Here is a 49,143-nt window from a genome sequence, read left to right as displayed (position 1 = left end):
GCATTCGAAGGATCACGCGATGGCCGTCCTCATTTCACGACGCCACGCCTGTCACCAGGCCAAACTCATACACCACTTCCGTGGACGCAGCCCGCGGGACTTCATCGCTGCGACCATCCGGAGAACCGCAACGGTCAACCGCGCGACCACGTTCGCCCCCGTGGGCGCGTGTCGCGAGACCCCTTTCCCCTGCGCTAGGAGAGGATGTGTCGCCATGCGCCCAGCTTGGAGGGTCGATCTTTCAGCGCACCTGCCCCGTCAACAGCGCCGACCACATCGCTTGTGCTTCATGCCATAGCGGCCACTGGCGGCTTTCCTTGACGACACTTGCTGTCCGTCTGATGAACCACTGGCCACCTGCGCTGCACAGTTCGTAGACCGGTGATGTGCAGTCGCAGGTCCACGCGACGACGCGAGTGCGTTCCCGCGCGCGGGATGCTTCCCATTCCAGTCGCTCGCATTGATCCACTGGCCTGGGGACGTGCGGGCTGAGACACCGTGGGATGTTGTCAAGACTCATGCGTGTCTCTCGCTTTGGTGCCAGTTCTCCACCATGATCGACTGCATTTCGCGGATCAGCTCCTCGGCATCGACCGCATCGATGATCACGCTCTGCGCGGAGGTCCAACAGCCGAAGGCAGAGAACCTCCGCCGCCACACAGACCACAGCACCACCCATCCAGGACTGCGCGCCTGAATGGTGTGAGCGATCTCCCGGTTGGCCTGGTCGACCTGCGCAATCGTCTCCTCAGGGGCAAAACTCTTGAAGTCGAGCATGCCGCTCGCCCGCCCCGTTCGCCGTCCGCGCGCACGGCCAGCAACTCCAGAGCTTGGGCGATCCGCGCGGCCGTCTCCGGCTACACGCGGCCCAGGTCGACGAACCCCCACCCCGAACTCACTCACATCAGCGCGCAGGCTCGGCATGGCGTCGGCGCGGCCGACATTGGCCAAGCCGTCCTTGAGGCTGGTGGCCGCGTGTTGCGCGCGTGCCCACGCACGTACATAACTCTGCTCCCAGCGCCTGCTCCGCTCCCTGCGGGACATCGCCAATGTCCTGTCGGTCCACCGCAAGGTGCCGTGCGTCGCCGACTGCCTGGATGCTTACCGCACCGCTGTCCCCACCACCGCCTGAAGGGAACCATGAGCAGTCCCTCTTCCCCCCTCCCCTTCCGCCGCTACGGTGCCGCCGACGCCACCCCGCTTATCGACACGCTCACCGATGTCTGGGCCGATGCCCACGCCACCCACCAAGACGTCGCCCAAGCCGGCTTCACCCCCGAGATGCTGCGCCCTCAGATCACCGGCCACACCCGGCACGACCAGTTCACCCTCATCGCGACCTACGCCGACGGCCACCTCATCGGCTTCGGCTACGGTTTCCGCTGCACCCCCGCCTACTGGTACGGCGAGGACCTGCTTCCCTCGATCACCCCCGAGGCGCGCACCACCAACGCCCTGGCCGGGATCTGCGAACTCGCCGTCCGCCGCGCCTGGCAAGGCCATGGAGTCGGCACCCGCATCCACGCAGAGCTCCTGGATGCCCTAAAACCTGAGTGGGTCTCTCTCCTGGCCATGCCCGGCGACCAACCAGCCCAGCGCCTCTACCGACGCCTCGGATACCACTACGCCGGCCCGTACCAAGCGGGTGCCAACGGGCCCATCCTCGACCTGCTCCTGCTCCGCAATGCAGCCTGACATAAGCCCGAACAGCACCCACGAGCTCCAGCCCATAGCGGTGGGTCACAGGGGGAGACCGCCGGTGGCTGCGGCGGTGGAGCCTGAGTCGCGGTAGGCGGCGATGGTCCGTTCGGCGATGCGCATCTGGTGGATCTCGTCGGCCCCGTCGGCGAACCTGGCCCAGCGGGCGTGCTGAAACATACTGGCCAGCGGGGTGTCGGTGGAGTAGCCGAGTGCGCCGTGCACCTGGATCGCCCGGTCGATGATGCGGTTGAGGCTGTTGGCCACGAAGTGCTTGGCCATCGACACCTCCGTACGGAAGTCCTCGCCTTTGTCGATCTTGTACGCGGCGTGCAGCACCATCAGCTTGCACTGATAAAGCTCCATGGCCGAGTCGGCGATGAGCCACTGCACCCCCTGCTTGTCGGCGAGCACGGAGCCGTGGCTGTATCTGCTGAGCGCGCGGTCGACCATCATGTCGAGCGCCGTCTCCGCCTGCGAGATCCAGCGCATGCAGTGGGCCAGCCGCGCCGGGCCCAGGCGGTATTGGCCGAGCCGGTGGCCGTTGCCCCGCCCGCCGAGCACCTGGTCGTCGGGCACCCGCAGGTCGGTGATGACGATCTCGCTGTGGCCCGTCGAGCCGTGCATGGTCTCGACCTCGCGGATGTCGTTCCAGCCCGGCGAGGGCAGGTCGACGAGGAAGGCCGTGTTGGCGCCCCGCGCCCCTTCGGGCAGGTCGAGCTCGGTCCGGGCGATGAGGATGGCGAAGCCGGCCCGGCGGGCGTTGGAGATGAACCACTTGTGACCGTTGATCACCCACTCGTCGCCGTCCTTGACCGCGCTCGTGCGGATGAGCGTGGGGTCGGAGCCGGCGACCTCCGGCTCGGTCATCGCGAAGCACGACATCTTGCTCCCCTCAAGCAGGGGGCGCAGGTATTTCTCCTTCTGCGCGTCGCTCGCCCAGTGCAGCAGCGTGTGCATGTTGCCCTCGTCGGGCGCCATGCAGTTGAGCACCCACGGCCCGAGCCGGGTCTTGGCGGCCTCCGACTGCACCATGGCCAGCTCGACGTGGCCGAGCCCCATGCCGCCCCACTCCTTCGGCATGTGCGGCAGCCACAGCCCTTCGGCCTTGGCCTTCTCGCGGAGCCGGAAGATCGTCCGGAGATAGGCGTCGCGGTCGCTCTCCGGCACCTCGTCGACGGCCGGGATGACCGTGCCCTGGATGAAGGCCCGGACCCGGTCGCGGATCTTCTCGTGCTCGGGGGCGAGAGTGAAGTCGATGGCCATGGTGCTCCTTCGGGGGATGCCCGGCCAGTAGATGGGCCGGACGCCGGGTGGTGTCAGGCCAGTAGATGGGCCGGACGCCGGGTGGTGTCAGGCCAGCAGGTGGGCCAGACGCCGGGTGAGGCCGGTGTTGCGGCGGTCGCCGAGCCGGGCGACCGCCAGCTCCAGGGCTTTGCGTTCGCCGACCAGCACCACCCACGACCGGGCCCGCGTGACCAGGGTGTAGAGGAGCCGGCGGCGCAGCATGATGCCGCCGGACTCGGCGACGAGGGGCGCGACCACGAACGGGTATTCGCTGCCCTGCGAGCGGTGCACGCTGATCGCGTAGGCGTGGGTCAGGTCGTCGAGCTCGTCGAAGCCGTAGGTCACCGTGTCGCCGTCGTCGATGGAGATCTCCACGAGCCGCTGCTCCTGGACGATGCCGGTGATCGTGCCCGTCTCGCCGTTGAAGACGCCCTTGTCGTAGTTGTTGCGGATCGGCATGACCCGGTCGCCGACCCGGAAGGCCGAGGCGCCCGACCAGTGCTCGGCCCGTCCTTCCTGGGCGGGGTTGAGTCGCTCCTGGATCCGGCGGCCGAGCTCGGCGGTGCCCGCCGCGCCCTTGCGCATCGGGCACAGCACCTGCACCTGGCCCGGCTCGACGCCCTGCTTGCGGGGGATCGCCACCGTCGCCAGGTGGACGACCCGCTCGGCGACGGCCTCGGGATCGTCGAGCTCCTCGAACCAGAAGCCGCCGCCACCGGGGATCCCGGGCAGCTGCCCGGCTCGGATGCGGTGGGCGTTGTGGATGATGCCGCTGCCGTCGGCCTGGCGGAAGACGTGGGTGAGCCGCACGCGCGGGATCTCCTCGACCCGCAGCAGGTCGGCCAGCACGCTGCCGGGCCCGATGCTGGGCAGCTGGTCGCTGTCGCCGACGAGCAGCAGGTGGCTGCCCGACGGGATGGCCGAGGTGAGCCGGGTGGCCAGGTGCAGGTCCAGCATCGACGCCTCGTCGACCACGATCAGGTCGGCCTGCGCGGGCGTCTGGTCGAACAGCGCGTCGGGGTCGGGCTCGTGGGCCAGCATCCGGTGGACGGTCATGGCCGGCAGCCCGGTCAGCTCCGACAGGCGCTTGGCCGCCTTCCCGGTGGGCGCGGCGAGCGTCACCCGGCCGCCCATCGCCCGCGCGGTGGCCGCGATGACCCGCACCGTGTGGCTCTTGCCGCAGCCCGGACCGCCGGTGAGGACCGAGACGGTGCTGGTCAGCGCCATGGTCACGGCTGCCCGCTGGTCGTCGTGCAGCTCCGGGTCCTCGCGGAAGTCGCGCATGGGCAGCGTCGAGCGGGCCTGCCAGAGCCTGTCCAGGTGCTCGGCCAGCTTGAGCTCCCGGCTGTGCAACTCCTTGCCGTAGACCACGATCTGGTCGGGCGCCGCCTCGACGACCACCCGCCGCTCGGCGGTGAGGGCGTCGATCATCGGCCGAACCACGTCCTGATCCTGCTCGACGAGCTCGGCGGTCTGCGTGAGCAGGGCGGTGAGCGACAGGTAGCAGTGGCCGCCCCTGGCGGCGGCCGTCTCCAGTCGGTCGAGCAGCGCCGCCTTGATCCGCTGGGGGCTGTGCTCGGGCACCCCCGACTGGAGGGCGATCTTGTCGGCCGTGCCGAACGCGATGCCCCGCACCCGGCCGATGAGCTGGTAGGGGTCGGAGGTGACGATCTCGGCCGAATCGCGGCCGAAGACCTGGAAGATCTTGGCCGCGAGCAGCGGGCTGACCCCGAAGCCCTGCAGGACCACCATCAGCGCGGCGATCTCCTTCTGCTCCCGCCACGCCTCCAGGATCTGGCCCTGCCGCGCCGGGCCGATGTTGACGACCTCCCTGAGCCGCTCGGGCTCGGTGTCGATGACGGTCAGCGTCGCCTCGCCGAAGTGGCCGACGATGGCCTGGGCGAGCCGCGGGCCGATGCCGCGGATCAGGCCGGAGCCCAGGTAGAGCTGGATGGCCCGGGTGGTGGACGGCACGATCCGCTCGCACGCCGTGACCGTGAAGCGCCTGCCGTGACGGGGGTGCTCGCCCCACTCGCCGGTGAGCTCGAGCGTCTCGCCCGGCTGTACGCCGGCCAGCGCGCGTCCGGCCGCGACGAAGCTGAACCCGCCGTCGGAGCTCGTCCGGGCATCGGCCGGTCGGACGTCGGTCATTCGGGCATCGGTCATTCGGGCAACGGTGTATTCGTCCTCGCGGACGTATACGAGCTGCTCGACAGACGCCTCCACGGCACTGATCCAATCATTCGCGCTTACTGGCCGCGTAGGCACACTAAGAGAGGGGACCGACAGATTACCCGCCGGTCCCACCGCGACTGATCAGCCTCCGGTCTTCCACTGGGCGATGAGCTTGTCGTAGTCGAGCGTCGCCGGCTTGCCGCGCTCGTCGGCCAGCTTCGGCACCGGAGCGCCGGGCTGGTCCAGCCAGTACTGGGCGGGCTGCTCCGGGTTGAGCTTGGGCGCGCAGTTGCCGCCGCGGCGCTCCAGCCGCGACAGGATGTCGTCCTGCTGCTTGGCCAGGTTGTCCATCGACTGCTGGGCGGTGGTCTCACCGGTGACCGCGGTGGCGACGTTCTGCCACCAGAGCTGGGCGAGCTTCGGGTAGTCGGGCACGTTGGTCCCGGTCGGCGTCCACTGCTTGCGGGCGGGGGAGTCGTAGAACTCGATCAGGCCGCCGTACTTCGCGGAGTTGTCCTTGAAGTAGTCGCTCTTGATGTCGGAGTCGCGGATGAAGGTCAGGCCGGTGATCGACTTCTTCAGCGAGACCGTCTTCGACGTGACGAACTGGGCGTACAGCCAGGCCGCCGCCCTGCGCTCCTTGGGCGTGTTCTTGAGCAGGGTCCAGGAGCCGGCGTCCTGGTAGCCCAGCTTGTTGCCGTCCTTCCAGTAGGCGCCGTGCGGGCTGGGCGCGACGCGCCACTTCGGCGTCCCGTCGGCGTTGACCACCGGGAGACCCGGCTTGGTCATGTCGGCGGTGAACGTGGTGTACCAGAAGACCTGCTGGGCGATGTTGCCCTGCGCCGGCACCGGGCCGGCCTCGCTGAAGTTCATGCCGGCCGCCTCCTTCGGCGCGTACTTCTTCAGCCAGTCGACGTACTTGGTCAGCGCGTACACCGACGCGGGCCCGTTGGTGTCGCCGCCGCGGGTCATCGAGGAGCCGACCGGGCGGCAGTTCTCCACCCTGATGCCCCACTCGTCCACCGGCAGGCCGTTCGGGATGCCCGGGTCGCCGTTGCCGGCCATGGACAGCCACGCGTCGGTGAAGCGCCAGCCGAGCGAGGGGTCCTTGCGGCCGTAGTCCATGTGGCCGTAGACCTTCTTGCCGTCGATGGTCCCGTTGCCGTTGACCTTGTTGGTGAAGAAGTCGGCGATGTCCTCGTAGGCCGCCCAGTTGACGGGCACGCCCAGGTCGTAGCCGTAGGCGTCCTTGAACTGCTTCTTGTACGTGGGATTGGTGAACCAGTCGTAGCGGAACCAGTAGAGGTTGGCGAACTGCTGGTCGGGGAGCTGGTACAGCTTCTTGTCCGGCCCGGTGGTGAAGCTGGTGCCGATGAAGTCGTTCAGGTCGAGGGTGGGCGAGGTGACCGCCTTGCCCTCGCCCGCCATGTAGTCGGACAGCGGGAAGACGTAGTTGCCGCGGAAGTGGGTGCCGATGAGGTCGGAGTCGTTGACGTAGGCGTCGTAGATGTTCTGGTTGCCCTGGATCTGTGTCTGCAGCTTCTCGATCACGTCACCTTCCTGGATCAGGTCGTGCTTGACCTTGATCCCGGTGATGTCGGTGAACGCCTTGGCGAGTTTCTGCGACTCGTATTCGTGGGTGGTGATCGTCTCGGAGACGACGTTGATCTCCATGCCGCGGTACGGCGCGGCGGCCTTGGTGAACCAGTCCATCTCCGCGAGCTGCTGATCCTTGGACAGGGTGCTCGGCGTGAACTCGCTTGACACCCACTTCTGCGCCGCCGCCTTCCCCTGGGCCTCGGTGAAGTCGCTCTTGGGCTGCTGCTCGCCCGCTGAGCACCCCGCCCCCAGTAGGACGAGCACGGCCAGGCCAACGGCCGTGGTCCTGCCTCTAGGACGTCTCATCGCCTCATGCCTCCTTCGGTCAGCCCCAAATCCCGATCACGATCGTCACCAGGAGCGCGCACGCCAGAGCCAGCCACATGGACAGGTCGGTGACGGCGATCCAGCCGGCGAGTACGACGGCCGCGCTGATCAGGCCGATGTACAAGCGGTCGCCACGGTCGGTCTCGATGCGCAGGAAGCCGCGCCGGGCCACCGGAGGCGAGAAGTGGCCCCAGATCGCCATGCCGCACAGCAGCAGCGCCAGGCCGACGAAGACCAGGGCCGTGGGGAGGGTCCACACCATCCACTGCATCGTCAGACCCTTCCAAGAGCGAAGCCCTTAGCCACGTAGTTGCGTACGAACCAGATGACGATGGCGCCGGGGATGATGGTCAGCACGCCTGCCGTGGCCAGGAGACCCCAGTCCACGCCGGCCGCGCTCACCGTCCGCGTCATCGTGGCGGCGATCGGCTTGGCGTTGACCGAGGTGATGGTCCTGGCGATGAGCAGTTCGACCCAGCTGAACATGAAGCAGAAGAAGGCGGTGACGCCGACCGCGGAGCGGATCATCGGCAGGAAGATGCGCAGGAAGAACCGCGGCAGGGAATAGCCGTCGATCGCCGCCGTCTCGTCTATCTCGCGCGGTATCCCGGACATGAATCCTTCGAGGATCCAGACGGCGAGCGGGACGTTGAACAGCATGTGCGCGATGGCCACGCCCAGGTGAGTATCGAACAATCCCACGCTCTGATAAATCTGGAAAAAGGGCAGCAGGAACACGGCCGGCGGCGCCATGCGATTCGTCAGCAACCAGAAGAACAGGTGCTTGTCCCCGGCGAACCTGAACCGGGAGAAGGCATAGGCGGCCGGCAGCGCCACGATGAGCGACATCACCGCGTTCAGAGACGTGTAGATGATGGAGTTCAGATAACTCGAATACCAGACCGGGTCGGTGAAGAAGGTCCGGTAATTGTCGAGCGTGGTCCGCTGCGGAATGAGCGAGAAACTGCCGAGGATGTCCTCGTTCGGGCGGATGGACATGCCGAACATCCACAGCAGCGGCAGCATCAGGGTGGCGGCGTACAGCCAGAACACCGCCCGCGCCCAGGGCAGCTGCCGCCCGGCCCGCCGCGCCACGGCGACCTGCTCCTCTGCCATCGCGGTCACCTCCCTGACCTGGTCAGCACGGTGAAGAAGACGTACGAGACGATCTGCACGACGAGGAAGTACAGCAGCGAGAAGGCGCCCGCCGGCCCGAGGTCGAACTGCCCGACGGCGACCTTCGACAGCAGGATGCTCAGGAACGAGGTGGCGTTGCCCGGCCCGCCGCCCGTCACCACGAACGGTTCGGTGTAGATCATGAAGCTGTCCATGAACCGGAGCAGGATCGCGATCGTCAGCACCCCGCGCAGGCGCGGCAGCTGGATGTGGCGGAAGGTCGCCCAGGCCGAGGCGCCGTCGATCTGCGCGGCCTGGAAGTAGGGGTCGGGGATCGACCGCAGCCCGGCGTAGGCCAGCAGCGCCACCAGCGGGGTCCAGTGCCAGACGTCCATGATCAGGACCGTGATCCAGGCGTCGGTGGAGTCCAGCGTGTAGTTGAAGTCGATGCCCAGGACGTTGTTGATCGTCCAGCCGCCCAGCCCGATGTCGGCGCGGGCGAAGATCTGCCAGATGGTGCCCACCACGTTCCACGGGATGAGCAGCGGCAGCGCGACGATGACCAGGGCCACCGACACCCAGACCCCGCGGCGTGGCATCGCCACCGCGAGCGCCACCCCGAGCGGGATCTCCAGCAGCAGCACCTGGGCCGAGAACAGCAGGGTCCGGACGAACGCGGCGCGGATCTCGGGGTCGCGGGCGACGGATCTGAACCACTCCAGCCCGACGAAGATTCGGTCGTCGGGGCTGAAGATGTCCTGGACGGAGAAGTTGACGACCGTCATCAGCGGGATCACGGCGGTGAAGGCCACCGACACGACGACCGGCAGCACGAGGAACCAGGCGCGGTTGTTCTTCGGCTTGACGCTCACCCGGGTGTCGGGCGTGCCGTCCTGCGGGGCGGCGCCGGTGACGATCTCGCCGCCGACCTGGCCGCCCGCGACGGTGACGCTCTGCTCGGTCACGTTGCGCCCTCTCCGTCGAGCCCGTCGAGCCCGTCGAGCCCGTCGAGCCGGTCGAGCCGGTCGAGCCGGTCGGGCCGGTCGGGCCGGTCGGGCCGGTCGAGCCGGTCGAGCCGGTCGAGTCCGTTGAGTCCGTTGAGTGGTGCGATGGACCCGCATCTGACCGCGTCCCTGAACAGGAACGCCCGGTCCGGTGCGAAGTGCAGGAACTCCTCGGTGTCCGGAGCGAACCGGGCGTCCGCCTCCGTCTTGGCGATCACCGGGTGCCCGCCGGCCTGGACGTGCACGAGGTTGTAGGCGCCCATCCGGTCCACCCCCGTCACCCGTACGGGCAGACCGGGCGAGGCTCCCTCACCGCCGAGCCGGGCGAACTCCGGCCGCACCCCGATGCGCACCGGCCCCGGCGCCAGCTCGCCCTCCTGGTCGCTGACCGCCTGCCCGACGTCCGTCTCCGCCACCCTGACCACCCCGCCGGCGATGTCGGCGGGCACGACGTTCATGCCGGGCGAGCCGATGAAGTGGCCGACGAACTCGTGCGCGGGCGACAGGAACAGCTCCGTCGGCTCGCCCGCCTGCACGATCGCGCCCTCGTTGAGCACCACCACCTCGTCGGCGAAGGTCAGCGCCTCGGTCTGGTCGTGGGTGACGTAGATGAGCGTGTGGCCGGTGTCGCGGTGGATCTCCTTGAGCTTGCTGCGCAGCGTCCACTTGAGCGCGGGGTCCACGACGGTGAGCGGCTCGTCGAGGAGCACGGCGGCCACCTCGGAGCGGACCAGCCCGCGGCCCAGGCTGACGATCTGCTGCCGGCCCGGGTCCAGCCGCCGTGACCTGCGCTTGAGGTGGTCGTCCAGGCCGAGGAGCTGCGAGACGCGGCGTACCCGCTGGTCGATCTCCGCCTTGGGATACTTCCGGTTGCGCAGCGGGAAGGCCAGGTTGTCGTAGACCGACATCTCCTCGTACAGCACCGGGAACTGGAAGACCTGCGCGATGTTGCGGCCCGCCGTCGGCACGGCGGTCACCTCGCGGTCGTCGAAGAAGATCCGTCCCACGGTCGGGGAGAGCAGCCCCGAGATGATGTTCAGCAGCGTCGTCTTGCCGCACCCGCTCGGGCCGAGCAGCGCGTACGCCCGTGAGCTGCGCCAGGTCCACGTCATCGGCCGCAGCGCCCAGGTCCGGCCGCCGTCGTAGCTGTGTCCCACGCCTTCGAGCCGGATGTCAGCCATGCAGGTCGACCTCCGCGGCGGAGGCGGCGAGCAGGCGCCCGCCGGCCTCGTCGAAGACGAAGATGTGCGCCGGGTCCACGTAGGCCGTGGCCCGCTCGCCGGGGGTGAAGAGCTGGGGGCCCGGCAGCTGGGCGACCAGGTGCCGCCCGTCGGCCAGCCGCAGGTGCAGGAAGGTCGAGCTGCCCGTCACCTCCGCGAGCCTGATCTCCGCCGGGAACTCCAGCACGCCGGCTCCGCTCCGTTCGATCGTCACCTGGTGGGGGCGCACCGCGAGCACCACGTTCCGTCCCGAAGCGTGCGCGCCGGGGGAGGGGAACGAGCTGCCCAGGCACTCGATCCGGCCCTCGCGCACGACGCCGGGCAGCAGGTTGAGCGGCGGATCGCTGAGCGTCGCGGCGACGGCCAGCGTCGGCGGCTGGGCGTACATGTCCGCCACGTCGCCCACGTCCAGCACCCGGCCCTCGCCCAGGACCACGGTCGGCGAGGCGAAGGTCAGGGCCTCGGCCGGGTCGGCCGTCGAATAGAGGACCACGCCCGGCGAGTCGAGGAACATGGTCTTCAGGTCGCTCCGCAACTGCTCGCGGAGCTTGAAGTCGAGGTTGGCCAGCGGCTCGTCGAGCAGCAGCACGTCGACCGGCCGGGCCAGCGCGCGGGCGATCGCGGTGCGCTGCTGCTGGCCCCCCGACAGCTCGGCGGGCCTGCGGTCGAGCAGGTCGCCGATGCCCATGATCTCGGCGACCTCGCGCACTCGCCGATCGATGTCTTTCTTGGGAAAGGAGCGCGCCATGCGCAGCGGTGAGGCGATGTTCTCGTGGACCGAGAGCGAGGGATAATTGATGAATTGCTGATAGACGAAGGCGACCGAGCGTTTCCGTACGGAAATAGCCGTTACGTCTTTTCCGTTCACCACGACCCGCCCCGCGTCGGGTGGCAGCAGCCCCCCGACGACCCGCATCAGCGTCGTCTTCCCCGCCGCCATCGGCCCGACGAGCGTGGTCATTCCGCTGGATAATTCGAGGTGAATGTCGTGCAGCCAGGTTTCCCCGCGCTGCCGTACGCGGACGCCGTCAAGAACCAGCGCCATGTGCACGAGCCTCCTTGCCGGAGTGCGATCGACGGCCGCGCCGCCCCGAAGCGTGGTCGGTCAAGACCCCTCCATCTAACATCCTTTGCCAGGACGTGCAAAGAGGGAAGTTTCCATCGGTCCACTTATTAGCGAATGGGCATATATTTATCGACGTTTATTTGGCCGCGGCGAACAAGTACGGCCCGCGCGACCGGGCACGGGCCGTACCAGATCTCAGACCTTGCTGATGCGGACGGCGTCCGCGATGACGAGGCCGGTGCCGGAGGTCCACCGGCTGACTCCCACGACGTTGGCGGTGCCTGCCGCGAGGGAGAAGGTGCCCAGGCTCTTCCAGCTGCCGCCGCCGGAGCGTTGGTCCACGTACACCGTCTGGTTGCCGCCGGAGGCGGCCACGATGTACGGCGCGGAGCTGCTGTAGCCGGGGTCGTCCGGATACCAGACCTCCACGCGGTAGGTGCCCGCGCTGGGGATGGTCGCCTGATACCAGGCCGGGTCGCTGGCGGCCACGGGGTCGGCGAACCGGTAGTCCGCGCCGTAGCGCTGGGTGGAGTAGGTGGAGGTGCCCCAGTTCGCGCTGGCGGTGAACTGGCCGGAGGTGGTGTTGTCGACCGTGGTGGTCCACGTCGGGGTGCCGCCGCCACCGGTCACGTAGTTCATGTACGTGGTCCAGTTCCAGTACGGTCCCGGGTCGGTGTGGTCGGCGCCGGGCACCTCGGCGTGGCCGATGATGTGGCTGCGGTCCTTCGGGATGCCGTACTTGTCGCAGATGTACTTGGTCAGCGCGGCCGAGGACCGGTACATCGCGTCGGTGAACCACGAGGACTCACTGACATAGCCCTCGTGCTCGATGCCGATGGACCTGGTGTTGTAGGTCCAGTTGCCGGCGTGCCAGGCGATGTCCTTGTCCCGGACCATCTGGGTGATCGCGCCGTTGGACGACTTGACCACGTAGTGGGCCGAGACCTGGGCGCTGGGGTTCTGGAACCAGGAGATGGTCCCGGCGTAGGAGCCCTGCGTCACATGGATGATCACCCGGTCGATGGCGTAGCTCGACTCGCGGCTGGAGGAGGTGTAGTTGCTGGAGCTGGCGGCCGCCCAGGTGGCGTCCGGGTAGTCGGCGCTGGCCGCCTCGGCGGCGCCGAAGGCGCGCGTCTCGGCGTACTGGCCGCGGTCGGCCGTCACCTCCTGCGGCGCCACGCGGACGTCCTTGGCCTGGAAGCCGAGGCCGAGCAGCTCGTAGACGGCGTCGGCGTAGAGGCGGGCGAGCTGGGGCGAGGCGGTGTTGCCGTACTTGGCCACGGCCTCGTACCAGCGGCCGGGGTCCTTCCTGGCGGCCTCGTCGAGGCCGAGCTCGTCGGCGTTGGCGCGCAGCAGCGCGGCGCCGCCGAGGATGTTGGCCGCGGTGTCGGCGCGCAGCTTCTTGACCGGCAGCCCGGTGAGCCCGGACGCCTTCTCCAGCGCCTTCGTGGTGGGGTTGCTGACCAGATGCATCACGCCGTATCCGCCGCTGGCGCTGGGCTCGCCGTTGTGGCCGTCGAGGTGGGTCTCGGCGTAGGCGAGCGCCACGAGCAGGTCGCGCGGGACGTCCTGGGCCGCGGCGGCGCGGGCGAAGGCGTCGGCGAGCGGTGTGTCCTTGGCCGCGACGGCGGGCTGGCCGGCGAAGACCAGGAGAGCGGCGAGGACCGAGGAGACGAGAGCCGTTAATCGCTTGGGGGAGAGTGACATGGGAGCTCCCTCGTTATGGGTCGACGGCTGCACAGTAAGCCGGTTCCTGACAGATGTCGATAATTGACATTACTGACGAGTTAGAAGAAACTTTCCGCCCGCACTCGGACATCTAGGCGGAAAGTTGGGCCCCCCTATTGGCTGAAGACTATTGCGCTCGGTTCGGTAGGAGCTGAAACTTCTTTTCGTGACCACGCACCCCCTGCGCACCATCCTGGCCACGATCACCCTCATGCTCACCGCCCTCGTGGTGCCCGCCACCGCTCCCGCAGTCTCGGCGGCGGCGTGCGTGACCGATCCCGCGACGCCCAAGCGGCAGTTACGGGGCATGTGGGTCTCCTCGGTCGCCAACATCGACTGGCCGAGCAGCGCGGGGCTGAGCGTGGCGGCCCAGCAGGCGGAGTTCAGGGCGTGGCTGGACCTGGCCGTGTCCAAGCGCATGAACGCCGTGTTCGTGCAGGTCAGGCCGACGGCGGACGCGTTCTGGCCCTCGTCGTACGAGCCGTGGTCACAGTGGCTCACCGGCACCCAGGGCAAGGATCCCGGCTACGACCCGATGGCCTTCATGGTCGCCGAGGCCCACGCCCGCAACCTGGAGTTCCACGCCTGGTTCAACCCGTACCGGATCGCCAACAACGCCGACCCGAACAAGCTGGTGGCGACCCACCCGGCCCGGACGCACCCGTCCTGGCGGTTCGCCTACGGCGGCAAGCTCTACTACAACCCCGGCATCCCGGAGGTCCGCGACTTCATCGAGGACGCCATCATGGACGCCGTCACCCGTTACGACCTCGACGGCGTGCACCTCGACGACTACTTCTACCCCTATCCGGTCAGCGGCGAGACCATCCCGGACGCCGCGACGTACGCCCAGTACGGCGGCGGGTTCGGCAACATCGCCGACTGGCGGCGCGACAACGTCAACCAGCTGATGCGCGAGATGGACCAGCGCATCCACGCCGCCAAGTCCTGGGTCTCCTTCGGCGTCAGCCCGTTCGGCATCTGGCGCAACGCCGCCACCGACCCGCTCGGGTCGGGCACCTCGGGCCTGCAGTCCTACGACGCGATCTACGCCGACAGCAGGCTCTGGGTCAAGCAGGGCTGGGTCGACTACCTCGCGCCGCAGATCTACTGGAACATCGGGTACGCCCCGGCGGACTACGCGGTGCTGACCGCCTGGTGGTCGAGCGTGGTGCGGGGCACCGGGGTCCAGTTGGTCGTCGGCCAGGCCGCCTACCGCGCGGGCGCCAGTGGCCAGGACGCGGCCTGGCAGGATCCCGCCGAGCTCAGCGACCACCTCTACGACAACAGGAAGCACCCCGAGGTGGCCGGCGACATCTACTTCAGCGCCAAGGACGTCAAGGCGAACCGGATCGGCGCCATCGCCGCGCTGGTCAACGCCCACTACGCCAAGCCCGCCCTGGCGCCCGCCCGCGGCACCGCCGCCGCACCGGCCGCGCCCACGAGCGCGGCGGCGACCAGGGGCTCGGGCGGCGTGGCGCTCTCGTGGCAGGGTGGCGGCGCCACGGCCTACGCGATCTACCGGGTCGATGGCGCCCAACCGGCGGCCGATCCGTGCGCGTACGCCGACGCCCGCAACCTGCTCGGCACGACCAGGAAGACCACCTTCACCGACGCCACGGCGACGGCCACCGGCGGCTACACCTACTACGTGACCGCGCTGAACCGGACGCACCAGGAGAGCGCGCCGAGCGCGGGCGCGGTGGTGACGGGCTCGGCGGCGTTCAGCGTCGTGGTCGACAACGCGGGCGCCGGGTTCGCCGCGAGCTCCTCCTGGGGCACCTCGTCGTTCTCGGCGCAGCTCTACGGCGCCGACTACCGCTTCGCCGACCCCGTCGCGGCCAGCGACCCGGCGTGGTTCAAGGCGGCCATCCCGAGCGCCGGGAGTTACCGGGTGGAGGTCTGGTACGCCGCCAACGCGGGATACAACAGCGCCACGCCGTATCTCGTGGCGGCGTCGGGCGGGAACCAGACCGTGGTCGTGGACCAGCGCACGGGTGGCGGGCAGTGGCGGACCCTCGGCACCTACACCCTCGACGCGGGCACCTACAACGTGGTCGGGGTGAGCCGCTGGACCTCCACGACCGGGTACGTCATCGCGGACGCCGTGCGCGTCACCAAGCTCACTTAACCAAAGCTCACTTAGCCAAAGCTCACTTAGCCAAAGCTCACTTCCTGAGAGCCCAGGGTCACTTCTTCAGCGCCCGCCCGTCCTCGTCCAGGTAGTCGCGCCACGAGCGCTTGGGCGTCCAGCCGAGCAGGCGCATCGCCTTGGCGCAGGAGATGCCGGAGGCGTCCGGACGGCTGAGCGGCCGCAGCGCGATCGCGTCGCCGTAGTGCTCCCGCAGGACCGTCGCGAAGTCGTGGCCACCGACGTTGTCGGGCGAGGCGATGTAGAACACCTCGTGTCCCGGCAGGTCGGACTCGGTGGCCAGCACGATGGCGTCGGCCAGGTCGTAGGCGTCGATGTAGCTCCACAGCCCGGCGCCGGGCTGTCCGTCGCGGATCTGCGGGCCCAGATTGCGCTCGTAGTTGCCCTCGTGCTGCACCCAGCTCGGCCGGATGGAGACGCATCGGATGTCTGACCGGCGCACGGCCGCGTCCATGAGCTGCTCGCCGAAGTGCTTGGCGGTGGCGTAGGGGTCCTGCGGCCGGATCGGGTGCTCTTCGTCCACGGGCGCGTAGTCGGGCAGGAACGGCCGCTCGGGGAAGAAGAAGCCGGGCACGGTCTCGCTGGAGATGTTCACGAAGCGGGTCACGCCGAACCTGATCGCCGCCTCCAGCATGTTGAAGGTGGACATCAGGTTGTTCTGGAAGACCACGTGCGGCGGGTTGGTGCTGGGCTCGGGGATGGCGGCGGCGTGGACGACCGCGTCGGCGCCGCGGACCACCGCGTACGCCGCTCCCGCGTCGGTCAGGTCGGCCTGCTGGTAGCGGGGCGCGCCGGGCTCCGTCCGCTCCCAGACCGGGCGGGTGAGGTCGACGGCCGTCACCTCGTGACCGGCATCGAGCAGGGCCTGGGTGGCCGCACGTCCGACCTTTCCGTGGGCACCGGTGACGACGACGTGCATGGAGGCTCCTTAGACGCCGAGGGTCGGGACGTTCAGGGTGAGGCGTCCAGGATAAGGGGACGAGGCTTCGGCGCTGAAGGCTTGAATCGTTTCGCTTCAGGCCGGGTATCGGCGAGTATCTGGCGGAAGCCACGCCTGGAGCCGCTGATACGTTTCCGTTTCGTTACCGCAGGAGAGCCTTGACGGCCCCGTACGTAAAGCCTATGTTAACGCCCTAACGAGGCCATTGAAACGATTTAAGCTTCGAGCCCCAAGGGGTGTTATGAAGACCACGCTTCACAGACTCGGGGTGGCCTTCTCCGCCGCCCTCCCCCTCCTTTCACTGGCGGCATGCGGCTCGTCGGGCAGTACGACGGCCGCCGACGGCAGCGTCACGATCTCCTTCCTCTACGACAACAACGAAGCCACGGTCAACGGGGCCAAAGCAGTCGTCCAAGCTTTCGAGGCGGCCAACCCGAAGATCAAGATCGAGTCGGAGACCCGCCCAGCGGGCACCGAAGGCGACAACATCATCAAGACCCGGCTGTCCACGGGCGAGATGAGCGACGTCTTCTGGTACAACTCCGGGTCCCTGCTCCAGGCGCTGAACCCCGGCCAGACCCTCGTCGACCTCACCGGCGACCCGGTCATGAAGAACGTGGAGGAGACGTACCTGCCGGTGGTCACCCAGGGCGGGAAGGTCTACGGCGTGCCCACGGGAACCGCCCTCGGAGGCGGCATCCTCTACAACCGGAAGGTCTACGAGAAGCTCGGGCTGCAGGTGCCCAAGAGCTGGGCCGAGTTCACGGCCAACAACGACAAGATCAAGGCCGCCGGGCTGACGCCGGTGATCTCCACGTTCAAGGACACCTGGACCTCGCAGCTGTTCGTGCTCGCGGACTTCTTCAACGTGCAGGCCGCGTCGCCGACCTTCGCGCAGGACTACACGGCCAACAAGGCGAAGTACGCCACCACCCCGGCCGCGCTGACCGGCTTCAAGCGCTTGGAAGAGGTGCACGCCAAGGGGTACCTCAACAAGAACTTCGGCTCGGCCAACCTCGACGCGGGCATCAAGCTGCTGGCCGAGGGCCAGGGCGTGCACTTCCCGCTGCTCACCGGGGTGGTGCCCGGCTTCGTGAAGAAGTTCCCGCAGGTGGGCACCGACATCGGCTACTTCGCCCTGCCGGGTGACGACGCCGCGAAGAACGGCGCCACGGTCTGGGAGCCGGGGGCCGCCTACATCCCCAAGACGAGCAAGCACCTCGACGCAGCCAAGAAGTTCCTGGCCTTCATCGCCTCCCCGGAGGGTACGGCCGCCCTTGGCAAGGGCACCCCGCCGGCCGGACCGTACCGGATCAAGGGGGCCACGCTGCCGACCGACGCGGTCCAGGTCGCCAAGGACCTGCAGGTCTACCTCGACAACAAGGCGTCCGCGCCCGCGCTGGAGTTCGTCTCCCCGGTCAAGGGCCCGTCCCTTGAGCAGATCACTGTCGCGGTCGGCTCCGGCCTGACCACGGCGGCCGAGGGGGCGGCCCAGTACGACAAGGACGTGGAGAAGCAGGCCAAGCAACTGGGGCTCGCGGGGTGGTGACCTCGTCGAGGCCGAGCACGGCCACGTCGCCCGAGCCGCCCACTGCGGCGGCCGGGCGGCGTGCCCGCGCGCGCAAGGGGAAGGGCGGGCGCGGCGGCAACCCGTACCCCTACCTGTTCTACGTGCCCGCGGGGGTCGTCTACACGGTCGTCTTCCTGGTTCCGACGATCATGGCCTTCTACTTCTCGATGACCAGGTGGACGCTGTTCGACAGCACCTTCGTGGGGCTGGAGAACTTCACCGACTTCTTCGCCGAGCAGAACCTGCGGATCGGCTTCCAGAACACCCTGATCTACGCGGTGACCACCAGCGCGCTGAAGGTCGTGCTGGGGATGGCGCTGGGCGTGCTGCTCACCTCGCGGATCAAGCTGCGCGGCTTCCTGCGCTCGGTGGTCTTCTTCCCGGTGCTGGTGAGCACGGTCGCGGTCGGCATCACGTTCAGCGTGCTGCTCAAGCCGGACACCGGGCTGGTGAACAAGGCGCTGGCCCTGGTGGGCATCTCGGGCCCCGACTGGCTCGGCGACGCGAACACCGCGCTGCTGTCGGTGGCGCTCGTGGACGTCTGGAAGGGCGTCGGCCTGGCCACCGTCATCTACATCGCCGGCATGATGTCGATCCCGCGTGACTACTACCAGGCGGTCGCGGTCGACGGCGGCGGTGCCTGGCACCGGTTCAGGTTCGTGACGCTGCCGCTGAGCTGGCCGGCCACCAACTCGGTGATCATCCTGTCCTTCATCGGCGGGCTGCGGTCCTTCGACCTCATCTGGACGATGACCCGCGGCGGACCCGGCTTCACCAGCGACGTCATCGCCTCGATCATCTACAAGCAGTATCAGGCGGGGTTCTTCGGCCTGTCGACCGCCGGGAACGTGATCCTGTTCATCGTGGTCACCGCGCTGGTCGTGCCGCTCACCCGCTTCCTGAGCGCCAGGGAGGTCGCCGCATGAGGGCGCTGCGCAGATCCGGGCCCGAACTCGTCGTGGTCCTCCTGGCCGTCGTCATCTTCGTCGTGCCGTTCTCGTTCATGGTGCTCACGGCGGTCAAGGACGAGGTCCAGTCGGCGGAGCTGGACTTCGGCTGGCCGACGAGCTGGCCCATAGTCCAGAACTTCGTCGAGGTGATCGAGGCGCGCGACTACGTGCTGCTGCGCGCCTTCCTCAACAGCACGATCCTCACCGTCGTGACGGTCACGCTGCTGGTCGTCTTCTGCTCCATGGCCGGGTTCGTGCTCCAGCGCAGGGCGGGCCGCATGCGGTCTGTGGTCAACTTCCTGGTGCTGTCCGGGTTGATCATCCCGCCCGCGATCGTGCCGACCATCTGGGTGCTCCAGACTCTCGGCCTGTTCAAGACGCTGCCGGGGCTCATCCTCGTCGAAGTCGCCTTCCACATGTCGTACTCAGTCCTGCTTTTTCGCGCTTTTGTGGCGGCGGTGCCGCGCGAGCTGGACGAGGCGGCGATGATCGACGGCTGCACCGGGTTCAGGCTGTTCTTCAAGGTGATCTTCCCGCTGCTCCGGCCGGTGACGATCACGATCATCCTGACCTCCTCGGTCGCCGTCTTCAACGACTTCGTCAACCCGCTCTACTTCCTGCCCGGTGACGAGAACGCCACCGTCCAGCTCACCCTGTACAACTTCCAAAGCCAATACAGCACGCAGTGGAACCTGCTGTTCATGGACATCGTGCTCATCACGATCCCGCCACTGCTCGCTTTCATCTTCTTCAACCGCAAGATCGTGGCGGGGATGACCGCCGGCGCGATCAAGGGCTGACGCTCAAGAGGAGCCGCATGACCATCGACCTGCGTTTCGAGCACCACCGAGAGCCGCTCGGCATCGGAGAACCCAGGCCACGGCTGTCCTGGACGGTCCGCGACGACCGTCCCGGCTGGCAACAGCACGGCTACGACGTCGAGATCCGCGACTCGGAGGGCAAGGTTGTCTCTACGACCGGGCGCTCCGACTCCGTGCTGGTCCCGTGGCCGGGTGACGACCTGCGCTCGCGGGAGCGCCGGGCCGTACGCGTGCGGGTCCGCGGTCAGGACGGCGAGGCGAGCGAGTGGAGCGAGTGGACCTGGGTCGAGGCGGGCCTGCTGGAGGCGGAGGAGTGGCGCGCGGAGGCGGCGGCGCCGCCCGCCGAGCTGCTCGGCGCGCCGGACGGGCCCGCGACCATGCTCAGGCGCGGCTTCGCCGTCCGCGGGCCGGTCGAGCGGGCCCGCCTGTACGTGACCGGCCACGGCCTGTACGAGGTGGAGATCAACGGGCAGGTCGTGGGCGATGACGTGCTCGCGCCGGGCTGGTCGAGCTACGACCACCGCCTGCGCTACCGCACGCACGACGTCACCGCGCTGCTGGCGGAGGGTGACAACGCCATCGGCGCGATGCTCGCCGACGGGTGGTACCGCGGCCGACTCGGCTTCAAGGACGGCAGGGTCGAGACGTACGGCTCGCGCACCGCGCTCATCGCCCAGCTCGAAGTCGTCTACGCCGACGGCTCGACCGACGTCGTGACCACCGACGGCTCCTGGCGCTGCGCCCGCGGCCCGGTCCTCGCGGCGAGCCTGTACGACGGCGAGAAGTACGACGCCCGCCTGCTGCCCGCCGGTTGGTCCTCACCCGGCTTCGACGACGGCGCCTGGCTGCCCGCCGACGTCGTGGAGCACGACCCCGCCCTGCTCGTCGCCCCCACCGGCCCGCCGGTCCGCCGCTTCGAGACGCTGCGTCCCGTCGAGGTCATCGAGGGGCCGGCCGGCGAGAGGATCCTCGACTTCGGCCAGAACATCTCCGGCCGCCTGCGCATCCGCGTCCAGGGCCCGGCCGGGCACACTGTCACGCTGCGCCACGCCGAGGTCCTGGAGAACGGCGCCCTGTCGCGCCGCCCGCTGCGCAACGCGGCCGCCCAGGACGAGTACACCCTGGCCGGCGGCGCGGAGGAGGAGTGGGAGCCGCGCTTCACCATGCACGGCTTCCGCTACGCCGAGCTGATCGACTGGCCGGGCGAGCTGGGCCCCGACAGCGTCCAGGCGGTCGTCTGCCACACCGACATGCGCCGTACCGGCTGGTTCACCTGCTCGGACCCGCAGCTCCAGCGCCTGCACGACAACGTGGTGTGGAGCATGCGCGGCAACTTCGTCGACCTGCCGACCGACTGCCCCCAGCGCGACGAGCGCCTGGGCTGGACCGGCGACATCCAGGTCTTCGCCCCCACCGCGGCCTTCCTGTACGACTGCGCGGGCACGCTCGGCTCCTGGCTCGCCGACCTGGCCGCGGAACAGGACGAGTCCGGCATGGTGCCCTACTACATCCCGTGGGTCAGCCTCGACTTCCCCGCCATGCCGACGGCGGCGTGGGGAGACGCGGCGGTGATCGTGCCCTGGGTGCTCTACGAGCGCTTCGGGGACCTCGGGGTGCTGGAGGCGCAGTACGACAGCATGAAGGGCTGGGTCGACCACATCGCCGGCATCGCCGGGGACGACCACCTGTGGGACGAGGGCTTCCAGTTCGGCGACTGGCTCGACCCCGCCGCGCCGCCGGACAAGCCCGGCAAGGCCAGGACCGACCCGTACCTCATCGCCACCGCCTACCACGCCTGGACCGCGCAACTCGTGGCCGACACCGCCGAGCTGCTGGGCCGGGGCGAGGACGCGAAGAAGTACGGCGAGTTGGCCGCTGCGGTCCGAGCGGCCTTCCGCCGCGAGTACCTCTCGCCGTCCGGGCGCCTGGTCAGCGACACCCAGACCGCCTACGCGCTGTCCCTGCACCTCGGCCTGGCGGAGACGCCGGAGCAGCGGGCGCGGGCAGGCAAGCGGCTGGCCGAGCTGGTGGACCAGGACGACTACCGCATCGGCACCGGCTTCGTCGGCACGCCGCTGGTCTGCGCCGCCCTGGCCGCGGCGGGGGAGCACGACACCGCCTACCGGCTGCTGACGCAGCGCGAATGCCCCTCGTGGCTGTACCCGGTGACCATGGGCGCGACCACGATCTGGGAGCGCTGGGACAGCATGCTGCCCGACGGCTCGGTCAACCCCGGCGAGATGACCTCGTTCAACCACTACGCGCTGGGCGCGGTCGCCGACTTCCTGCACGGCACGCTCGCCGGCCTGGCTCCCGCCGCGCCCGGCTACCGCCGCATCCGCGTCGCGCCGCGGCCCGGCGCCGGTCTCACCCACGCCTCCGCCGAGCACGAGACGCCGTACGGGCCTGCGGCGGTGGCCTGGTCCCGGACGGGCGGCAACCTCACGGTCACCGTCTCCGTGCCGTCGGGGACGACGGCCGAGGTCGACCTGCCGTCCGGGGAGCTGGTGGAGGTCGGGTCGGGGATGCACACCTTCACCACGCCGTACCGCGATCCTGCGGACGACCCGGTGGCCTGAGCGGTCCGTTCCGTGCTCCCGGGGCGGCGGGTTCGCCGCGCCGTCCTGGGGGTCCGGCCGTGCCGCGATAAGGTGCATCGGGTGATCTAACGGGTACGACCGTTCTGGCCGCGAGCGGACACTCGCGCGAGGAGGTCATGTGGTATCCGGGTGGATCCTGCGGGGGTTCGCGGCCGTGGCGGTGCTGGCGGCCACCGTCGTTCCCGGGACGCGGGCCGAGGCCACTCCGACGCCAGTCGTGACACCTGGTGTGGTGGGGGTCGACGCGGGCTGTCCGGCGCGGGACACGCGGGTGGACGCGCCGTACGCGATCACCGGCTACTGGCTGGTACCCCGCTCGGACCCGTGCGTCACGCGGCGGACCGTGGAGGCGATCCACGGGGTGGGCGGTGACACCCTCATCACGTTCGGCCCGCGCCTGGTGCCCAGCCGGGTAGACCGGGCGGGGCGGCTGCTGAAGGAGGGCGCGCCCGACCCCGACTTCACCGGCTGCGTCGAGAACGGGAAGACGTGCTACCAGGCTGCTCGGGAGGCGGTTCCGCGCATCCGAAGGGTCTACGGCTATGCGGCGAACGAGCTGTTCGGCGACGGCCTGCTGCGGTGTCCGGGCCTGGACCGGCGGATCGAGAGCGGCGAGCGGGTCTACTACCGGTTGCTGCTGGGCACGTCCTGCTCCCGCGGCCCGTACGACCTCGTCCTGATCGCCACCGACGGCGACGGGCTGGGCAACCTGATGACGGAGGCGGCCGCGTACGGGATGAAGGTGTTCCCCGGGCTGCCCGCCGCGCCGCAGGACGTCAAGCGGCCGTGGCTGCCCGACCTCAGGCACCTCGGCGCCGTGACCGCGCTCACCGAGCGGGTGCTGACGGACTATCGGGGCAGGTACGGGCCGTCGGCGGCGTTCGCCGGGGTGTACCAGTCGTTCGAGCTGGCGGTGAAGTCGCGGCCCAGCGTCGATCCGACCATCGACCTGTACCAGGCCCAGCACGCCGTGGTGGCCGCCACGCTGCCCGGGAAGAAGATCCTGGTCAGTCCCTACTTCGACGCGCGCAGGGACAAGGGCTTTCCACCCGAGCGGGTGGGGCCGGGGCTGCTCGCCATCGCCGCCACCGCGCACGGCGCGCCCATGGCCGTCGCCGTACAGGACGGGCGCGGGACGGGCAAGGTGCCCGTCTACGGCCGCGACGAGGCGGACGCCAAGGTCGATCCCCGCCTGGTGCCGATGGTGGGGGACGTCACCAACCGGCAGGCGTACTACGGCTCGACCTACGACTACCTCCAGGCGGCGGCGCGGTCACGGCCGCCGGGGGTGGAGCTGTGGATGAACGCGGAGGCCTTCGAGCCCGCCCCGGTGGCCGGCGAGTGCGGCCGGTCCGACCCACTGCCGCTGCGCGGCCGGACGACCAAGAAGCGGCTCGACGCCCAGGTCATGGCGGCCGGCGCGGCCGTGACCAAGGTGATCTCCTACGGCTGGGACCCGTTCCTGACCTGCCGGCTCAACTGGATGACCCCGTCGTTGAGCGACGACCTCCACGCCTCCTGGAACGCACCCCTCATCGTCGGCGCGACCAGGAACGCGACCGGGATCGCGATCACCGGCCGCAACCTCGCGGGCGGGACGATCACGGTCCAGTACGCCCGCGCCGGGGCGGGGACGAAGACGGTGACCGTCGCCCAGGGGCCGGACGAGGCCGGCGCCGCCTGGGTGCCCTTCACCACGCCCACAGACGTCGATCCCCGCCGCCCGTTCCTCTACATCACCGCCGTGAACGGCACCGGCCGCCCCAGCACCAGCGCGTACGTCATCCCCGCTTAGCGCGGCGACCACGAACGTTCGCCGGGCATCCGTTCTTCCGCTCCCCGAAGGGGGTGTCCCTTCCTGGGGACCCTTGCCACGGCGGATCGTCTTCTTCCGGGCCTGTCGACCAAACGGGGTAAACCAGTCCTCTTCGATAGTGCCACCGGCAGCCCCCTTGCGGATCTGTCGCTTCCGCGGCCATGCTCGAATTTCCCAGCACGAGTCGATCTCGGGAGGCGCGGTGCACACCAACGATCCCGGCGTCTCCCGCCGGAGCGGCCCATGACGGTGACGGCGACGCCTTCGACCGGGCGCAAGAGGTCGGTCTCCGGGCGGGTGCGTACGCTGGCCGGGCTGTCCCTTCTGACGCTGGCGCTCCTGCTGGGCGCGATCCTGGCCGGCGCGGCGAGTACGGGATCCGGCTTACGCACCATCGGGCATGACGCCGGGCCGCAGGTGCTCGCCACCACGGGCCTGTATCGGCAGATGTCGGAGATGGACGCGCTGGTGGCCGAGACTCTGCTGCTGGGCAGCGAGTACGGCCCCCAGCAGCAGGCCGACCTGACCACCTATGACCAGCGGCGGCTGGAGATCTCCGAGAGCCTGCTCAAGGCGTACCGGCTGGCTCTGGACGATCCCGCCGAGCAACGTACGGTCGAGTCGCTGATCGAGGGGCTGGGCCGCTACGAACGGCTGGCGACCCAGGCCCGGCTGCTGGACGTGCAGTCCAAGCACACCGCGGGACAGCCGCCCGACAATGTGGTCCAGGCCTATCAGAAGGCCACCGACCTCATGCACCGCGAACTGCTGCCCCAGGCCTACAACCTGACCCTGGAAACCGGGACGATCGTCCGGCGCGCGCACGTGGCCGAGCGTTCGACCACCTCGTTGGCCCGCTTCGCCGTCATCGTCACCGGGCTGCTCGCGCTGGGCTGCCTGCTGGGTCTGCAGATGTACCTGACCCGCAGGTTCCGCCGGGTCTTCGCGCCGGCTCTGGTGGTCGCCACCGTGCTCACCGTGGCGGGTCTGGTGACGGGCACGGCCCTGCTCAACCGGCAGGGCCAGGCGCTGGACGAGGCCAAGCGCGGCGGTTTCGACGCCGTGCTCACCTTGACCAGGGCACGGGCGATCAGCAACAGCATGCACGGAGACCAGAACCGCTACCTGCTCGACCGCTTCCGCAAGGACACCTACGAACACGCCTTCCTGGACAAGTCCCAGACGATCGCCGCCGTCGAGTCCACCAGCCTGCCCGACTACCAGAGCAAGCTGCGGGCCGACTTCCAGGGACTGCTCGGCAGCCTGACGGGCCAGGACCGGGAACGCCTCTTCACCGTCTACCAGAAGTTCCAGCAGGCGGACGCGCGGATGCGGACCATGACGGCGGAAGCGGCGATCAAGTACTGGGACGGCGAGCTCACCCAGACCTACGAAAGCTACGACAAGGTGCTGGAGGAGCTGGTCCGGCGGCACGAGTCCGACTTCGAGCGCGCCATCGACAGCGGCGACGGAGCCCTGGAGACGCTGTGGCGGTTGATCCCCGCCGGGCTGGCCGCCGGCGCCCTGCTCATCCTGGTCGGGATCTGGCCACGACTCAGGGAGTACCGGTGAGAAAGCTGCTGATCTGCCTGATGCTGCTGCTCACCGCCTGCGGCGCGGGGCGGCCGGAGTCCCTCGTGGACAAGGACGAGCTGATCGTCGCCATCCGCTCCGACGTCCCGCTGATCAGTTTCAAGGGGCAGAACGGTGGATACGACGGCTTCAACATCGACGTGGCCAAATATCTGATCTCCCGGCTGGGCAAGCAGATCCGCTGGCTGGAGATCACCGCCGGCGACCAGCTCACCGTGCTCACGGAGGGGCGTGCCGACCTGGTCTTCGCCCACATGTCGGTCACCCCGGAGCGGAAGAAGGTGATCGACTTCGCCGGGCCGTACCACGTCGACTTCCAGGACATCGCGGTGCGGCCGGCCGACAAGGACGTCATCCGCGACGTCCGCGACCTGGCGGGCCGCAAGATCTGCTGGGTGCGTGGCACGAACATCGCCCAGCGGATCATCGACGAGCGCCGGGTCAAGGCGATCGCCGTCCCCGCGCCCGACTACAACGTCTGCCTGCAGATGATCAAGGACGGCAGGATCGACGCCATCTCCACCAACAGCCAGATCCTGGCGGGGCTGCTCACTAAGCCGGGCGTCGACCTGCACCTGGTCGGCGCGACTTTCAACGAGCAACGTACGGCGATCGGCATTCGCAAGGGTGATGTCGACGGCTGTGAGGAGCTCAACCGGGCCATCACCGAGATGTACCAGGACGGCACGGCGAACATGTTGCTGGACAAATGGTTCGGCAAGTCGGGCATCGACCTGTCGGTGGTCTCGGTCCCGCAGTTCGAGGGCTGCTCCTAGGCGGGCGGCCGGGCGATCTCCGCGCTGAACCTGTCGACCAGTGCCTGTTTGGCGCGGCCGGCCACCTCCACGTCGTAGGAGACCAGCTTGACCGTCGCCGGGTCGGCCGCCTTGGAGTGTGCCGGCACCGTGGTGTTGGTGGGCAGGGCGTAGAAGTTCACCAGCGGCTCACGCTCGTGAGGCCGGCCTGTTCACGCTTGGCTGACCAAGCGTGAACAGGCCGGTCTGCTACGTCTACGTCTACGTCTACGTCAGCGTGGCGGCGTGCGGGTCCCAGCCGTCGGGGAGTGGTGGTGGGGTGGGTGACGTGGTCTGCAGGCGGCGGGCCTCGCCGTCCTCTCCGGCGTCGCCGATGGCGGTCATGATCTCCAGTACGTGCTGGGCGAGCGCGCCCGAGGCCCGGTGCGGGGTCCCGGCGCGCAGCGACCTTGCCATGTCCAGGACGCCCAGGCCGCGCCCGGCCGTCGTACCCGTGACGGGCAGTTCCCGCCACTCGGCGTCATGCGGGCCACGAGCCAGCAGCGGCCCCTCGAAGGTGTTGGGGTCGGGCAGGGACAGCGCCCCCTCGGTGCCGATGATCTCGATCGTCTGCCGGCGGATGGGCGAGTCGAAGCTGAACGTCGCGGTCGCGCTGGCGCTGCCCGCGAAGTCGATCAGCGCGTTGACGTGCGTGGGAACCTCCACCGCGAACGCCGTACCCGCCTTCGGCCCCGAGCCGATCACCCGGTGGCCGCGGGCCCGCCGGGTGCTGGCCGCGATGCGGGCCGCCGGGCCGAGCAGGGCGACGAGGGCGGTCAGGTAGTAGGGGCCCAGGTCGAACAGGGGACCGGCGCCCCGCTGGTAGAGAAACTCGGGATTGGGGTGCCACGACTCGGGGCCGAGGCTCTGGAAGGCGGCCGTGACGCCCACCGGGGTGCCGATGAGGCCGGCGGCGAGCGCCTTGGCCGCCGACTGGAGCCCCGCGCCGAGGAAGGTGTCGGGGGCGTTGCCGACGAGCAGGTTGAGGTTCGCCGCCTCCGCGGTGACCTTGGCCGCCTCGTCCATGTCCAGGGCCAGCGGCTTCTCGCTGTACACGTGCTTGCCCGCGCGCAGCGCCGCGAGCGCCACGGCGGCGTGCGCGGCGGGGATCGTCAGGTTGACGACGATCTCCACCTCAGGCACCGCCAGTACGGTCTCGACGGTGCCGGAGAGCGGCACCCCGTGCTCGCGCGCGGCGGTCGCGGCCCTGGCCGTGTCGAGGTCGGCGACGCCGAGCACGCGGACGTCGGGGAAGGAGGACAGGTGACGGAGATAGTTGTCGCTGATCACACCGGCGCCGACGATGGCGACGCCTACGGGTCCGGAGCTCACGAAGCGCTCAGCTCGGTGAGGTAGGCGTGGCTGCCCGCGAGCGCCTCGAAGATGTCGCCCGCGCAGCTGTCGAGCTCCACGATCCGCCAGGTGTCCGGGCTGGCCGCGAGGATCTCCGGCACCGGCATGACGCCCTGTCCCACGGCCACGTGCGGCTCCTCCTTGACGCCCGGCCCGTCCTTGACGTGCAGCGCCAGGATCCGGGAGGAAAGGTTGCGCAGCAGGGCGGGCACGTCGGCGCCGCCCACGGCGGCCCAGTAGGTGTCGATCTCCAGGAACACCTCCGGAGCCAGCAGGTCGGCGAGGGCCTCCAGCGCGTGGCGGCCGTCGATCCGCGGCTCGATCTCCCACCAGTGGTTGTGGTAGCCGATCCGCATGTCGTAAGAGGCTGCCTGCTCGGCCAGGCCGTTCAGCAGGTCGGCGGTCCTGGACAGACCGTCGCGCGTGGTGAACTCCTCCTCCTTGATGCCGCCCGGGATGATCACCAGATCGGTGCCCACGGTGGCGATGGCGTCGAAGACCTCGGTCGGCTCCTTGCTGAGCAGCGCGTAGGCGTGCGTGCTCGACACGGCCAGCCCGAGGTCGTCGGCCACCTGCCGGAAGCCCTTGGGATCGCTGGTCGGGTCGTAGGGCTCGACGGCCCCGTAACCGATCCCGGCTATCCGGCGCAGCACGTCGTCACGGTCGGCGGCCAGTTGGTCCCTTACGGAGTAGAGCTGCACGCTGAGCGGCTTGGTCACTTCGGCTCCCTGACTGCTTTTAGTCCACAATCTGTACATAATCCTCCGAGGTGGATCAGACATCGTCAAGGGAGTACGGCCCGTCATCCCACCTGTCGGGACATCCTCACCGGACGGGTTGTCGTCGCGGGCCGGGTCGTTTCCGGCGGACGGGTAAGACTCACCGGTCGGTGGCGAGCGCCGAGGCGAGAATGTCCACGAGGAGGGCGGCCTGCGTGCCGTCCTGGTCGAGGTCGGGGTCGAAGATGGTGAGCTCCAGGCCGGCGGCTCCCGGGAGGCTGAGCAGGCCACGGAGCAGCCCGGCCAGGCCGTCGGCGTCGGGTCCGCCGGGGGTGGGGGAGTCGACGGCGGGCAGCAGCGCGGAGTCGAGCACGTCGGCGTCGACGTGGATCCAGAAGCCGTCGAGGTCGTCGCGGACCAGCACCTTCCTGGCGACATCCAGGGTGTCGGGGCCGAGGTCGGCGGCGGGCACGTAGGCGAGACCGGACTCCTTGACGTCCCGCAGGTCCTCCTCGTCGCGGACGCCGAGCACGATCACGTCCTCGTCGGCCACGTACGGGCGCAGGCCGCCGATGTCCGTCAGGTAGTCGTCGCCACGGCCGGTCACCAGGGCGAGGCTCTCTCCGCCCGCCGAGCCCACGTACGGGGCGTTGCCCAGGTTGCGGAAGTCGGCATGGGCGTCCAGGTACGCCAGGCCGTAGCGTCCCGTCTCGCGCAGGGCGAGGGCCGGCCCCAGCAGGATCGAGCAGTCGCCACCGAGGACGATCGGGAAGGCCCCCGACTCGCGTACGGCGGCGACGCGGTCGGCCAGCTTTCTGGCGTACGCGGCGATCGCCGGGCCGTTGCGGACCCCGTCGCCCGGCTGCCAGGTGGACACGTAGCGCGGCGGAACCACCGCGCCCGCGTCGTCCGCGCCGATCCGCTCCCGCAGCCCGGCGTCACGTAGCGCCCACGGGGCCTTGTAGCAGCCGGGGACCGCGTCCGGGGCGGGCGGGCGCAGGCCGAGGTTCGAGGGGGCGTCGAGGATGCTGAATCTTGTGTCAGGAGTTATAGTGCTCATAGTCGTGACGCTAGCAGGAGGAAATGGGATGCGCCAATACGTCGACACGGGGTTGGTGGCGTTGGATCTGGCCAACACGTGGGATGACTACCTGGACGAGCCGGAGCGGCTCCCGGATCTGGCGGCGCTGCGACAGTTCTGCGCGGAGTTTGGCGGGGAGGAGTTCGACGAGGAGGAGTTCGGCGGGGAGGAGTCCGTGGAGGAGTTCGGCGAATCGCCTGGTCAGGAGTCCGAGTTGGCCGCTGTGCGGGAGATGCGCGGGCGGCTGCGGGCCGTGCTGGCCTGCGAGCCGCCGGAACGGACGCGGGCGCTGGCCGGGTTCGCGGCGGGGCTGCCGGCGCGGGTGGTCGTCGAGGACGTGGAGGGGGTGCCGGTGCTGCGGCTCGCGGCGCCCGACGGCGCGGGGACGGCGGACCGGCTGGCGGTGCGCGCGGTGCGCGAGCTGCTCGACGTGGCCGCCGCGGGGGATTGGGCGCGGTTGCGGCTGTGCGCGGCCTCGCCGTGCCGGGACGCCTTCATCGACCGGAGCCGGCCGGGGCGGCGGCAGTTCTGCTCGACCCGCTGCGCCAACCGCGCCCACGCCGCCGCCTCCCGCGCCCGCCACCACGCCTGACCGGCCCTCCCACCCGGTGGCGCGCTGCTCGTTCTTACGCGCCCCACCCCGGCCGGACCTCGCCGAGGTTGCGTGGGGCGTCGATCAGGTGGTCCTGGGTGTCGGCGTAGTGGCCTCGGTGGGTGGTGCTGCGGAGCACCTCGATCTCGCTGATCCAGCCGACCCGCCGCCCCGCCCTGGCGCGGACGAGGTCGCCCTCTGACAGGCGGCTCCACTGGTCCTCGGCCATGCCGTACGCCTTGAGCTCGCGGCCGCGGCCCTCGTCGACGGCGCACCAGTGGACGTACTTCGGCCGGTTCTCGTTGCCTCCCGATCGGCGTCTGCGCAGGCGGACGATCTGGCCTTCGACCCGGGTCTGGCCGGTGAGGTCGAGGAGGGCGCGGCCGGCGGGCACGGCGGCGATCGCGAGGCCGACGGCGAAGCCTCCCGGCTGGGTCAGGGCGCGCGGCCACAGCTCGAACGCGGACAGGACGATCAGCACGATCCACGTCCAGAAACCGGCGAAGAACCCCGCCGCCAAGCCGCGGCCGATGGCGTGCAGCGGCGGCCGGCCCCAGATGAGCCGCGACGGGTAGCGCACGTCCACCGCGTGCCACATGCCGCCGTAGTCGGACCACGCCCGGCGGTCGTCGGCGGGCACGCTCACCGGCAGGCTGCGCACCGCGCGCGGCGCGAGCCCGAGGGCGGCCGCGTACGCCAGGGGGCGGCCCCAGATGGTCACGCTCGCCGCGGGCTTGTCGGCGAAGCGGGAGTTCGACAGGCTCTCGCGTACGGCCAGCCAATGCCCCGCCGCCTGGACGCCCAGGTCGGTGCCGCGCTCGCCGTTCAGCCGCCCGGCCAGGTAGACCAGCGCGGCGTAGGCGAGGACGCCCGCGCCGATGCCGCCGTCACGGTCGGAGTCGGCCGAGGCGTCGGCCACGGTGACCGCGACGGCGACCAGCGCGGCGGGCACCAGCGCCGCCGCGAACAGCAGCGTCGCGTGCGCCCGGCTCCAGCGCGCCCGCGACAGTCCCCGCCGCCGGGCGTCGGCGATGACCTTCTTACGGAAGCTCTTCCACCAGCGGCCCAGGTTGCGCGAGCCCTCGGCCAGCGCGCCGGTCGCCACGACGCCATCACGCGCGAGTGAGCGAACGTGCTCGTAGACGAGCTGCTCGTACGGGTTCAGCCCTTCGGCCTGGCGCAGCCGTACCAGGGACAGCTCCGGGCCGACCTCCTCGATCTGGACCGCGCCCCGCGCGGCGAGGTCGAGCAGGGTGGCCGAGGCGGCCTCGTCGCACAGGCGCCAGCCACCGGTGATGAGGTCGACCACGGCGGGCGATTCGTCCGCGAGCTGGGCGCCAGGCGGGCCGGGGGTGATGTCCGGAGTGCGGGTCGCGATCGCCAGGGCCAGCAGGAGCAGCGCCCACAAGGCGGTGGCGACGGCCGCCGCGGCGAACCAGACGGTCATCAGAATCGCACCTGTACGGGCCCGCGCTCCTCGCCGGGCGCCTGGAAGTATTCGCGGGAGGTGAACCCGCCCATGCCCGCGACGATGTTGGCCGGGACGGTCTGGATCGCGTTGCTGTAGGTGAGGACGGCGTCGTTGTAGTACTGGCGGGAGTAGGCGATCCGGTTCTCGGTGGTGGCCAGTTCCTCCTGGAGTTCGGCGAAGTTCTGGCTGGCCTTGAGGTCGGGGTAGGACTCGGCGACCGCGAACAGGCTCTTCAGCGCGCCGGTCAGCGCGTTCTCGGCACTGGCCTGCTCGGTGAGGCTGTGCGCGCCGAGGGCCTGCGCGCGGGCGGCCGTGACGGCGGTGAGCGTCTGCCGCTCGTGGCCCGCGTAGCCGCGTACGGCCTCCACCAGGTTGGGGACAAGATCGTGGCGGCGTTTGAGCTGTACATCGACCTGTGCCCAGGCGTTCTCGACGGCGTTGCGTTTGCGGACCAGCCCGTTGTAGATCACGACGATGAGGACGGCGACCAGCAGAAGGAGTAAGGCGAAGGCGCCAACGACAATGATCACAACGGCCTCCCTGACGTGTCACTGCGCATGCTTCATGTGAACAGCTCAGCCTTGCAAGCGGCTGTACGTCAGGCGATGCGCGCGCCCCAGCCAGGCGAAGCACCCGCTCCCGGCCGGCGCCCCAGCCGGGCGGAGCACCCGCTCCCGGCCGGCGCCCCAGCCGGGCGGAGCACCCGCTCCCGGCCGGCGCGCCAGTCAGGCGAAGAGTGCGCGCCCCCAGTAGTCACCCGCGTCCCGCATCCCCGGGGGGCACGCCCACAGCCCGCTGGAGATGTGCTTGATGTACTCGTTGAGGGCGTCGCTCTTGGCCAGCCGCGTCTGCACCGGCACGAACTGCTTACGCGGATCCCGCTGATAGGCGATGAAGAACAGCCCGGCGTCGAGGCGGCCGAGCCCGTCTGAGCCGTCCACGAAGTTGTAGCCCCTGCGCAGCAGGTGGGCGTCGCCGTTGGTGCTGGGGTGGGCCAGCCGGACGTGGGCGTCGTTCTTGATGAGTGGCCCGCCGTCGGCGCCCTTGGCCGCGAAGTCCACCGTGTCGAACTCCGCCTTCTTGCCCAGCGGCGCGCCGACGCCCTTGTCCCGGCCGAAGATGGCCTCCTGCTCGGCCAGCGAGGTACGGTCCCAGGTCTCGACCATCATGCGGATCTTCCGGGTGACCATGTAGCTGCCGCCGGTCATCCAGGCGGGGCCGTCCTGGGCGTCCACCCACAGCTGCCGGCGCAGCAGTTCGGCGTCCTCCAGCTTGAGGTTGTTGGTGCCGTCCTTGAAGCCCATCAGGTTGCGCGGCGTCGCCTGGGCGCGCGAGGTGGAGGACGTACGGCCGAAGCCGAGCTGGGACCAGCGCACCGACACCTTGCCGAAGCCGATCCTGGCCAGGTTGCGGATGGCGTGCACGGCGACCTGGGGGTCGTGCGCGCACGCCTGCACGCAGATGTCGCCGCCGGATATTTCCGGAACGAGTGCCTCGCCAGGAAATTTCGGGAGATCGGCGAGGGCGGCGGGGCGCTTGTCCGCCAGGCCGAACCGCTTGTCGAAGAGCGACGGCCCGAAGCCGATCGTCAGCGTCAGCCCGGAGGCGGGCAGGCCGAGCGCCTCGCCGGTGTCGTCGGGCGCCGCCTCGGGGACCCCGCCGAGCGTGCCGAACGTGCCCGCCTCCTTGCCCTGTACGAGCCTGGCCGCCGCGGCCGTCCACTCCTGCAGCAGCTCGACCAGTTCGGCCCGCTTGTCGGTGATGACGTCGAAGGAGACGAAGTGCAGCCGGTCCTGGGCGGGCGTGACGATGCCCGCCTGGTGCTCGCCGTAGAAGGGGACGGGATCGGAGATCGAGGCCGCGTGCGCGACCGGCGGCTCTTCGAGCAGCGAGCGTGTGGCCACGGCGCCGACGCCGACGGCCGCCGCTCCCGCCGCGCCCATGCCGAACAGCTTCCTGCGGCTCATGCGCTCGCTCATGGTCCTGCCTCTCCTACTTCGTCACGATCGGGGCGACCTTGCTGATCGGCTCGGCCAGCGCGTTGATCGCGTCCGACAGCGCCTTCAGCTCGGCCTTGGACAGCTCGTTGTGCAGCTGCCAGCCGTCGCCCTTCTGGTGCTTGCCCAGGGCGGCCTCGGCCGCGGCGAACTTCTCGTCCAGCGTCTTGGCCAGGTCGGGCGCGCGTTCGTCCAGCACCGGGCGGAGCGCCTGCACGGCGGCCCTGGAGCCCTGGAGGTTGGCGTCGAAGTCCCACAGGTCGGTGTGCGACCAGGTGTCCTCCTCGCCGGTGATCTTGCCGGTGGCGACCTCGTCGAGCAGCTCCTTGGCGCCGTTGGCCAGGTTGAGCGGGGTCAGCTCGGCGGAGTTGGACTTCGCCACGATGGTCTTGACGTCGGCGATCAGCTTGTCGGCCACCGGGCCGTCCTTGCTGATGTCCTTGGTGATCCAGAGATCCTTCTCGATCTTGTGGAAGCCGGTCCACTTCTCGCCGGCCGCCAGGTCGGCCTCGCGGGCGTCGATCGCCGGGTCCAGGTCGCCGAAGATCTCCGCGACCGGCTCGATCCGCTCCCAGTACGTACGCGCGACCGGGAAGAGCTCCTTGCCCTTGGCGATGTCGCCCGCCTTGACCGCGTCGACGAACTCCTGCGTCTTGACCAGTAGCGTGTCGCTCTGTGTCTTGATGTAGCGCTTGTAGCTGGCGGTGGCCTCGGCCAGCTTGGCGTTGTCGGTGAGCGGCTTGTGCTCACCGGTCACCTTGAGTGCGTTGCGCAGGCCCTTGCCCACCATGCCGGGCTTGCAGACCGTCTCGTACGCCCCGGCGGGCAGCTCGGCGATGACCTCGCGGGTCAGGCCCGGCACGATGTTCTCGACCTCGGCCATGACGCGGTCACCCGGCGCGTACACGTAGAACTCGGTGACCTTGCTGCCGCCGTTGGTGATCGTGAACGTGCTGGTGCCCGCGGGCACCTCGGCGGTGGCGACCTTGCACTCGGTGTCGGAGGCGGCCACGCTGATCTTCCCCGGCTTGGCCGGTGCGGCGGCGCCGGTCGTGGCCGGCGTCCCTGAGCCGCAGGCGGCCAGGGTGAGCGCGCCGAACGCCAGGACGAGGCCGCGGGCGGTGGAGTTAAGCATGACGCTCCTGTTCGGGCGCGGCGGTGGACTTCGCCGGGGCTGAGGTCGACTTGGGGCGGCGCAGGAAGAGGACGAGGGTCGGGACGAGATAGAGGACCCAGGCCAGGGCCTCCAGCACGGTCGGCTGAGGAGTGATGTTGAGCATTCCAGCGAGCAGCGCGCCGTACCAGGAGTCGGCGGGCAAAATCGCGCTGATGTCGAAGGCGTAGGTGGTCAGACCCGGCAGGATGTTGGCCTCCTGAAGGTCGTGCACGCCGTACTTGAAGATGCCTGCGGCCACCAGGATCAGCAGCAGGCCCGTCCAGGTGAAGAACGTGGTGAGGTTGATCTTCAGGGCGCTGCGGTAGATGCCCCAGCCGATCGCCACGGAGGTGAGCAGGCCCAGGGTGATGCCGATGAGCGGCGACGCGGTGGTGGTGGCGCCTTGGACGGAGGCGAAGAACAGCAGCGCCGTCTCCAGCCCCTCGCGGGCCACGGCCAGGAAGGCCATCACGACCACGGCGAACGAGCCCATCTCGAGCGCCTCCGTGAGCTTGCCCCGCAGCTCCTTGGAGAGCGCGCGGGCCATGCGGCGCATCCAGAAGATCATCCAGGTGACGAACACCACGGCCAGCAGCGAGGTGATGGCGTCGAAGAGCTCCTGCCCCGTGTGGCCGAGGTTGGCCGCCGTGAAGGTCAGCAGCGCGCCGAAGCCGACGGCCAGCGCGAGGGCGGCCACGACGCCGGTCCAGACCTGAGGAAGCTTGTCCTTGCGGTCACTTTTGACCAGGAAGGCGATCAGGACCGAGACGACGAGTGTCGCCTCCAGTCCTTCACGCAGTCCTATGAGGTAGCTGGCGAACACCGGACACTCCCGCACGCTGTAGGAAAGGCTTACCTAAATTAGGGCAGGTGGAGCCTACATAATGCAAGCGCGGTGTCGCACAAAAGAGCGGCTCCCCCCGCCAGGCAGGGGGAGCCGCGTCGGAAAATCAGGCGAAAGCCCAGGTGAAGACGTGCATCGCGCCCTCCTGGACGGGCGAGAACGTGATGCTCTTCACCCTCTTGGCCGGGTCGAGCGCGATCGGCTGCGCCGCGAAGACGTACGAGCCGAGCGGCCGCATCATCCACGAACCGTTGTAGAGCTGGTACGGCGTCGAGGCCACGACCTGGTTGCCGTATCGGGGCTGGCCGCCGCCGAAGTCCAGCATCCAGTCACTGAGCCCGAGCTTGCCGGTGCCGGTGGAGCCGTCGGTGTAGGTGATCGTCGCGGTCACCTCCGACCAGCCGTTGGTGGTCGAGCCCAGGAAGGCGATCTTCGTGGCCCCAGCGGGCGCGGCCACCTCGATCGGCTGGGTCCCCACCTTGACGTTGTCCCATTCGCCGGGCTTGCGGTTCGGCCAGGTGAACTCGAAGCCGTTCCAGGCGACCTTGCCGCCCGGCTTGAGCCCGGCCGCGGCCAGGGCCTGCCCCGAGTAGCTGAAGGCCGCCGCGTCGAGGTTGGCCAGCCCCGACTCGGCGTCGTCGCCGATGCCCGCGAGGTTGTGCGACCACTCGGGCGTGCCGCGGGTGGCCACGTTCAGCCGCACACTGGCCGTGAGGTCGCCTGCGGACGTGGCGCCGCTGGAGTAGGCCGGCACGGTGACGGAGATCGGCACGGTGACGAAGCCGAGCGCGGTGCCCGGCGCCACCGAGACCTGGACCGCCTGGGTGGCCTTGCCCAGCGCCGGGACGCTCAGCGTGCCGCTCGCCGGGGTCACGGTGATCCCGGCCGGCGGCTTGGCCTGCCACTTGGCGGTGCCCGCGGCGCCCGTGGACTGCACCGCGAGCGTGGCCGCGAAGGTCCCGCCCGGCTCGACGGGCCCGCTGCCGGGGTTGAACCCGGCGAGGTAGGTCTTGGCGCCCTCGTTGAAGCTCGGCGGCGCGTTCGCCGTGCCGGTGCCGAACGTGGTGTTCGGCGAGGCTCCGAGCGTGAGGTCGAGCCGGCCGCCCTGAAGAGCGAACGACTCGGGCAGCCACGCCTTGCCGGACGTCGTCCCGTTGACCTTGAGCGACTGGATGTAGCGGTTGGCGGAGCCGGGGGAGTAGATGTCGATGTTGCCCTGCGGCCGCTTGATGTTGATCTTGTCGAACAGCGGGGTGTTGACCAGCAGCTCGGCCCGGCCGGGGATCGCCGGGAACAGGCCCATCGCCGACCAGACGTACCAGGACGCCATCGCGCCCAGGTCGTCGTTGCCGACCAGCCCGTCAGGCCCGGGTCCGAACAGCTCCGTCTGCACCCGCCGCACCAGGTCCTGGGTCTTGTACGGCTGCCCGGCCCACGCGTACAGCCACGGCGACGGCAGCGCGGGCTCGTTGCCGAGGTAGGCGTAGGGCTCGTTCGGCCCGGCGTTGAGCGCCTTGAAGTAGGTGTCCAGCCGGGGGATGGCCTTGGCGTTGCCGCCCATCGCGTCGAACAGCCCGCGCGGGTTGTGCTGGACCATCCAGTGGTACTGGGCGCCGTTGCCCTCGATGTAGGAGTCGGGGCTCGCGGGGTCGAAGGGCGAGGTGAACGACCCGTCCGCCATCTTGGGCTGGATCCAGGAGTTGGCCGGGTTGTAGGTGTTCTGCCAGGACTGCGAGCGCTTCATGAAGGTGGCGGAGACGTCCCCATAGCCGAGCCGGGAGGCCAGCTGGGCGATGCCGAAGTCGGCGATGCCGTACTCCAGCGTCATGGACGGGTCCGAGACGACATAGCCCTTGTTCATGAAGGCGGCGTTGCCCGGCCGTTCGTCGTACTTGATCTGCGGGTGGCCGATGTCCATCCCGCCGACCCGCTGGGCGGCCGTGACCATCGACTTCATCGCGTCGGCCGCCGGGAAGTTCCGGGCGCCGAAGGCGTACAGGCTGGAGACGATCGAGTGGTACGGGTCGCCGACCATGACGCCGGTGATCTCGTTCTGCAGCGACCAGCGGTCCCAGACGTCGCCGAGCAGGTGCGCGTTCTCGTACATGGTCTGGGCGATGTCACTGCCCACGGCCGGGTCGAGCAGGGCCAGGAGCTGTACCTCGCTGCGGTAGACGTCCCAGCCGGAGAACGTCGCGTAGTGGTGACGGCCGGCGGCGACCGTGCGGAGCTTGCCGTCCGAGCCGGTGTAGGTGCCGTCAGCGTCCTCGGCGACGTGCGGCTGCAGCAGCGCGTGGTAGAGGTTGCTGTAGAAGGTGCGCCGCTGGTCGGTGGTGCCGCCGGAGACCAGCACCTGGCTGAGCCGGTCGTTCCAGACGGAGGCCGCGTTCAGGGCGACCGAGTCGTAGCCGGTGGCGCCGACCTCCGCGTCGAGGTTCTTCTTCGCGCCGTCCACGCTCACGTACGACAGGCCGACCCGCATCTGCACCGGCTTGGTGCCGTCGAACTCCAGGTAGGCGCCCGAGCCAGGCCCGTTCACGACGACGTCGCCCGCCGTCACGGCCTCCGCCTCGGCGACCTTGGCGGCCGAGGCGTTCTTGACGGACAGGGTGCTCGGCTGGACGAGGTCGTCCTTCCATGTGCCGTAGGAGGTGATCGGCTGGTCGAAGGTGGCGTGGAAGTAGACCTTGTAGCGCATCGGCGTGCCGCAGAAGCCGCCGGTCTGCACCCAGCCCTGGACGGTGTTGCCACTGATCTTGGTCTCGCCGTCGTCCACGCCGTTGATCGAGCCGCTGGTGTTCAGCAGCAGCGTGCCCGGCTTGCCGGCGGGGAAGGTGAACCGCCCGACACCGGCCCGCTGGGTCGCGGCCAGCTCCGCCTTCACCCCGGTGTCGAGGGTGGTGGTGTAGGAGCCCGGCGTGGATTTCTCGTTGTCATGCTTGTACGTCTGGACGTAGTCCATGCCATGCGTAGCAGGCGATTTATCGATTTTTCCGGAGATCGGCATCACAGGGAAGTCCTGCGCCCCGGTGCAGCCAGGGCCGTTGATGTGGGTCATGGAGAAGCCGCGTAAGCGGTTGTCCTCCCACTTGTAGCCACCTCCGGCGTTCGCCACCGTGTCGGGGCTCCACTGCATCATCCCGAACGGCAGGACGGCGCCGGGGAAGTTCATCCCGGCCCCGCCACCGTGACCGAAGTCGGGACCCGCCTCCTGGGTGCCGAGGAAAGTGTTGACCAACGCGACCGGATACGGTTCTGGGGCGGTCCCCGGAGAGGCGGTGACAGCGGCGCCCGCCGGGATCGCCGTCGCGGCCACGAGGGCGGCGACCATCGGTATAGACCACAGAGACAAGGTCGTCCTCCAGGGTTGAGATCATTTCATGGCAGCGTGAATCGCCCTCGCGCGTCAATGCGCAGAAGTTCCGGCCACAAGTTGCCACCGGCCTGACGACCACCGGCGGAGTTGCTAGGGGTTGGCTGATAACGGCGCCCTTGACAAATTCGGCGTTACTCCTGGTCGATTCACGACTTCTGGTCGATTCACGGCAGCAGGGAAATGGCCTATGTCCACTGTTCTGGTCGAGCAATCCGCAGACACCCGATCGCCGTCCGTCCGCCTCGCGCGGCTGGCGGATCCCGGCTCTCTCGTGCCGCTGCACGCCGCCGACGACAGCGGTGTCCAGGCCGTGTCCGGCCTGGTCGGCGGCTCGCCCATCGTCGCCTACTGCACCGACGCCACGCGGATGGGCGGCGCCCTGGGCGCGCCGGGCGCCCACCACATCGTGGCCGCCATCGAGGCCGCCGTACGACTCGACTGCCCGGTGATCGGGTTATGGCATTCGGGCGGGGCCCGGCTCGCGGACGGCGTGGAATCCATGGATGGCGTGGGCCGGATGTTCGCCGCCATGACGAAGGCGTCCGGCGTTATACCGCAGATCTCGGTCATTCTCGGGCCCGCCGCGGGCGCCGCGGCATATGGCCCGGCGCTCACCGATATCGTCATCATGGCCGAAGCGGGGCGCGTCTTCGTGACCGGTCCCGATATCGTGCGGAGCGTCACCGGCGAGAAAATCGACATGGCCGGACTCGGCGGTCCGGAAGCGCATGGCGGCAAATCCGGGGTCGCCCACATCGTCGTCGGAAATGAGGACGAGGCATACGTACGGGCCCGCCGCCTCGCCGGATTCTTCGCCCGCCCCGGCAGCTTCGACCTCGACCTGCTGCAGGACGACTGGGAGGACCTGGGCGCGCTGCTGCCCGAATCGCCCCGCCGCGCCTACGACGTGCGGCCCCTGGTGCACGGCGTCATGGACCGTGACGAGCGCGGGCCGGTGTTCGAGGAGCTCCAGCCCCGCTGGGCCCCGAACATGCTGGTCGGCCTCGGGCGTCTCGGCGGCCGGACCGTCGGCCTGCTCGCGAACAACCCCCTGCGCAAGGGCGGCTGCCTCGACTCGCTGTCGGCCGAGAAGAGCTCGCGCTTCGTCCGCATGTGCGATGCGCTGGGTGTCCCGCTCGTCGTCCTGGTGGACGTGCCCGGCTACCTGCCGGGAGTCGGGCAGGAGTGGGGCGGGGTCGTCCGTCGGGGCGCCAAGCTCCTGCACGCCTTCGCCGAGTCGGTCGTGCCCAGGGTCACCCTGATCACCCGCAAGTCGTACGGCGGCGCCTACATCGCCATGAACTCCCGCTCTCTCGGCGCCACGACGGTCTTCGCCTGGCCCGACGCCGAGGTGGCGGTGATGGGGGCCGAGGCGGCGGTCGGCATCCTGCACAGGAAGGCCCTCGCCGCGGCCCCCGAGGCCGAGCGGCCCGAGCTGCTGGCCCGGCTGGTCGAGGAGCACCAGCGGATCTCCGGCGGGGTCGAACGGGCGATGTCGCTCGGCGTGGTCGACGAGGTCATCGCGCCCGCGACCACGCGCTTCCGGCTCGCCGAGGCCCTGGCCCGCGCACCGCACACGAGAGGACGGCATTCGAACATCCCCCTGTGAAGCCCACCGGCCAGAGCCCCCGAAAGGCGCGCGAGGCGCCTTCGGGGGCTGACCCGCGCCTTCGGGGGCTGACCCGCGCCTTCGGGGGCTTTCGCGTCAGCTGAACACCTGCGCCCGCATGGACTCCTCGCCCGTGAGGCTGGCCGGCAGCTCGGTGCGCCGGGTGACGTTGAGCTTGCGGTAGATCCGCGTCAGGTGCTGCTCCACCGTGCTCACCGTGATGAACAGCTTGGCGGAGATCTCCCTGTTGGTGTAGCCCTCGGCCGCCAGCGCCGCCACCCGCCGCTCGGCGTCGCTGAGGATCCCCGTCACGCCGGGGGAGTTCCTGGCGGTCCGGTCGCCCTTCCCGCCCCGGTTGAGCGCCAGGGTCAGCGGCTCGGCCTGGCATTCCGCCGCGAGCAGCCGCGCGCGCCTGCCGAACATGCCCGCCCGCCGGTACTCGCCGTTGGCGTGGTAGGCCGCCGTCAGGTCGAACAGCGCCCTGGCCAGCTCGTACCGGTCGCCGCCCGACTGCAGCAGGTCCGCCGACTTGCGCAGCAGCATCGGGCGGTGCCGCGTCTCGCTCACCGCCGCCAGCAGGCGCATCGCGATGCCCTGGACCCGCCTGGACTGCTGCCCGCACCGGGCGAGCTGCTCGTCGATCAGGCGGCGCGCCTCCTCGTGGTCGCCCAGGCGGATCAGGGCCTCGGCCGCGTCCGTACGCCAGGCGATGAACCCCGGCACGTCCAGCTCCCACCTGCGCATGAGCTCGCCGCAGAGCTGGAAGTCGCGCAGCGCCTGGTGCGGCTGGCCGGCCATGAGGTTGAAGCGGCCCTTGCCGTGCAGGTACTGCAGGCCGAACCTGGTCTCCAGCATCGCCTCGGGCACCGGCTGGTTGAACTGCCGCACATGCTCGTCCAGCCGGCCCATCGCCGCGCCCGCCAGCAGCAGGCTGCCCAGTGGCCCGCCGACGGCCACACCCCAGCTGGTGGCCGGGATGATCTCCAGGGCCCGCTGCGCGTCGTAGGCCGCCGCGGCCAGGTCGCCCCTGCGCAGGCCGATCTCCGCCCGGATGGCGGACAGTCGGGCCTGCCTGCTCGGGGCGCGCCGCGACGCCGCCTCCTCGATGAACGCGTCGCACCAGGGCGCCGCCTTGCCCGGCCGGTCCGTGTACGTCAGCGCCAGCAGCGCGGTCTCCACCGTGTCCATCGTCATCTCGTCCAGCCGGGAGCCGCGCAGGATGCGCTCGGCCGTCGCCACGGTCTCCTCCCGGGGACCCTGGGTCAGGACGCCGGCCAGCACGCCGGCCGACTCCATCCGGCGGCCGACGACGACGGACGAGGCGGCGCTGCTGGCCTGCTCACCGCTGACCTCGGGCAGGTGCGCCAGGAACGAGGGGTACAGGCTGCGGAACCAGGGGCGGGCCGCGGCCAGCTCGGCCACGGTCTCCTGGTCCAGCTCGGCCAGCTCGTTGAGATGGGCCAGGACGTCCTTCGCGTCCTCCACGTGCCCGTGCCACAGCAGGGCCTTGGCCAGCACGACCGTGTCGCCGCCGCCCAGGTAGCCCTTGTGCAGGGCGTCGGTCAGCTCGGCCAGGTGCGTGGCGGGGGCGCTCGGGTTGATCCGCCACTCCGCCCGTACGAGCGTGGTGGTGATCCTGGCCCGCCGCCGCTCGTCCACGCAGGCCCGCCAGGCGAGCTTGAGGTATTCGATGGCCGCTTCCACGCCGTCGTCGCGGAGCGCCTGCCGCGCCGCCTCCTCCAGGACCGAGATGGCCCAGGGGTCGCCGGCGTGGCTGGCCTGCAGCAGGTGCTCGGCGACGACGGCCGCCGGGGCGCCGCTCTCGTAGGTCAGCTCGGCGGCCCGGCGGTGCAGGTCGATGCGCTCGGCGGCGTCGAGGTCGGCGAGCACGGCCGCCCTGGCCGCCGGGTGGCGGAAGTGGCCGTGCTCCAGCACGCCGGCGCCGGTCAGCGCCTGGATCGCCTTGCCGACCGCCGCCTCGCCCTCCTCCAGCAGCCGGTCGGTCGCCGTCTCGCCGCCCGCCTGCCGGCCGCCCGGCAGGTCGCCGCTGCTCAGCAGCTTGATGACGGCGCTCTCACCGCCGCCGAGCAGCCGGCCGATCGAGGCGGGTTCACCCAGTACGGCCAGCGCCCTGGCGACGACCGTCAGCCGGCGGTCGGCGCGGCGCAGGCAGGCCACCGTGCCCTCGCCGTACCTCGCGCCGGGGGCGCCGGTGGCCTGGAAGTCCTCCACGAGCGCGGTCACCAGCAGCCGGTTGCCGCCGCTCAGCGCGTAGCAGTCGGCCGCGAACCGGCCGGCGGCCTCGGCGCCCGCCCGGACGGTCACCCAGAGCGCCACCTCCTCGGCGGACAGGTGGGTGAGCCGGATGGGCCGGCAGTGCGGCTGCCGCAGCACCTCGGTGTGGAAGAGCGTCTGAACGTGCGCGCTGTGGTCCGGCGCGCTGAAGACCAGCATGACCTGGGCGAACTTGACCCGCCGCGCCAGGTAGGCCAGGCAGAGCTGCGAGGCCCGGTCGGCGTGGTGGACGTCGTCCACGGCGATCACCAGCGGGCAGCGCTCGGACAGTTCGAGCAGGGCCGCGCAGAGCGCGTCGACGATCTGCACGTCCATGTGGTCGATGGCCTCGGCCTGCGGGTCGCTGGACAGCTGCGAGCTCATGCCTTCGTGCAGCAGGTTCATGGTCGCGGCCCGCTGCTCCTGCGTCAGGGGCGCGTTGTGCAGCAGCTGGGCCAGCACGCCGAGTGGCAGGCCGCTCTCCGCCAGGGATCCCGTGGCGGTGAGCGGTAACGCCCCGTGCTCGAACGCCTGTTCCGCGAACGCGTACAGCAGTTCGCTCTTGCCGGTCGCGATGGCACCGGTCACCATGGCGATCCGGCCCTTGCCGGCCACCGTCTCGCTGAGCAGGTCCTCCAGGGAGGTCAGGCCCTCCCGCCGTTCGTCCATGGCCATGATCGGCCTCCCCTTTTTCGTTCGGCTGGATGTCAGATGCGGCTGGGTGTCAGAAGGGCGGCTTGCGGAATGAGGGGTACGTCGGCTCCGTCGGCTCCGTCGGGGACGAGGCGGGCGCGGGCGGCACGGACGGCCGAGTAGGCGGCCGTGGCGATGTCCGCGTCGATGCCGGCGCCCCAGGTGACGGCGCCGCCCATCCGGCACTCGGCGTAGATCACGCTCTCGTCGCCCGAGCGGTCGCCGGGTCCGCTCGGTGGCTCGTGGTCGAGCGGACGGCCGGTACGGTGCACGACGCGGACCTGGATGCCCCAGGGCGCCAGCACCGAGCCGAGCGCGCGGCAGGCGTCCGCCCGGTCGCCGCCGACGTCGAAGCGCCCGTCGATGTACAGCGCCGCCGTCACCGGCTCCCGCCCCACGGGCAGGGGCTCCGACGGGTCGCCGTGGAAGAGGTACTCGGCGCGGAAGATGGCCCCGATCCGGCTCGGCGAGAGCTCGCCGCCCTCCGCGTCGGCCCGCGCCTGGACCTTGGCCGACAGGTCGGCCTGCATCCCGCGCGGCAGGTTGAGCCCGTGCCAGGCGCTCATCACGTACGCGACGCCGCCCTTGCCGGACTGGCTGTTCACCCGCACGACCGCCTCGTACGTGCGGCCCACGTCCTTGGGGTCGACGGGCAGGTACGGCATGCGCCACGGCAGCTCGGCGACGTCGGCGCCGCTCTCGTCGGCCGCGCGCTCCAGGTCGTCGAAGCCCTTCTTGATGGCGTCCTGGTGCGAGCCGGAGAAGGCGGTGTAGACGAGGTCGCCGCCGTAGGGATGCCGGGGATGCACGGGCAGCTCGTTGCAGAGCTCGACCGTGCGCCGGATCGCGTTGATGTCGGAGAAGTCGATGCCCGGGTCGATCCCGTGGGCGTACATGTTCATGCCCAGCGTCACCAGGCAGACGTTGCCGGCGCGCTCGCCGTTGCCGAACAGGCAGCCCTCGATCCGCTCGGCGCCCGCCAGCAGGGCCAGCTCGGCGGCGGCCACCCCGGTGCCGCGGTCGTTGTGCGGGTGGATGGACAGGCAGACGTGCTCGCGGCGCGACAGGTTGCGGTCGAGCCACTCGATCTGGTCGGCGAACACGTTGGGCAGCGACCGCTCGACCGTCGTCGGGAAGTTGAGGATGATGCCGCGTCCCTGCTCCGGCTGCCAGACGTCCATGACGGCCTCGCACACCTCAAGGGAGAAGTCGAGCTCGGTCTCGTTGAAGAGCTCGGGGGAGTACTGGTAGCCCAGGTCGCAGTCGCGCAGCGTCCGCTCGGCGTACTTCATCATCAGGCGCGTGCCCCGGACGGCCAGGTCCTTGCACTCGGCGCGGCTCATGTCGAAGACCACCCGCCGAAAGAGCGGCGACGTGGCGTTGTACACGTGGATCATGGCCTGGGGCGCCCCTTCGAGGCACTCCACGGTCCGCTCGATCAGCTCGTCGCGGGCCTGCGTGAGCACGGTGATCCGCACGTCGTCGGGGATCCGATCCTGCTCGATCAGCAGGCGGACGAAGTCGTAGTCGTTCTGGCTGGCGACGGGAAAGCCGACCTCGATCTCCTTGTAGCCGATTTCCACCAGGAGGTCGAACATCTTGAGCTTCCGCTCGGGGGTCATCGGGTTGGCCAGCGACTGGTTGCCGTCACGCAGATCGGTCGATAACCAGCGGGGCGCCGCCACTATCCGATTGCTCGGCCAAGTGCGGTCGGTCAGGTCTACGGGGGTGAATCCGGCGTAACGCTCAAAGCCTTTCATCGTCAGACGTCCTTTCCTGAATGACTTCCCATGGGGGCGGTCAAATGGAGGTTTTGGATGTCGAAGGCGGGCTCCACACCCAGCTCGGCCTCCAGCAGCGCGCGCAGCCCTTCATAGGCGCGCCAGGCGTCGGCGCGCCGGCCCGCGCGGCCGAGTGCCGTGATGAGCTGGGTATGGAAGTTCTCGTTCAAGGGATAGGTGGCCACGAGCACGCGGAGTTCGTCGATGAGTTCGCCGTGCAGGCCCAGCCGGATCCTGGTCTCCAGGTGCATCTCCACCGCCCGCAGTCGCTGCTCGTCGAGCGCGGTGGCGCGCGGGCCGAGCACCGCTCCCCTCGGCACGTCGGCCAGTGGCGGGCCGGACCACATGGACAGCGCTTTCCGAAGGACCAGGTCGGCGGCCTGGTGGTCGCCCGCGCGGTGGTGACCGGTGGCCAGCTCGACCAGCCGGGGGAAGACGAGCGCGTCCACCCGTCCCGGGTCGGCGCGCAGCAGGTAGCCGGGGGCCCGGGTGGCGACCAGTTGGGCCCCGGCCGGGCCCATTCTCAGCAGAATGCGGCGGAGGTGATAAATGTGCGTCTGCAGGGTCTTGACGGCGTCTTTCGGCTCGTTCACGCTCCACAATTCACGGATAAAGAGATCGACGTCGACGACCTTTCCGGCGTTGAGCGCGAGCAATGCGAGAACCTGCCGGACCTTCGGCCCCACCGGGATATGGGGCTGGCCGCGGTCGTCGACCATCTCCATCGGACCCAGTAACTTGAAATCCGGCATCAGATTCCCTAACGTGAGGATTATCAGTCCGGTGAGGTGGGAATTCGATTCCGCGCCCCGGCCGACGATCTCAAGCTATCGGGGCGGTCGTGACCGGACAAGGCGGATCCCCAGGAGTTCCGGGGTAGCGCGCCGAGAGTAGTACGGGGGGTATCTAAAGTACCAATGCCGACTACAACTTTCGGATACCGCCCTTACCGGAGCTCTTACCGAGGGCCACAATCCGGTCATGGTCAGCTTATCGATGTCGAATCAAGCGCCAGGTGTCACCGCCCTGCGATCCAGTGCGCGGGTGCTCCGGCTGTGCTTCGTCGAGGCCCGTCCTGCCGTACTCGCCGTGTCCACCCTTCGATTCATGACCGGAGCCGTGCTCGCCCTCCCGGTCTCGCCGGTGCCGGAGCCGGCGAAAGTGCTGCAGGGAGCCACGGCCTGGGTTCTGTCGATCTTCGCCATCTACCTGCTCAACGGCGTCACCGACGTCACGGAGGACCGGGTCAACGGATCCGGCCGGCCGATCGCCCGCGGTGACCTCGCCCCGCGGACCGCGGCCACCGTGGCCGCCGTCGCGGCCGTTCTCTCGATCGCCGCGACCGCCGGACTGCCCCCGGTGTTGACCTGGATCGTCGGGCTCAACCTGGTGCTCGGCTACCTCTACTCGGGCCCGCCGTTCCACCTCAAGAGCGGCTCCACGGGCACGGTCATGGTGCTGTGCGCGTCTGGGCTGCTGTCGTACTGGGGCGGGCTGACCGCCGTCACCGGCGGCCAGAGCCTGTCCACGCCGACGGGCCTGATCGTGTTCGCGGTCGCCGCCACCTGCTGGATGACGTTCGTGGGCGTACCGGCCAAGGATCTGTCCGACATCGAGGGAGACGCCGCGGCGGGCCGGCGGACCATCGCCGTGACCTGCGGGGAGCGAAGGTCACGTCATTTCATGTACGTCGCCGCGCTCACGCTGGCCGCCGCGCTCGGCGTGGCCGTCGTGTTCTTCCGCGTGCCGCTGGCCGGCGTCTGCCTCGCCATGCTGGCGGGCACGGTCGCGGTGATCGCGGCGGGCCGATCGGCCGCCAAGGGCGGAAGTGATCAACAACGCCGGCCTTACAGGGCGTTCATGGTGACGCAGCACCTAGTTCACATTACCGCGCTGATCTCTAATATCTGACCTTATATGTTGCTTTGGTGAGGCACCTGCGAGATAGTTGGGGCACGCGCGTCCCATGGCCAAGGGGGCTCCTTGGATGCGGCATATGATGCTGAGAACGACCCTGCGAGATTCGTTGATGCTGGTCGAGATGAAATCCTCAGGGAATTCGAGTCGCAGCTCCAGGCCACCGGCAACGCGCTCTCCGCGGATCCGCGCGCCACGCACCAAGCTCTAATGACCGCCGAGTTCGTCCTCGACGATGTGGCGGCCACGCTCCGCGCCGGAAAAGTGCAGGTCAACGAGCTCTATAAGTTCCACGCATGGGAAGTCGGCACTACTCGCGCCTCGACCGGAGTTCATCCGAAGGCTTCTCTTGAGGCGGGCTCACTTTTTTTCCGGGTAGCTATGAGTCACCTCGCGCGGCGAATAGCCGTCGAGGCCGGCTCGCCGGCCGAAGCATTCACGCTCGTGGCCACCGGAATGGAGGAGAGCCTCTCCCGGCGAATCCGCGAATCCGCCGAGAGCTATCATCGCTTCCTGCTCAACCAGGTGCAGGAGGCCCAAGGGGAGGAGCGCCGCCGCATCGCCCGCGAGCTGCACGATCGCATCGGCCATGGGATCAGCGTCGCGCACCAGCAGCTCGCCCTGTCGGAGGTGCACCGGGCCAGCGACCCGGCCAGGGCGGAGGTCAAGATCGGGGTCGCTCAGCAGGCCATCCAGGAGACGATGGAGAACCTGCGGCAGATAACCTCCGAGCTGCATCCCCAGGTTCCCGTGCGGAGTCTGGAGAAGGCGCTGCTCGGTTTCCTGGAGGCGGTCGAGGACGATGTCGTGTCCGTCGGCCTCGATGTGAACGGTGACGAGTCATGGGCGGAGCCGAGGGTTCTCGACGAGGCGTTCCTGATCATCCGGGAGGCCGCCCGCAACGCCCTCAGCCACGCCGGCCCCTCGGTGATCCTCATGCGGGTGGACATCGCGCCGCACGAGCTCAGCGCGACCGTCCAGGACAACGGGCAGGGCTTCGACCCGTCGTGCGCCCGCGAGCGCGGCGGCGTGGGCCTGACGTCCATGCGGGAACGCGCCGAGTTACTCGGGGGCAACGTGGCCATCTCCAGTGCCCCGGGCAACGGCTGTCTCGTCGAGCTCTTCATCCCTCTCAAGAGACAGCCCCATGAACCGGACCGACCGTAACAGCAAGATCAGCGTCGCCATCGTGGACGACCATGCGCTCTTCCGGGAGGGCCTGCGCGAGATCCTCGAGGCTTCCGGTGAGATGAGTATCGTCGGCGAGGCCGGCGACTCCGCGACCGCGCTGGCCGTCGTCGTCGAGACCCGGCCCGACGTGGTCCTGCTCGACGTGGAGATCCCCGGTGACGAGGTGACCGAGACCGTCACCCGGATCCGGTGCCTGTCCCCGGAGACGCAGATCATCATCCTGAGCATGTACGACGGGCCGCAGCTGCTCACCCGGCTGCTGGCCGCGGGCATCCGCGGCTACCTGCTCAAGAGCGTCCACCGCCACGAGCTGATCGCGGCGATCAGGAGCGTGTACGAGGACCCGGCGCGGGTGGTGCTCGCGGTGTCTCGCCACAGCCTCGCGCACGTGGAGGGGCCGGCGCCCGGCGTGCTGTCGCAGAAGGAGCAGGAGGTGCTCCAGCTGGCCGCGCAGGCGCTCAGTAACGGGCAGATCGCCCGCCGGCTCGGGCTCGCCGAGGCGACCGTGAAGCGGCACATGCGCAACATCTTCGTCAAGCTCAACGCCGTCTCCAGGATCGACGCTGTCAACAAGGCGCTCGCCGCGTCCCTCATCTCGCCCCAAAGCCGGAACGATCCCGACTGAGCCCTGAA

General features: G+C 69.7%; 38 protein-coding genes. 14 read left to right on the top strand and 24 right to left on the bottom strand.

Going from position 1 to position 49,143, the window contains the following annotated elements; genetic code table 11:
- Positions 1 to 516 precede the first annotated feature (516 nt).
- Complete coding sequence (locus AB0H88_RS22435; protein ID WP_357647309.1) at positions 517 to 777, bottom strand: hypothetical protein; 261 nt, start codon at positions 775 to 777, stop codon at positions 517 to 519.
- 363 nt (positions 778 to 1,140) lie between these two features.
- Between AB0H88_RS22435 and AB0H88_RS22430 the strand changes: the two genes are divergently transcribed.
- Positions 1,141 to 1,695, top strand: coding sequence for a GNAT family N-acetyltransferase (locus AB0H88_RS22430; protein ID WP_357647307.1), 555 nt, complete (start codon positions 1,141 to 1,143; stop codon positions 1,693 to 1,695).
- Positions 1,696 to 1,740: 45 nt separating this feature from the next.
- Here the strand turns inward: AB0H88_RS22430 and AB0H88_RS22425 are convergent, their stop codons facing one another.
- The 9 genes from AB0H88_RS22425 to AB0H88_RS22385 form a co-directional block, all read right to left on the bottom strand.
- Positions 1,741 to 2,964 carry an acyl-CoA dehydrogenase family protein gene (locus AB0H88_RS22425; protein WP_357647305.1) on the bottom strand — a complete coding sequence of 408 codons (1,224 nt, stop codon included), beginning with the start codon at positions 2,962 to 2,964 and terminating at the stop codon, positions 1,741 to 1,743.
- 87 nt (positions 2,965 to 3,051) lie between these two features.
- On the bottom strand, positions 3,052 to 5,151 hold the full coding sequence (locus AB0H88_RS22420) for an ATP-dependent RecD-like DNA helicase (protein WP_357647303.1): 2,100 nt from the start codon (positions 5,149 to 5,151) through the stop codon (positions 3,052 to 3,054).
- Between the two features lie 150 nt (positions 5,152 to 5,301).
- Positions 5,302 to 7,065, bottom strand: coding sequence for an ABC transporter substrate-binding protein (locus AB0H88_RS22415; RefSeq protein WP_357647301.1), 1,764 nt, complete (start codon positions 7,063 to 7,065; stop codon positions 5,302 to 5,304).
- 19 nt (positions 7,066 to 7,084) lie between these two features.
- Positions 7,085 to 7,348: a DUF2160 domain-containing protein gene (locus AB0H88_RS22410; RefSeq protein ID WP_263654703.1), complete on the bottom strand. Its 264-nt coding sequence runs from the start codon at positions 7,346 to 7,348 to the stop codon at positions 7,085 to 7,087.
- A gap of 11 nt (positions 7,349 to 7,359) precedes the next feature.
- Positions 7,360 to 8,112: a carbohydrate ABC transporter permease gene (locus AB0H88_RS22405; protein ID WP_357647321.1), complete on the bottom strand. Its 753-nt coding sequence runs from the start codon at positions 8,110 to 8,112 to the stop codon at positions 7,360 to 7,362.
- Between the two features lie 95 nt (positions 8,113 to 8,207).
- Positions 8,208 to 9,167 (bottom strand): sugar ABC transporter permease, encoded by a 960-nt coding sequence (locus AB0H88_RS22400; RefSeq protein WP_357647298.1) that lies wholly within the window; start codon positions 9,165 to 9,167, stop codon positions 8,208 to 8,210.
- Positions 9,164 to 10,387 carry an ABC transporter ATP-binding protein gene (locus AB0H88_RS22395; RefSeq protein ID WP_357647296.1) on the bottom strand — a complete coding sequence of 408 codons (1,224 nt, stop codon included), beginning with the start codon at positions 10,385 to 10,387 and terminating at the stop codon, positions 9,164 to 9,166. Before AB0H88_RS22395 ends, AB0H88_RS22400 begins: the two co-directional genes overlap by 4 nt.
- Positions 10,380 to 11,471, bottom strand: coding sequence for an ABC transporter ATP-binding protein (locus AB0H88_RS22390; protein WP_357647294.1), 1,092 nt, complete (start codon positions 11,469 to 11,471; stop codon positions 10,380 to 10,382). Before AB0H88_RS22390 ends, AB0H88_RS22395 begins: the two co-directional genes overlap by 8 nt.
- 216 nt (positions 11,472 to 11,687) lie before the next feature.
- Positions 11,688 to 13,199 (bottom strand): N-acetylmuramoyl-L-alanine amidase, encoded by a 1,512-nt coding sequence (locus AB0H88_RS22385; RefSeq protein ID WP_357647292.1) that lies wholly within the window; start codon positions 13,197 to 13,199, stop codon positions 11,688 to 11,690.
- 187 nt (positions 13,200 to 13,386) lie between these two features.
- Here AB0H88_RS22385 and AB0H88_RS22380 point away from each other — a divergent pair, with 187 nt between their 5' ends.
- Positions 13,387 to 15,351 carry a family 10 glycosylhydrolase gene (locus AB0H88_RS22380; RefSeq protein WP_357647291.1) on the top strand — a complete coding sequence of 655 codons (1,965 nt, stop codon included), beginning with the start codon at positions 13,387 to 13,389 and terminating at the stop codon, positions 15,349 to 15,351.
- A gap of 58 nt (positions 15,352 to 15,409) precedes the next feature.
- On the opposite strand, the gene AB0H88_RS22375 is transcribed toward AB0H88_RS22380, so the two are convergent.
- Positions 15,410 to 16,291, bottom strand: a complete 882-nt coding sequence (locus tag AB0H88_RS22375) for an NAD(P)-dependent oxidoreductase (RefSeq protein WP_357647289.1) — start codon at positions 16,289 to 16,291, stop codon at positions 15,410 to 15,412.
- 262 nt (positions 16,292 to 16,553) lie between these two features.
- On the opposite strand from AB0H88_RS22375, the gene AB0H88_RS22370 reads away from it, so the two are divergent.
- The 7 genes from AB0H88_RS22370 to AB0H88_RS22340 all read left to right on the top strand — a co-directional run bounded on the left by AB0H88_RS22370 (position 16,554) and on the right by AB0H88_RS22340 (position 26,438).
- Positions 16,554 to 17,861 carry an ABC transporter substrate-binding protein gene (locus AB0H88_RS22370; RefSeq protein WP_357647287.1) on the top strand — a complete coding sequence of 436 codons (1,308 nt, stop codon included), beginning with the start codon at positions 16,554 to 16,556 and terminating at the stop codon, positions 17,859 to 17,861.
- Positions 17,858 to 18,808, top strand: a complete 951-nt coding sequence (locus AB0H88_RS22365; RefSeq protein ID WP_357647286.1) for a sugar ABC transporter permease — start codon at positions 17,858 to 17,860, stop codon at positions 18,806 to 18,808. The genes AB0H88_RS22370 and AB0H88_RS22365 overlap by 4 nt, the downstream gene beginning before the upstream one ends.
- Entirely contained in the window at positions 18,805 to 19,632 is an 828-nt protein-coding gene (locus AB0H88_RS22360; RefSeq protein ID WP_357647284.1) for a carbohydrate ABC transporter permease, read from the top strand. The genes AB0H88_RS22365 and AB0H88_RS22360 overlap by 4 nt, the downstream gene beginning before the upstream one ends.
- 17 nt (positions 19,633 to 19,649) lie before the next feature.
- Complete coding sequence (locus AB0H88_RS22355; protein WP_357647282.1) at positions 19,650 to 22,232, top strand: glycoside hydrolase family 78 protein; 2,583 nt, start codon at positions 19,650 to 19,652, stop codon at positions 22,230 to 22,232.
- Between the two features lie 139 nt (positions 22,233 to 22,371).
- Positions 22,372 to 24,048, top strand: a complete 1,677-nt coding sequence (locus AB0H88_RS22350) for a DUF4434 domain-containing protein (RefSeq protein WP_357647280.1) — start codon at positions 22,372 to 22,374, stop codon at positions 24,046 to 24,048.
- 264 nt (positions 24,049 to 24,312) lie between these two features.
- A complete protein-coding gene (locus tag AB0H88_RS22345; RefSeq protein ID WP_357647278.1) occupies positions 24,313 to 25,641 on the top strand; it encodes a hypothetical protein in 1,329 nt (442 codons plus the stop codon).
- Positions 25,638 to 26,438, top strand: coding sequence for a transporter substrate-binding domain-containing protein (locus AB0H88_RS22340; protein ID WP_357647276.1), 801 nt, complete (start codon positions 25,638 to 25,640; stop codon positions 26,436 to 26,438). Before AB0H88_RS22345 ends, AB0H88_RS22340 begins: the two co-directional genes overlap by 4 nt.
- Here the strand turns inward: AB0H88_RS22340 and AB0H88_RS22335 are convergent.
- From AB0H88_RS22335 to AB0H88_RS22320, 4 genes are all read right to left on the bottom strand, one after another.
- On the bottom strand, positions 26,435 to 26,599 hold the full coding sequence (locus tag AB0H88_RS22335; RefSeq protein ID WP_357647274.1) for a hypothetical protein: 165 nt from the start codon (positions 26,597 to 26,599) through the stop codon (positions 26,435 to 26,437). The two genes, AB0H88_RS22340 and AB0H88_RS22335, sit on opposite strands and share 4 nt — an antisense overlap.
- Positions 26,600 to 26,684: 85 nt before the next feature.
- Positions 26,685 to 27,788 (bottom strand): Gfo/Idh/MocA family oxidoreductase, encoded by a 1,104-nt coding sequence (locus AB0H88_RS22330; protein ID WP_357647272.1) that lies wholly within the window; start codon positions 27,786 to 27,788, stop codon positions 26,685 to 26,687.
- Positions 27,785 to 28,528 carry a sugar phosphate isomerase/epimerase gene (locus AB0H88_RS22325; RefSeq protein WP_357647270.1) on the bottom strand — a complete coding sequence of 248 codons (744 nt, stop codon included), beginning with the start codon at positions 28,526 to 28,528 and terminating at the stop codon, positions 27,785 to 27,787. Before AB0H88_RS22325 ends, AB0H88_RS22330 begins: the two co-directional genes overlap by 4 nt.
- A 160-nt stretch (positions 28,529 to 28,688) precedes the next feature.
- Positions 28,689 to 29,588, bottom strand: coding sequence for an arginase family protein (locus AB0H88_RS22320; protein ID WP_357647268.1), 900 nt, complete (start codon positions 29,586 to 29,588; stop codon positions 28,689 to 28,691).
- 28 nt (positions 29,589 to 29,616) lie between these two features.
- On the opposite strand from AB0H88_RS22320, the gene AB0H88_RS22315 reads away from it, so the two are divergent.
- On the top strand, positions 29,617 to 30,201 hold the full coding sequence (locus AB0H88_RS22315) for a CGNR zinc finger domain-containing protein (protein ID WP_357647267.1): 585 nt from the start codon (positions 29,617 to 29,619) through the stop codon (positions 30,199 to 30,201).
- A 34-nt stretch (positions 30,202 to 30,235) separates the two neighbouring features.
- Here AB0H88_RS22315 and AB0H88_RS22310 read toward each other — a convergent pair whose 3' ends face one another.
- The 6 genes from AB0H88_RS22310 to AB0H88_RS22285 form a co-directional block, all read right to left on the bottom strand.
- Positions 30,236 to 31,648, bottom strand: coding sequence for a hypothetical protein (locus AB0H88_RS22310; RefSeq protein WP_357647266.1), 1,413 nt, complete (start codon positions 31,646 to 31,648; stop codon positions 30,236 to 30,238).
- On the bottom strand, positions 31,648 to 32,202 hold the full coding sequence (locus AB0H88_RS22305; protein ID WP_357647264.1) for a LemA family protein: 555 nt from the start codon (positions 32,200 to 32,202) through the stop codon (positions 31,648 to 31,650). The genes AB0H88_RS22310 and AB0H88_RS22305 overlap by 1 nt, the downstream gene beginning before the upstream one ends.
- A gap of 195 nt (positions 32,203 to 32,397) precedes the next feature.
- Complete coding sequence (gene efeB, locus AB0H88_RS22300; protein ID WP_357647262.1) at positions 32,398 to 33,651, bottom strand: iron uptake transporter deferrochelatase/peroxidase subunit; 1,254 nt, start codon at positions 33,649 to 33,651, stop codon at positions 32,398 to 32,400.
- A 13-nt stretch (positions 33,652 to 33,664) separates the two neighbouring features.
- Positions 33,665 to 34,804: an iron uptake system protein EfeO gene (efeO, locus tag AB0H88_RS22295; protein WP_357647260.1), complete on the bottom strand. Its 1,140-nt coding sequence runs from the start codon at positions 34,802 to 34,804 to the stop codon at positions 33,665 to 33,667.
- The gene (gene efeU, locus AB0H88_RS22290; RefSeq protein WP_357647258.1) at positions 34,797 to 35,648 is read right to left on the bottom strand and encodes an iron uptake transporter permease EfeU; all 852 of its coding nucleotides are present in this window, start codon (positions 35,646 to 35,648) and stop codon (positions 34,797 to 34,799) included. Before efeU ends, efeO begins: the two co-directional genes overlap by 8 nt.
- Positions 35,649 to 35,775: 127 nt before the next feature.
- Positions 35,776 to 39,000 carry a GH92 family glycosyl hydrolase gene (locus AB0H88_RS22285; RefSeq protein ID WP_357647256.1) on the bottom strand — a complete coding sequence of 1,075 codons (3,225 nt, stop codon included), beginning with the start codon at positions 38,998 to 39,000 and terminating at the stop codon, positions 35,776 to 35,778.
- 232 nt (positions 39,001 to 39,232) lie between these two features.
- On the opposite strand from AB0H88_RS22285, the gene AB0H88_RS22280 reads away from it, so the two are divergent.
- The gene (locus AB0H88_RS22280) at positions 39,233 to 40,654 is read left to right on the top strand and encodes a carboxyl transferase domain-containing protein (protein WP_357647254.1); all 1,422 of its coding nucleotides are present in this window, start codon (positions 39,233 to 39,235) and stop codon (positions 40,652 to 40,654) included.
- Between the two features lie 96 nt (positions 40,655 to 40,750).
- On the opposite strand, the gene AB0H88_RS22275 is transcribed toward AB0H88_RS22280, so the two are convergent.
- Genes AB0H88_RS22275 through AB0H88_RS22265 form a run of 3 tightly spaced genes read right to left on the bottom strand, consistent with a single transcriptional unit; the run spans position 40,751 to position 46,154 of the window.
- The gene (locus AB0H88_RS22275; protein WP_357647252.1) at positions 40,751 to 43,603 is read right to left on the bottom strand and encodes an AAA family ATPase; all 2,853 of its coding nucleotides are present in this window, start codon (positions 43,601 to 43,603) and stop codon (positions 40,751 to 40,753) included.
- A 32-nt stretch (positions 43,604 to 43,635) separates the two neighbouring features.
- On the bottom strand, positions 43,636 to 45,381 hold the full coding sequence (locus AB0H88_RS22270) for a 2-isopropylmalate synthase (RefSeq protein ID WP_357647250.1): 1,746 nt from the start codon (positions 45,379 to 45,381) through the stop codon (positions 43,636 to 43,638).
- Positions 45,382 to 45,383: 2 nt separating this feature from the next.
- The gene (locus AB0H88_RS22265; RefSeq protein ID WP_357647248.1) at positions 45,384 to 46,154 is read right to left on the bottom strand and encodes an AfsR/SARP family transcriptional regulator; all 771 of its coding nucleotides are present in this window, start codon (positions 46,152 to 46,154) and stop codon (positions 45,384 to 45,386) included.
- Positions 46,155 to 46,383: 229 nt separating this feature from the next.
- On the opposite strand from AB0H88_RS22265, the gene AB0H88_RS22260 reads away from it, so the two are divergent.
- The 3 genes from AB0H88_RS22260 (at position 46,384) to AB0H88_RS22250 (ending at position 49,135) form a co-directional block, all read left to right on the top strand.
- Positions 46,384 to 47,313, top strand: a complete 930-nt coding sequence (locus tag AB0H88_RS22260; protein ID WP_357647246.1) for a UbiA family prenyltransferase — start codon at positions 46,384 to 46,386, stop codon at positions 47,311 to 47,313.
- 216 nt (positions 47,314 to 47,529) lie between these two features.
- Entirely contained in the window at positions 47,530 to 48,486 is a 957-nt protein-coding gene (locus AB0H88_RS22255; protein WP_357647244.1) for a sensor histidine kinase, read from the top strand.
- Complete coding sequence (locus AB0H88_RS22250) at positions 48,467 to 49,135, top strand: response regulator transcription factor (protein ID WP_357647242.1); 669 nt, start codon at positions 48,467 to 48,469, stop codon at positions 49,133 to 49,135. Before AB0H88_RS22255 ends, AB0H88_RS22250 begins: the two co-directional genes overlap by 20 nt.
- The last annotated feature ends 8 nt before the right edge of the window (positions 49,136 to 49,143 follow it).

Source organism: Nonomuraea sp. NPDC050680, from assembly GCF_040654555.1.
Taxonomy (GTDB): domain Bacteria; phylum Actinomycetota; class Actinomycetes; order Streptosporangiales; family Streptosporangiaceae; genus Nonomuraea.
Note: the sequence above shows the minus strand (reverse complement) of the source record. Positions and strands in the feature narration are given on the sequence as shown.

Excerpts from the sequence above, each read along its gene's own strand:
- AB0H88_RS22435 (WP_357647309.1), bottom strand. The coding sequence starts at position 777 with ATGCTCGACTTCAAGAGTTTTGCCCCTGAGGAGACGATTGCGCAGGTC.
- AB0H88_RS22430 (WP_357647307.1), top strand. The coding sequence starts at position 1,141 with ATGAGCAGTCCCTCTTCCCCCCTCCCCTTCCGCCGCTACGGTGCCGCC.
- AB0H88_RS22425 (WP_357647305.1), bottom strand. The coding sequence starts at position 2,964 with ATGGCCATCGACTTCACTCTCGCCCCCGAGCACGAGAAGATCCGCGAC.
- AB0H88_RS22420 (WP_357647303.1), bottom strand. The coding sequence starts at position 5,151 with ATGACCGATGCCCGAATGACCGACGTCCGACCGGCCGATGCCCGGACG.
- AB0H88_RS22415 (WP_357647301.1), bottom strand. The coding sequence starts at position 7,065 with ATGAGACGTCCTAGAGGCAGGACCACGGCCGTTGGCCTGGCCGTGCTC.
- AB0H88_RS22410 (WP_263654703.1), bottom strand. The coding sequence starts at position 7,348 with ATGGTGTGGACCCTCCCCACGGCCCTGGTCTTCGTCGGCCTGGCGCTG.
- AB0H88_RS22405 (WP_357647321.1), bottom strand. The coding sequence starts at position 8,112 with ATGCTGCCGCTGCTGTGGATGTTCGGCATGTCCATCCGCCCGAACGAG.
- AB0H88_RS22395 (WP_357647296.1), bottom strand. The coding sequence starts at position 10,387 with ATGGCTGACATCCGGCTCGAAGGCGTGGGACACAGCTACGACGGCGGC.
- AB0H88_RS22390 (WP_357647294.1), bottom strand. The coding sequence starts at position 11,471 with ATGGCGCTGGTTCTTGACGGCGTCCGCGTACGGCAGCGCGGGGAAACC.
- AB0H88_RS22385 (WP_357647292.1), bottom strand. The coding sequence starts at position 13,199 with ATGTCACTCTCCCCCAAGCGATTAACGGCTCTCGTCTCCTCGGTCCTC.
- AB0H88_RS22375 (WP_357647289.1), bottom strand. The coding sequence starts at position 16,291 with ATGCACGTCGTCGTCACCGGTGCCCACGGAAAGGTCGGACGTGCGGCC.
- AB0H88_RS22370 (WP_357647287.1), top strand. The coding sequence starts at position 16,554 with ATGAAGACCACGCTTCACAGACTCGGGGTGGCCTTCTCCGCCGCCCTC.
- AB0H88_RS22360 (WP_357647284.1), top strand. The coding sequence starts at position 18,805 with ATGAGGGCGCTGCGCAGATCCGGGCCCGAACTCGTCGTGGTCCTCCTG.
- AB0H88_RS22355 (WP_357647282.1), top strand. The coding sequence starts at position 19,650 with ATGACCATCGACCTGCGTTTCGAGCACCACCGAGAGCCGCTCGGCATC.
- AB0H88_RS22345 (WP_357647278.1), top strand. The coding sequence starts at position 24,313 with ATGACGGTGACGGCGACGCCTTCGACCGGGCGCAAGAGGTCGGTCTCC.
- AB0H88_RS22320 (WP_357647268.1), bottom strand. The coding sequence starts at position 29,588 with ATGAGCACTATAACTCCTGACACAAGATTCAGCATCCTCGACGCCCCC.
- AB0H88_RS22315 (WP_357647267.1), top strand. The coding sequence starts at position 29,617 with ATGCGCCAATACGTCGACACGGGGTTGGTGGCGTTGGATCTGGCCAAC.
- AB0H88_RS22310 (WP_357647266.1), bottom strand. The coding sequence starts at position 31,648 with ATGACCGTCTGGTTCGCCGCGGCGGCCGTCGCCACCGCCTTGTGGGCG.
- efeB (WP_357647262.1), bottom strand. The coding sequence starts at position 33,651 with ATGAGCGAGCGCATGAGCCGCAGGAAGCTGTTCGGCATGGGCGCGGCG.
- efeO (WP_357647260.1), bottom strand. The coding sequence starts at position 34,804 with ATGCTTAACTCCACCGCCCGCGGCCTCGTCCTGGCGTTCGGCGCGCTC.
- AB0H88_RS22285 (WP_357647256.1), bottom strand. The coding sequence starts at position 39,000 with ATGGTCGCCGCCCTCGTGGCCGCGACGGCGATCCCGGCGGGCGCCGCT.
- AB0H88_RS22280 (WP_357647254.1), top strand. The coding sequence starts at position 39,233 with ATGTCCACTGTTCTGGTCGAGCAATCCGCAGACACCCGATCGCCGTCC.
- AB0H88_RS22275 (WP_357647252.1), bottom strand. The coding sequence starts at position 43,603 with ATGGCCATGGACGAACGGCGGGAGGGCCTGACCTCCCTGGAGGACCTG.
- AB0H88_RS22270 (WP_357647250.1), bottom strand. The coding sequence starts at position 45,381 with ATGAAAGGCTTTGAGCGTTACGCCGGATTCACCCCCGTAGACCTGACC.
- AB0H88_RS22265 (WP_357647248.1), bottom strand. The coding sequence starts at position 46,154 with ATGCCGGATTTCAAGTTACTGGGTCCGATGGAGATGGTCGACGACCGC.
- AB0H88_RS22260 (WP_357647246.1), top strand. The coding sequence starts at position 46,384 with ATGGTCAGCTTATCGATGTCGAATCAAGCGCCAGGTGTCACCGCCCTG.
- AB0H88_RS22255 (WP_357647244.1), top strand. The coding sequence starts at position 47,530 with ATGACCGCCGAGTTCGTCCTCGACGATGTGGCGGCCACGCTCCGCGCC.
- AB0H88_RS22250 (WP_357647242.1), top strand. The coding sequence starts at position 48,467 with ATGAACCGGACCGACCGTAACAGCAAGATCAGCGTCGCCATCGTGGAC.